This is a genomic window from Streptomyces sp. SID12488 (genome assembly GCF_010548275.1).
GTDB lineage: Bacteria > Actinomycetota > Actinomycetes > Streptomycetales > Streptomycetaceae > Streptomyces.
This window is the reverse complement of record NZ_JAAGLT010000031.1, coordinates 55,122-110,617: the sequence shown is the minus strand read 5'-3', so window position 1 is coordinate 110,617 and position 55,496 is coordinate 55,122. Positions and strand designations below refer to the sequence as shown.

Here is a 55,496-nt window from a genome sequence, read left to right as displayed (position 1 = left end):
GGGCCTGGTCTTCCCGGGCCACGACGAGTACTGGTCCACGGCGATGCGCCGCACCACCGAACTCGCCCGCGAGAGCGGTACGTCCCTGGTCTTCCTCTCCGCCAACACCATGTACTGGCAGGTGGAGCTGGCGGCTTCGCCGTCCGGCGTTCCGGACCGTCTCCTCACCTGCCGAAAGCGCCGAGGCCCCGGAAAACCGGCCCTGTGGCGCGAAATCGACCGCCCCGAGCAGCAGTTGATCGGCATCCAGTACGCGGGCCGCGTCCCCGAGCCCACCCCCCTGGTCGTCCGCAACGCCGACCACTGGATCTGGGAGGCGACCGGCGCCCACGACGGTGACGAGATCGACGGCATGGTGGCCGGCGAGGCCGACCGCTACTTCCCGCGCACCCAGCTCCCTGAGCACGACGACCGCATCCTCCTCGCCCACTCCCCGTACGCCGACAGCGAAGGCGCCCTCCGTCACCAGGAGACCTCCCTCTACCGATCGCCCTCGGGCGCCCTGGTCTTCGCGTCCGGAACGTTCGCCTGGTCCCCGTCCCTGGACCGCCCCGGCCATGTGGACGCCCGGGTCCAGCGGGCCACCGCGAACCTCCTGGACCGCATCTGCAAACGGGACTGAGCGGCCTTTCTCGCTGCCCTCCTCCTGCCCCCGGCGAAAACGAGTGCTCCGCATACGGGAGAATCGAGCCACTTGGTCATCACCACGGGGAGGAACCGTGTCCGGATTCGTAGAAAAGCCCGAGCCCCTTCAGGTTCCGGGTCTGGTGCATCTGCACACCGGCAAGGTGCGCGACCTGTACCAGAACGAGGCGGGCGACCTCGTGATGGTCGCCAGCGACCGCATCTCCGCCTTCGACTGGGTGCTGCGGACGGAGATCCCCGACAAGGGCCGCGTCCTGACCCAGCTCTCGCTCTGGTGGTTCGACCAGCTCGCCGACCTGGCCCCCAACCACGTCCTGAGCACCGAACTCCCGCCGGGCGCCCCCGCCGACTGGGCGGGCCGCACCCTGATCTGCAAGTCCCTGCGCATGATGCCGGTGGAGTGCGTGGCCCGCGGCTACCTCACCGGCTCCGGCCTCACCGAGTACAACGACTCCCGTACGGTCTGCGGCCTGGCCCTCCCCGAGGGGCTCACCGACGGCTCCGAGCTCCCCGCGCCGATCTTCACCCCGGCCACGAAGGCCGCGGTCGGCGCCCACGACGAGAACGTGTCGTACGAGGAGGTCGCCCGCCAGGTCGGCGCCGAGTCCGCCGCCCAGCTCCGCCAGGCGACCCTGGCCGTCTACTCCCGGGCCCGGGACATCGCCCGTGACCGGGGCATCATCCTCGCGGACACGAAGTTCGAGTTCGGCTACGAGAGCACGGCAGCCGGCGAGACCCTGATCCTCGCCGACGAGGTCCTCACCCCGGACTCGTCCCGCTTCTGGCCGGCCGACCAGTGGGAGCCGGGCCACGCGCAGCCCTCGTTCGACAAGCAGTTCGTACGGGACTGGCTCACGTCGTCGGAGTCCGGCTGGGTCCGTGCCAGCGAGCAGCCCCCGCCGCCGCTCCCGCAGCACGTCACGGACGCGACCCGCGCGAAGTACATCGAGGCGTACGAGCGTCTGACGGGCCTGAGCTGGACATAGCCGGCCCGGCGCACCACACGAAAAAGACCCCGGTCCAGTGGACCGGGGTCTTGATCTGGAGCGGACGACCAGGTTCGAACTGGCGACCTCAACCTTGGCAAGGTTGCGCTCTACCAACTGAGCTACGTCCGCATCGCGTCCCAGAACGTGTCGTACATGCAGTGCATGTCATACGTGCCGTGGCGCGAGAGCAACTATACCCAACCCCGAAGCCGCGCGAGCCGTACAGCCGCATGCCGGTTCTCCGCCCCGAGTTTCGAGACGGCCGACGACAGATAGTTCCGTACGGTCCCCTGTGACAGCGCGGCCCGTTGGGCGATCTCCGCGACCGGCGCGCCGTCGGCGGCGAGTTCGAGCACCTCGGCCTCGCGCGCGGTCAGCGGCGAGTCTCCGGCGGAGATCGCGTCGGCGGCCAACTCGGGGTCGACGTAACGGTTTCCGGCGTGCACGGTACGGATGATCTCGGCGAGCCGCTGGGCGCTGACCGTCTTGGGGACGAATCCGCGCACACCTGCCTCAAGTGCCCGCTTCAGATGTCCGGGCCGGCCGTGGCTGGTCACGATCAGCACCCGGCACTCCGGCAGTTCGGCCCGCAGTGATGTGGCGACCTTCACACCGTCCGCGCCCGGCATCTCAAGGTCGAGCACCGCGACGTCGGGCCGGTGCGCCAGGGCCATGGCCAGCGCCTCGGGCCCGGTGGCGGCCTCGGCGACGACCGCGAGATCGTCCTCCAGACCGAGCAGCGCGGCCAGCGCACCCCGGATGAGGTGCTCGTCATCGGCGAGCAGCAGCCGTACCGCGCTCATGAGGTCACCTCATCCACAACGAACCCCGAGATTGCCCCCACACCGGGACCCGCGCTTGCCCCTGACTCCGACCTCGACCTCGACCCCGAACTCGGGCCTGACCCCGACCCCGCGCCGGCACCCGAACTCGGACCTGACCCCGAACCCGGACTTGCCCCCGCACCGGGACCCGCGCCTGCCTCCGACCTTGACCCGGGACCCGGACCTGCCCCCGAACCCGGACCCGGGCCCGCACTGGGACTCGAACCCGAACGCGCGCCTACCCCCGCACCGGGACCCGGACCTACCTCCGACCCCGAACCGCGACCCGGACCTGCCCCCGAATCCGAACGCGCGCCTACCCCCGCACCGGGACCCGGACCTACCTCCGACCCCGAACCGCGACCCGGACCTGCCCCCGAATCCGAACGCGCGCTTACCCCCGCACCGGGACCCGGACCTACCTCCGCCCCCGAACCGAACCCCGCGCCTGACACCAACCCGGACCCGGACCCCGACCTGGACCTCGCCCCGAACCCCACCCCTCCCCCCGCAGGCAGCGGCACCGTCGCGACCACCCGGAACCGCTCCTCACGCTCACCCACGACCCCGGCCTCCAGCCGCCCGTCGACGGCCGACAACCGTTCCCGCAGCCCGGCGAGCCCGGACCCCGCCCCCGTGCCCTCGCCGGCCTCCTGCCGTACCCCGTCGTTCTCCACGGTCAGCACCACCAGCCCGTCACCGACCCGGACCCTCACCCCGCACCAACCGGCATCCCCGTGCCGCAGCACGTTGGTCGTCGCCTCCCGGACCACCCACCCGAGCGCCGACTGCACCTCACCCGGCAGTCCGACCGCTTCACCGGTCACCTCGCAAGTGATCCCCGCAGCGGTCAACACCCCTTGCGCGCCCAGGAGTTCCGTACCGAGGTCGGCCTCGCGGTACCCCCGTACGACATCCCGTACCTCCCGCTGCGACTCCCGCGCGATGCGCTGCACCTCGATCATCTGGTCGACGGCCTCGGGCCGTTCGCGCCGGGCGAGTTGCACGGCCAGTTCGCTCTTGAGGGCGATCACCGCCAGGTTCCGTCCCATCACGTCGTGCAGATCGCGCCCGAACCGCAGCCGTTCCTCGGCGACGGCGAGCCGGGCCCGGGTCTCGCGGGCCCCATCGAGTTCGTACACGGCTTTGAGCAGCCAGACGGAGAAGGCGAACGTGAGCGTGACGAACCCGGCGCCGAGCAGTACGGCCAGCCCCGTGCCGAGGGCCGCGGCCACCGGGAGGCCCAGCGGGATGGCCACGGCAACCGAGCCCGCGGCCATCCCGGCCACCAGCCACAGCATCCGCAGTCTGCTGCGCAGGCCGAGCGTGAGGGTGCCGACGCCGAAGGCGACCACCCCGCCGAACAGGCTGCCGGCGGCGGTCTCCGTGTCCTCGCCGCCCGGCCCGTGAGTGGCCAGGACGAGAGCCGCGACCCCGATCGTCGCAGTCACCGCACCGAGTACGGCCAGCAGCCGCAGCGGCTGTTCCCGGCTCCCCCGGATCCAGTCCAGTGCCCGGGACGCGGTCACCCCGCAGAGCACGGCGTGCGCGCACACCAGCAGGAACAGCCAGGGCGCGAGCCCTGCCCCCACCAGCCCGAAAACGGGCAGTCCGATCGCGGTGACCTCGACGAAGGGGAACAGATGAAACGACCAGCGCGTGTACGTCTCCACCTTCGCCGGCGTGCTCTTGCGCCCCCACCAGCTCCCGGGCCTGCGCATTTTCCTGATCCCCTGTCCACTACGTCCGCTGCCGCCCATTACCGCCGCGGTTCCCAGCGGAACCACCGTCGTACAGCAAACACCGACAGGACGGTCCAGGCCAGGCCGGTCAGTACGGCGCCCAGGGCCTCGTACGCCGACAGGTCACCGGTCCAGGCGCCGCGTACGAGGGTGATCGCGGGCGTCAGCGGGAGGAACTCGCAGAACGAGGCGAGCCGGTCGGGCAGCATCTCCAGAGGGACGGTGATCCCGGAGCCGATGAACGAGAGGAGCATCAGCGGCAGCGAGGTGACCTGCGCGCTCTCGGTGGTCCGGCTGAAGCTGGCGGTGAGAGCGGCCAGCGCCACAGCCGTCAGCAGGCCCAACAGCAGCCCGATCACGGCGAGTTGGGGAGCCGGCGGCGCGTCGAGATCGAGCAGGACGGTACAGCCGACGGCCAGCAGCAGGCACTGTACGAGGCCTGTCGCGACCGCCGGGAGCGCCGACCCGGTGAGTATCTCCACGTCGCGCAGCTCACCGGTGCGCAGCCGCTTGAGGACGAGTTCCTCGCGCCGGGCGACGAAGACACCCACGAGGGCCGCGTACACGGCGAAGAGCAGCGAGAAACCGACGGAGGCGGGCAGGATGAGCGTGCCGATATTGAGCCCGACGTCTGTCAGGTCCGTATCGGACATGGCGGACCGCACACTGAACGGCAGCACCAGCGGCACGAACAGGGCGGCGACGAGCGTGCCCTTGTTGCGCAGGAACAACGTCGCCTCGGCCCGGGCCAGGGCCCGCATCCGCTCGGCGGGAGTCGTACGACCGGTACCGATACCGGTACGGGCAACCCCACTCGTACCACTCATGCGACACGCTCCCCGGCGACAGCGGAACCAGCGGAACTCTCCACGCCTGCCGACGCCTCCCGCGCGATCCGCAGAAACGCCTCCTCCAGCGAGGCCGACCGCACGTCCAGCCCCCGCAGCGTGACCCCGGCCTCCTCGGCCCACACCAGCAACCGCGTTGCCGCACGCTGGAGTTCATGGGTCCGCAGCCGTATGACGCGTCCCTCCTCCTCGTACCCGCTCACGCCGAGCGGGCCGAGCGGGCCGAGCGGCGGCAGGTCGCCCACGAAGTACCCGGCGGGCAGCTCGAAGGAGATCCGGGCCGGCTGCGAGGCGGTCACCTCGGCGGGCGTACCGGCGGCGGCGATGCGCCCCTCGTGGAGGATGGCGAGCCGGTCGGCGAGATCCTCGGCCTCCTCCAGGTAGTGCGTGGTGAGCAGCACGGTCGTACCGCCGGCGCGCAGCTCCCGTACCAACTCCCAGGTGGCCCGGCGCCCTTCGGCGTCGAGACCGGTCGTCGGTTCGTCGAGGAACAGCACCTCCGGGTTGCCGAGGAGCGCGAGCGCGAGGTCGAGGCGCCGCCGCTCACCCCCGGACAGCTGCTTCACGCGTACGTCGGTCCGCCGCTCCAGTCCGACGAGCGCGAGCGCCTCCCCCTCGGGCCGCGCCCCGCTCGTGCACCCGGCCCACATCCGCGCGGTCTCGCCGACGGTCAGCTCGGACGGGAAGCCGCCCTCCTGGAGCATCACGCCGGTGCGCGGCCGTACGAGGGCCCGCTCGGTGTACGGATCATGGCCCAGCACCCGGACCCGCCCCCCGGCCGGCGGCGCCAGCCCCTCCAGCAGCTCGACGGTCGACGTCTTGCCCGCGCCGTTCGTGCCCAGCAGGGCGAAGACCTCCCCGCGGCCCACGGAGAAGGACACCCCGCGCACCGCCTCGAACCCGCCCCCGTACACACGCCGCAGGTCAGTGACCTCAATCACGTGTTCGTGTTCGTTGGTTTCCATACCTTCAGCATCCCGGCGGGGAGGTGGGGAAGGCAGTGCGAGGTGTCATCACCCCACATGACAAATGTCAGACGCCCGTAGCAGCCGAACCCGTGATGCCTGTGAAAGGCCAACACGAAGAAGACCCCGGTCCAATGGACCGGGGTCTTGATCTGGAGCGGACGACCAGGTTCGAACTGGCGACCTCAACCTTGGCAAGGTTGCGCTCTACCAACTGAGCTACGTCCGCATTGCCTCCAGTCGGCTTTCACCGACTGGCGCGAGCACCAGCCTACCTGATCCACAAGAGTGGTCAGACCGGCGCTGCAGAGCGGGTGACAGGAATTGCACACTGCGCCTTCCCCCTGGAAGGGGGATGTTCTGCTACTGAACTACACCCGCAAGCCTCCGTGAGCCGGGCCTTTCGGCCTCGCCCCTCGGCGTGCTCCGAACTCTAGCTGATCAGCAGGGGGGCAACGCAAGTCGGTTGCGCCGAGGGGCTCCTGGAGGACCGCAGGGGTGCTGCGGAGGTACTGCTCAGCCGCTGCTGGGCGACTACTGGGCAGCGGTGAAGGCCTCGTACACCTTCTTGGGGATGCGCCCGCGGCTCGGTACGTCGAACTTGTTGGCGAGGGCCCAGGCCCGGACCGCCGAGGGGTCGGGGGCGACCTCCGTCTGCTTGTACGCCTTGCCGGAGCGCGACCGCTTGCGGCCGGCCTCCACGTACGGCTCCAGGGCCTTACGCAGTTTCTTGGCATTGGTTAGATTCAGGTCGATCTCGTACGACTTGCCGTCGAGTCCGAAGGCGATGGTTTCCGCCGCTTCCGAGCCGTCGATGTCGTCTGAGAGTGTGACCACGACACGCTGAGCCACGAATATCGGTCCCTTCGTGCGACACCTCAGCTGCGACGTGCGAAGACGTCGGGAGGTGTCGGGAGATCTCGGTTGTCCGACTGTTATTGGGCAAAGTATCGGCTAATGCCTTTTCCTTTGTACAGTGCCCGGCATTGCAATGGGAAGACCGACTAAATCTGTCCGCGTGTCTCCCCCGCAATAGACATCCTGGATGCGAACCCGGATCTTTCCCAGAATTTTTCGGTATGGCACCGCTCCGATACCGGATCGTGATGCCGCCCTCCTGTGTTTCCGTAGATTCCTACGAATCTACCCGCGTAGAAATTTTGTACGGGTAGTCTGAAGCGACCTGCTCAGCACCACACACCGGGAGTGCCAGTGGCACGCGTCGTAGTCGACGTCATGCTCAAGCCGGAGATCCTCGACCCCCAGGGCCAGGCGGTGCAGCGTGCACTGCCGCGTCTCGGTTTCGAGGGCGTCTCCGACGTACGTCAGGGAAAGCGATTCGAACTGGAAGTTGACGGACCGGTGGACGACGCCGCGCTCGCCCGCATCCATGATCTTGCGGAATCCTTCCTCGCCAACACCGTGATCGAGGACTTCACCGTGAAGGTGGAGGAGATGGTGGGGGAAGAGAAGTGACTGCTCGTATTGGAGTCGTCACCTTTCCGGGTTCCCTGGACGACCGGGACACCCAGCGCGCGATCCGCCTCGCGGGTGCCGAGCCGGTAGCTCTCTGGCACAAGGACAAGGATCTGGGGCAGGTCGACGCGGTTGTTCTGCCCGGCGGATTCTCGTACGGCGACTATCTGCGCGCGGGTGCCATCTCGCGTTTCTCGCCGGTGATGGAGTCGGTCATCGAACAGGCGAAGTCGGGCATGCCGGTCCTCGGCATCTGCAACGGCTTCCAGATTCTCACCGAGGCGCACCTCCTGCCGGGCGCGATGCTCGGCAACAACCACCTCCACTTCATCTGCCGCGACCAGAAGCTGCGGGTGGAGAACGCGGACACGGCCTGGACCGTCGACTACGAGGCCGGCCAGGAGATCCACATCCCGCTGAAGAACATGGACGGCCGGTACGTCGCCGACGAGCACACGCTCGACGAGCTGGAGGCGGAGGGCCGGGTCGTGTTCCGGTACCGAGACTTCAACCCGAACGGCTCGCTCCGCGACATCGCGGGCATCAGCAACGCCGCCGGGAACGTCGTGGGCCTCATGCCGCACCCCGAGCACGCGGTGGAGCCGCTGATCGGCAGCGGTCGTACCGACGGCCTCCCCTTCTTCACCTCGATCCTCAAGAAGCTGGTCAACGTATGAGCCGGACGCCTCTGGACACGGTCGAGCACGCGGCCGAGACCCCCGACGTCGAGCTGCCCTGGGCCGAACTCGGCATGAAGAAAGACGAGTACGAGAAGGTCGTCGAGATCCTCGGCCGCCGTCCGACCGGCGCCGAGCTGGCCATGTACTCGGTCATGTGGTCCGAGCACTGCTCCTACAAGTCCTCCAAAGTCCACCTCCGCCAGTTCGGCGAGAAGGCCCCGCACTCCGACGCCCTGCTCGTGGGTATCGGCGAGAACGCGGGCGTGGTCGACGTCGGCCAGGGCTACGCGGTCACCTTCAAGGTCGAGTCGCACAACCACCCGTCCTACGTGGAGCCCTACCAGGGCGCGGCCACGGGCGTCGGCGGCATCGTGCGCGACATCATCGCGATGGGCGCCAGGCCGGTAGCGGTCGTGGACCCCCTGCGCTTCGGCGCTGCGGACCACCCCGACACCAAGCGCGTCCTCCCGGGCGTCGTCGCGGGCATCGGCGGCTACGGCAACTGTCTGGGCCTGCCGAACATCGGTGGCGAGGTCGTCTTCGACGCCTGCTACCAGGGGAACCCGCTGGTCAACGCCGGTGCGATCGGTGTCATGCGGCACGAGGACATCCACCTGGCGAAGGCGTCGGGCCCGGGCAACAAGGTCATCCTGTACGGGGCTCGTACGGGCGGCGACGGCATCGGCGGCGCGTCGATCCTCGCCTCTGAGACCTTCGACGACGCGAAGCCCTCCAAGCGCCCTGCCGTGCAGGTCGGTGACCCCTTCCAGGAGAAGCTGCTCATCGAGTGCACCCTGGAAGCCTTCAAGGAGAAGCTGGTCGTCGGCATCCAGGACCTGGGCGCGGCGGGCCTGTCGTGCGCCACGAGCGAGCTGGCGTCGAACGGCTCCGGCGGCATGCGCGTCACCCTGGACGACGTACCCCTCCGCGACTCGACGCTCTCGCCCGAGGAAATCCTCATGAGCGAGTCGCAGGAGCGCATGTGCGCGGTGGTCGAGCCGGAGAAGGTCGACCGGTTCCTGGCCATCTGCGACAAGTGGGATGTCATCGCCACGGTGATCGGTGAGGTCACCGACGGCGACCGCCTCGAGATCTTCTGGCACGGCGGCAAGATCGTCGACGTCGACCCGCGTACGGTCGCGCACGACGGCCCGGTCTACGAGCGCCCCTACGCCCGCCCGGACTGGCAGGACGCCCTCCAGGCGGACGACGCCAACAAGCTTGCCCGGCCCGGGACTTCGGAGGAGCTGAAGGCGCAGGTCGTGGCGCTGGTCTCCTCCCCCAACCAGGCTTCCAAGTCCTGGATCACCTCCCAGTACGACCACTTCGTGCAGGGCAACACGGTGTTGGCGCAGCCCGAGGACTCCGGGATGATCCGCATCGACGAGACGACCGGCCTCGGTGTCGCCATCGCGACGGACGGCAACGGCCGTTTCGCCAAGCTCGACCCGTACGCGGGCGCGCAGTTGGCGCTGTCGGAGGCGTATCGAAACGTGGCGACGACGGGCGCGAAGCCCTTGGCCGTCTCCGACTGCCTGAACTTCGGTTCGCCCGAAGACCCGGCGGTGATGTGGCAGTTCGCGGAGGCGGTACGTGGACTCGCCGACGCCTGCCAGCAGTTGGGCACCCCGGTGACCGGCGGCAACGTCTCCCTCTACAACCAGACCGGCGACGTCGCCATCCACCCGACGCCGGTAGTGGCGGTCCTGGGCGTAATCGACGACGTGGCACGACGCACGCCGGTCGCGTTCCAGGAGGAGGGTCAGCTGCTGTACCTCCTCGGGGACACGCGTGAGGAGTTCAGCGGCTCGGCGTGGTCACAGGTCGTGCACGACCACCTGGGTGGCCTGCCGCCCAAGGTCGACCTGGAGCGGGAGCGTCTCCTGGCCGAGATCCTGATCTCCGCCTCCCGCGACGGCATGATCGACTCCGCGCACGACCTGTCGGACGGCGGCCTGATCCAGGCGGTCGTCGAGTCGGCGCTGCAGGGCGGGAAGGGCGCGCGTCTGGTCGTACCGGACGGGATCGACGCCTTCACCCTCCTGTTCTCGGAGTCGGCGGGCCGTGCGGTGGTCGCGGTTCCGCGCTCGGAGGAGCTGCGCTTCAACGACATGTGCGGGGCGCGCGGGCTGCCGGTGACGCGGATCGGCGTCGTCGACGGCGACTCCATCGAGCTCCAGGGCGAGTTCACCCTGACGCTCGCGGAACTGCGCGAAGCGCACGAGGCGACGATTCCGGCGCTGTTGGCGTAGTCGTCCAGTCCGTCCAGTCGCCTTCGGCTGTACGAGGTCGAGGTTGAGGTCCCATCCGGGCTCGGGCGGGACCTCTTCTGCTCACCGCACGTAGTTCTTGAGGATCTCCGTGTCGAGCTCGATGCCGATCGGGTCGGGGAGGAGCACCTTCTCGCCGAACTTCGCCGTGCGGATGTCGCGGTAGCCCCCGACCTTGCGGTCCGGGGAGCTGTGCACCGTGATGGTGCAGGAGTCTCGGTCGATCAGGAGGTACAGGGGGATGCCGGACTGGCCGTAAGCGGCCGGCTTCTCGTGCCTGTCCCGGCGGTCGGTGTCCGAGTCGTACGAGGTGACCTCGACGACCAGGAGTGCCCCGTCCGGGTCGGCCCAGTCGCCGTGCCCGGCGAAGTGGGCTTCGGGTGCGAGTACGGCGTCCGGTCGTGCCCTGCCCTCGCGGTACGTCTCCACCTGGAGCCCCGTCCCCTGGTACAGGTCCAGGTCGGGCCTGGACCGCATACAGCGCCGGGCCAGCCAGGCGATGATGGTGCTGCGGTCCCCGTCGGGCGTTCTCTTGACGCCGATGCGTCCACCGATGAACTCCAACGTCACGGTCTCGGGGGCGCCGGAGGCGATCGTTTCGAACTCGTTCACCAACATCTCGGGCGTGCGCTCGGCCATGGCAGTCACGTTCCCATGGCCTTCTGGTCCGTGCAGTCCAAGCACGCGTACGAGGTCCGGCCCGGCCCCGTCCCCTGGTCGACCGTGGGGAGTGCGACCAGCGGGGTGCTGGTGGGCTGTTGGCAGATGGCGCACAGGCGGGTCCGGTGCAGGCACTCCGAGCACATGCGGCCGGTGTTCTCGAGGGTGCCGTAGCGCAGGAACGGGGCGCGGCCGACCTTGCAGATGTCGCAGCGGGGGTCCACCTCGACGCCGGTCACGGGCTCGGCTCCGTGTCGGCCACGAGTGACTGACGCTCGGTGCAGTCGGCGAGCCGCACCCAGAGGAAGTCACCCTCGGCGTCGACCTTCGGGTACCCCGAGCCGACCTGCACGACGACGCCCTCGAAACGCTCGGGCGCCTCGCGCTTGCGGGAGTCGGGCGGGACGTAGGTGGTGCCGCGAACTCGGTCGCCCACGAGGAAGGGACCGGTGACTGGAGGAGTGGTCATGGGGACAACGGTTCCTTCGCTCCAGCTCTGAGGCAATCGAACGTAGAAATTCCACGAGAATTGGCAAGTGCCGGAAACCTGGCATGTGGCTGCGCAAGGTGAGCATGGGCTGCCACACTCGGTGCACGCCCCGTGACTTATTGGGCACAGGGCGTCAAGTGGCAGGCATGGACGTACTGTTGGCGGGCATGACCGCAGAGGGAGCGGGCACGGTGGCAACGAAGACAGGGCCGACGATCCGGCGGATGCAACTCGGTCAGGAGCTGCGGAGGCTGCGGCAGAACGCACTTCGGGATGACGGTGACGGCACTGGCATGACGTTGGCGCAGGCGGTGAGGGGACTCGGCTTCACGGAGTCGAAGCTATACCGCGTCGAGAATGGGCTGACCGGCCTGCCCAAGGTCCAGGACCTCAAGGAACTCCTCGACCGGTACGGGGTCACGGACCCGGACGACGTGGAGTTCCTGTTGGAGATCCACAAGAACTCGCTGCACCGGGGCTGGTGGTCGCCGTACAGGAGCCTGATGCCTTCGGGGTTCGGCATGAGCGTGGGGCTGGAGGGCGACGCCAAGATCCTCCGGGTCTACCAACCGGACAGGATGTTCGGGCTCTTCCAGACCGAGGCGTATGCGCGGGCACAGTTCGAAATCGCCAAGCCGATCGACGAGCGGACAACCGAGTTTGTCGAACGGAACGTTGAGATCCGCATGCGGCGCAAGGAAGCCATTCTGCGCAGCGAGCGGCCCGTCGAGGTACACGCGATCCTCGAAGAGGCGGCAGTGCGGCGTGTCTACGGTGGCTCGGAGACCATGCGGGAGCAATACGTACACCTTGCGGAACTTGCCGCACTGGATCATGTGACCGTGCAGATCCTGCCGATGTCCCAGCCGGTCTACCGGGCTGCGGACAACTTCATCCTCATGGAGTTCGATCCGCCGCTGCCGCGCGTGGTCAGCATCGACACCCTGGACACGGTGAGTCTGACGGACAAGGACACGGAACTCTGGCGCTACGCCCGCAGGTTCGAGGCCATGGCAGCTGGGGCGTCCGCGCCAAGGGAGACTCCAGGGTTTCTGGAACAACTAGCACGAGAGATGGAACAGAGATGAGCGCCCGCCGAGATGTCTGTGAACTTGACCTGGAATCGGCCTGGTTCAAGTCCTCCTACAGCAGTGACGCGGGTGGGAGTTGCGTCGAGATAGCCACCCTCACCTCGGCCCACGTAGCCCTCCGTGACTCCAAGTTCCCGGAGGGTCCCGCCCTCCTCCTCCCCCCAGAAGCCTTCGTGGCGTTGCTGGACCACGTACGGAGCTGACTCGCCCCCATGCCCCCAGCCAAAAAGCCGAACGCCCGCACCCGTACCCGCACCTACGACCCCGCCAAGACCCGCACCGCGGTCCTCACCCAATACGCCAACATCCGCACCGCCGTCCGAACCCTCACCTCCGACCAACTCGCCCTCCCCACCCGCCTGGGCGGCTGGACCGTTCGTGATCTGGTCGCCCACGTCACGATGGCCCTCGGCAGCATCAGCCTCGCCCTCGACCGGGACGAGCCGGCGAAAGCCGAGATCGGCGTCCTCGACTACACCTCTGTCACCGCACTCTTCGCCGATGCCATCGCGGAGAGCAGCCGCGACCTCGCCGAGCGCACCCCCGACCTCAACGCCCTCCTCGCCCGCACCGAGGAACGCCTCACCGAACGCCTCACAGGCGTCGCGGACACCCGTGTCCTCGCGGTGCGGGTGGGCGCCGTCACCCTCACCGACTACCTGGTGACCCGCACCGTCGAACTGGTCGTCCACACCGACGACCTGAACGCCGCCGTCCCGGGCCTGGACATCCCGTACGACAGGCAGGCGCTGGCCACCTGCACCCGACTCCTCGCCGACACCCTCGCCGCCAAGGCCCCCGGCGGTTCGACGGAGGTCCGTATCCCGCCGTACGCCGTGGTGCAGTGCGTCGAGGGCCCGAGGCACACCCGTGGCACCCCGCCCAACGTCGTCGAGACCGACCCGCTGACCTGGATCCGCCTGGCCACCGGCCGGGTCCAGTGGGCCGACGCCCTCGGCAACGCACAGGTCAGCGCGAGCGGCGAACGCGCAGACCTCGGCGGGCTCCTGCCCCTCATGGCCTGACGGCAGCCTCCGTACGACGACAGCACGGCGAAGGCGCAGCGAAGGCACAAGTGATGGCCGGACGGGAACCGCCCACCCGCCCCTTCCGTCTCACCGGCATGAAAAAGCAGCAACTGACGAGCGTCAGCCTCAGCATCCTGACCCTGGCCCTGCTCCCCCTCGCCGTGGCGTGCGGCAGCGAGAAGGGCGGTGGCGGCAGCCAGACCGTCGGGACAGGGACGGCGTCCGGAACATCGGAGGTCACCGGCGTCCACTGGAGCATCGACGACCTCACCGTTGACGGTAAGAAGAGCGCGGCCCCCGCCGGCGCCTTCCTGAAGATTGACAAGGATGGCGAGGTCAGCGGCAACTATGGTTGCAACGGCTTCGGAGCCACCGCTACGGTCGACGGCGACGACATCGACCTCGGTCAGGCGCGCTCGACCGACATGGGGTGCCAGAGTGATCGGATGACCTTCGAGAGCAACCTCTCCAAGGCACTCACCGACGGCACCCTCACCGCCAAGGCCGACGCCGCCGTCGGTACCAAGGGCGACAGCGCGCGAAAGCTCACCCTCACCACCGAAACCGGCGAGATCATTCACCTCACCGAAGAGAAGGCAGCCTCCCTCTACGGCACCAAGTGGACGATCACGACACTCGGTGCCACCGACAGCGGCAGCGGTAGCGACAGTGACAACAGCGCAGACAGTGGCTCCGACAGTGCTGCCGTCACGCCTCTCCCCTCCGGCGCCGACGCCTACCTCGTCTTCGACCAGAAGAAGGGGACCGTCAGCGGCAAGGCCGGTTGCAACAACGTTTCCGCTGAGGCGACAGTCAGCAACGGCGATATCACTTTCGGCAGCCCGGCGACCACCCGAAGGATGTGCGACGGCTCACTCATGGAGGTCGAGAAGAAGCTGCTGAAGATCTTCGACGGCAAGACGGCGTACAGGATCGATCACCGCTCCCTGTCCCTGACCAGCGCAAACGGGACGACCGTCAGCGCGAACGTCGCCGATTGAGCCTTTACCGCAGTCCACCGCCCCACGGTGCCCGCACGTCACAGTCGCGTTCCCTAATTCGGACCAGTGGTCGATCTCGCCTACACTCGGTGCCGTGCCACGTGGTGACGGTCGACTCAGTCATGATCTGCTCCCCGGCGAGAAAGGCCCTCAGGACGCTTGCGGCGTCTTCGGGGTCTGGGCCCCCGGCGAAGAGGTCGCCAAGCTCACTTACTTCGGGCTCTACGCCCTACAGCATCGAGGCCAGGAATCCGCGGGTATCGCGGTCAGCAACGGCTCCAAGATCCTCGTCTTCAAGGACATGGGCCTTGTCTCCCAGGTCTTCGACGAGACCTCGCTCGGCGCGCTCAAGGGTCATATCGCGGTCGGTCACGCCCGCTACTCGACCACTGGCGCCTCCACCTGGGAGAACGCCCAGCCGACCTTCCGCGCGACCGGCCACGGCTCGATCGCCCTCGGCCACAACGGCAACCTCGTCAACACGGCGCAGCTCGCCGAGATGGTCGCCGACCTGCCCAAGCAGCACGACGGGCGCACTCCGCGCGTCGCGGCGACCAACGACACCGATCTGCTGACGGCCCTCCTGGCCGCCCAGACCGACGACGACGGCAACCCGCTGACCATCGAGGACGCCTCCGCGCGGATCCTTCCGCTGGTCCAGGGCGCCTTCTCCCTCGTCTTCATGGACGAGCACACGCTGTACGCCGCCCGTGACCCGCAGGGCATCCGCCCCCTGGTCCTGGGCCGGCTGGAGCGCGGCTGGGTCGTCGCCTCCGAGTCCGCCGCCCTCGACATCTGCGGCGCCGCCTATGTGCGCGAGATCGAGCCGGGCGAGTTCGTCGCCATCGACGAGAACGGTCTGCGTACGTCACGATTCGCGGAAGCGAAGCCCAAGGGCTGCATCTTCGAGTACGTGTACCTGGCCCGCCCGGACACCGACATCGCCGGCCGGAACGTGTACCTCTCGCGCGTCGAGATGGGTCGGAAACTCGCCAAAGAAGCGCCCGTCGAGGCCGACCTGGTGATAGCGACTCCGGAATCCGGCACCCCGGCCGCCATCGGCTACGCCGAGGCTTCCGGAATCCCGTTCGGGGCCGGACTCGTCAAGAACGCCTATGTCGGACGTACGTTCATCCAGCCCTCCCAGACGATCCGGCAGCTCGGTATCCGGCTGAAGCTGAACCCGCTGAAGGAAGTCATCAAGGGCAAGCGGCTGGTCGTCGTCGACGACTCGATCGTGCGCGGCAACACCCAGCGGGCGCTCGTGCGCATGCTGCGGGAGGCCGGCGCGGCGGAGGTCCACATCCGGATCTCCTCGCCTCCCGTCAAGTGGCCCTGCTTCTTCGGCATAGATTTCGCCACCCGCGCGGAGCTCATCGCCAACGGCATGACCATCGACGAGATCGGCACCTCGCTCGGCGCCGACTCCCTCTCGTACATCTCCCTCGACGGCATGATCGAGGCGACCACCATCGCCAAGCCGAACCTGTGCCGGGCCTGCTTCGACGGTGAGTACCCGATGGACCTCCCGGACCCCGAACTGCTCGGCAAGCAGCTCCTGGAGACCGAGCTGGCCGCAGGGCCCGCCGCCACGGCCGCGGCCGACGCGATCCGTCGCCCGTAAGCAGCCGTAAAACCTGCTCCACGAGCAGTACGACACGAAAGTTCTCACCCTCATGTCTGAGACCACTGGCGCTTCCGGCGCTTCCTACGCGGCCGCCGGCGTCGACATCGAAGCGGGCGACCGCGCCGTCGAGCTGATGAAGGAGTGGGTGAAGAAGACGCAGCGCCCCGAGGTCCTCGGCGGCCTCGGCGGGTTCGCCGGCCTCTTCGACGCCTCCGCCCTCAAGCGCTTCGAGCGCCCGCTGCTCGCCTCCGCGACCGACGGCGTCGGCACGAAGGTCGACATCGCCCGGCAGCTCGGCGTGTACGACACCATCGGCCACGACCTGGTCGCCATGGTCATGGACGACATCGTGGTGTGCGGCGCCGAACCGCTGTTCATGACCGACTACATCTGCGTCGGCAAGGTCCACCCCGAGCGTGTCGCCGCGATCGTCAAGGGCATCGCCGAGGGCTGCGTGCTGGCCGGATGCGCTCTGGTCGGCGGCGAGACGGCCGAACACCCGGGTCTGCTCGGTCCGGACGACTTCGATGTCGCCGGCGCCGGTACGGGCGTCGTGGAGGCCGACCGGCTGCTCGGCGCGGATCGTATCCGTACGGGTGACGCGGTGATCGCCATGGCGTCCTCCGGGCTTCACTCGAACGGGTACTCGCTCGTGCGGCATGTGCTCCTGAAGCAGGGCGGACTGGCCCTGGACAAGCACATCGAGGAGTTCGGGCGCACCCTCGGCGAGGAACTCCTCGTCCCCACCAAGATCTACTCGCTGGACTGCCTGGCCCTCACCCGCACCACCGACGTGCACGCCTACTCGCACGTCACCGGTGGCGGGCTGGCCGCCAACCTGGCCCGGGTGATTCCGGACAGCCTGCACGCGATCGTCGACCGCTCCACCTGGACCCCGGACCCGGTCTTCGACCTCGTCGGGAAGACGGGTTCCGTCGAACGCCTGGAGCTGGAGAAGACGCTGAACATGGGCGTCGGCATGATCGCGATCGTCCCGGAGGACTCGGCGGACGTGGCCCTCGCCACCCTGGCGGACCGAGGCGTAGACGCCTGGGTGGCCGGCGAGATCACCGACCGCGCCAACCACGCGACAGGCGCGGAGCTGGTAGGCGACTACACCCGAGCCTGACGGCAAGGCGGCGGGCGCAGCCGCCGCCGAGGGGCGCGGGGAACGGCGCGACCAGCCACAACGCACCCGCACCCGCCAAACAACACCAGCCCCCGAGCTACTAGGCGCCCCCGCCCAACCCAAGTGGAACGGCAACGCACGAAACCCGGTCCGGCGTTTGACCGCCCGACCGGGTGAGGTGCAGCTGATGCCCTACAGGAAACGTGCAACCTGTTCAGCGCGCCGCAGCAGACGTAAGACGTCAAGCCCCACGGCGTTGTTGCGACGACGCGGAACCTGAGGACTGATCGTCCTCGTCCTCATCGTCGTCGTTGTACCGATCCGCGTACTGGGCGTACGGGTCGTCTTCTTCCTCGTCGTCGTCCTCGAACGGCTCGCCATTCGGCGGCTGGCTCGAAGTCGAAGCGCCCAGCTCATTGGCCAGACGCGAGAGGTCAGTCCCGCCGCTGCTGTACTTCAGCTGGCGGGCGACCTTCGTCTGCTTGGCCTTTGCCCGGCCGCGCCCCATGGCTCGACCCCCTCGGATACGGGGCTCGGTGGCCCCAGAGTCTTGACACCCGTTCATGTTCTGGAACGGGCTCTCCGTGGAGAGACCGGTCCGTAGGGCCTCCACGGTACCTGAGCCCGCGCCCATACGGTACGTCGCCCGCAGGACGTGCCCGTGCCCAGAACCCGCGAGGTGCCCTGTCCTTGCTGGTCAACCCCGATTTTAACCACTTCTTGGCGGCCGACCCGCCGACGGGGGTGAGAGTTCTCTCCAACACCCCGCCGACAGGTACCTCCGCGCTGCCTCGGACTACCGGCTCCGGCGGGCCTCCGCCATGCGCTGCTCGGCGATCCGGTCGGCCGCGGCGGCCGGCGGAATACCGTCTTCCTTCGCACGTGCGAATATGGCCAGCGTGGTGTCGTAGATCTTCGCGGCCTTCGCCTTGCACCGCTCGAAGTCGAACCCGTGCAGCTCGTCGGCCACCTGGATCACGCCACCGGCGTTCACGACGTAGTCGGGCGCGTAGAGGATCCCGCGGTCCGCGAGGTCCTTCTCGACGCCCGGGTGCGAGAGCTGGTTGTTGGCCGCCCCGCACACCACCTTGGCGGTCAGCACGGGCAGGGTCGCGTCGCTGAGCGCTCCGCCCAGCGCGCAGGGCGCGTAGATGTCCAGTCCCTCGGTCCGGATCAGCGCGGCGGTGTCGGCGACGGCCGTGACCCCGCCGTCCGGGTGCGTGGCCAGAATCCGACTTACAGCGTCCTCCCGTACGTCCGTGATCACGACCTCGGCGCCGTCCTCGCGCAGATGCCGCACCAGGTGGTGCCCGACCTTGCCGACGCCCGCGACGCCGACCAGGCGTCCGCGCAGCGACGGGTCGCCCCACAGGTGCTGGGCGCTCGCCCGCATGCCCTGGTAGACGCCGAAGGCGGTCAGGACCGACGAGTCGCCGGCGCCGCCGTTCTCCGGGGACCGTCCGGTCGTCCAGCGGCACTCGCGCGCGACCACGTCCATGTCGGCCACATACGTACCGACGTCGCACGCGGTGACGTACCGCCCGCCGAGCGAGGCCACGAACCGGCCGTACGCGAGGAGGAGTTCCTCGCTCTTGACGATGTCGGGGTCGCCGATGATGACGGCTTTGCCGCCGCCGTGGTCGAGACCGGCCATGGCGTTCTTGTACGACATCCCGCGCGCGAGGTTCAGCGCGTCGGCGACGGCCTCCGCCTCGCTCGCGTACGGGTAGAAGCGCGTACCGCCGAGCGCGGGGCCCAGGGCGGTGGAGTGGATGGCGATCACGGCCTTGAGACCGGTGGCCCGGTCCTGGCAGAGCACGACTTGCTCATGACCCCCCTGCTCCGAGTGGAACAGGGTGTGCAGTACATCAGCAGGCGCGCCGGTTACGTCGGTCACTGTGGTGACTCCAGGGAAGTAGCGGCGGTCGGGGCCGGAGCCCGTACGGGTGGCGGGCCTCCGTGGGCATGAGAGTAAAGCTCCTCCCCGGCCCGCGTATGCCAACCGTCCCCGCAGTGCCAAGGATCACCCACCGGTGATGTGGGACCGTACGACGGTTTGCATAATTTTCCCGTGCTGCTGTGTGCCGGTTCCGCTGGTTGTACGGGTTTTCCTGGTCGTCCAGGGGGGAGGGAGCAGGCGTGCCCAAGGTGTCCGCGGTGATCGTCCCGTACGCGTCCTACTTGCGTGTCTACGAGCCGCTGGCGGCCTTCCCGGAGCCGGAGCGAAGCCACTGGGCGCGCTACGCCCGACGGCCCGACCGGCCCTCGTACCAGGACGAACTGCGGCGCTCCCTGGCCGACTTGCTGCCGACCCCGCCGGTCGCCGTGCCGGTGCAGGAGAGCGCCGACGCGTTCGTGGCCGAGGCCGGGGGTGTGCTGTACGTCTGTCCCTGGCGCACCCGGCTGCGCGGCTGGCAGGCGCTGGGCGCGCTGGGGGAGGAACTGCCCGTCCCGGTCCTGGACGCCGTCCTGCCGCCCCTCGTACGCCACCAGGCCGCCCAGGACTACGAGCGCTGGCTGTCCCGGAATCCGGACGCCCGCCCCTGGATCCGGACGGCGACCTGGGAGGTGCCGCTGGACTGGTTCGTGCTCGTCACCGACGAGGAGCGCGAGTACGACAAGGGCTCGGGAGCCGATGGGGGCGCGGCGCCCGTGCTGCGCTACCGGACGCCGATGGTGCAGGCGCGGCGGCGTGTGGCGCGCGGGCTGCGGACCCTGCGGGACACCCTCGACGAGGGGCCGCTGATCGACGGGCTGCTGGACGTGGGGCGCTGGCTGGAGGAGTTCCACCCGCGGTCACTGGTCGAGCTGGACTACGGCGGGCTGGTGCATGTGCTGCCGGCCGGTGATCTGGCAGGCGACCACTCGGCCGCGGACGTGGCCGCGGGGATCGAGGCGCTGCGCGACGGGGACGGCGAGGCGGCCGGGGAGGCGTACGCGCGGCTCATGGAGCGGTGGCGCGCGGTGCGGGACCGGCGCTCGGCGAACTGACGGTTTAACTGACAGTTCGTCAAAAAAGGACTCCCTGGAACGTGAGTTCCAATTTTGTGGGACGCTCTTGGAGCTGCCGTGGGACGTAGGTCCCGATCCGGGCGTTTGTGTCAAGCGTGACGGACCGCACGTACAGGTGGCTTGCGTCCCTTGCCCCTCCTCGTGCCAAAATAGGACAAGGAGTCCGGGGGAGGCTCTATCTGCCCAGCTATGGGTGGAATCTCAGCATTGCACGCTATGGGGGGTCTCGTGACTCCTGCATGCCACTGTGACTGATCGTCACAGTGGCGTGACTGTCCGCTATGGCATGGTCCATTGGCTTCCGTCGCCGATGGACACCTGGGAGGGCAATTCCATCGGTTTGGCCTACGCGGTTGGACAGATGGTGTAGTTGTAGTGCCGAGGACAAGCCGTTCGTCCTATAACCGACTCGACCCGCATCCGCCATTTCGGGCAACGCGGGTCAAGGTGCAGAATTTAGAGGAATGAACCGAGAAGGTTCGGTTCTCCCGAGGAGGCCGCTCATGACCGCTCGCACCCCTGATGCCGAGCCGCTGCTGACCCCGGCTGAGGTCGCCACCATGTTCCGTGTTGACCCCAAGACGGTGACGCGGTGGGCGAAGGCCGGCAAGCTCACATCCATTCGCACGCTCGGCGGACACCGCCGATACCGCGAGGCCGAGGTCCGCGCCCTGCTTGCGGGCATTCCGCAGCAGCGCACCGAGGCCTGACCAACTGAATAGTCGGACAAACCGGCAGGTCCCCCAACTATCGGCCGAGTTGTCCGGCTCGCAACACCAGAGTCACCAGAGTCACCTGTTTGATCACCAACAGCTTCAAGCGACGCGGGTCCTGCCCCAACAGGCCCCATACCCAAGGCAGTTCCACCAGTTCCACAGCTTCAAGGGCGCGTCGTAGAGATCGCGCTGGACTCCGCCGGGTCCAGCGCGATCTTTTTTTGTGCCCGCAACCGGGGGTGGCACGGGGTGCTGTGAGCGAGCTTGTTGGAGTCTGGGGAGGGCTGTCGGATCCGCTGTGGGAGCCTGCTGAGGCTGGTGCAATTGCACATATTAAATTGACCAGTTGTAGGAGACCGGTAAGAACCCACATTTTGAAAACTCATGCGGTGACACCCGTCACACTGCACGCGCCTTGTTGACGATGCGCCACAAGTGCTAGAGGGAACTGCTGTTGGCACCCGGTGTCTCGTCGGTCCCGGTTCCGGTCTCGGCCCCGGTCTCGGTCCGGCTCTCCGCGTCGGTGTCTCCGTCGGTCTCGGTGCAGCGCTCCATGACGAGCCTCTGTAACCGGTGGCAGATCGGACAGTGTCGCGTGAGATGCGGGTAGCTGCTGGCGGCCGACAGGTGTGCCCGAAGCAGAGCGCGTGTCTCGTGCCGTCGCACGGTCGCCGCCATACGCCACCTCCGGAAGGGGGACAGGGCATCGAGGCCCTGCTCTCTGGGTACCGGGGGAGGGCGGTGCCGTCAATACGGCGACAACGCGAGAGGGCCCGAGTCGTGAGACTCGGGCCCTCTCGTTTCTTACTGCTTCTACTGCGGTCCTGACGGGATTTGCTGCATCGGATTGCGGCTCCGCCGCGGGAGCGGCCTCCACCTTGACAGGCTGACGAGCGCGTCGGAGGCCGTGATGCAGTACGAGAAAGGCCCGCGTCCGTCGCCGGATGCGGGCCTTGTCCTTCACTGCGGTCCTGACGGGATTTGAACCCGCGGCCTCCACCTTGACAGGGTGGCGAGCACTCCAAACTGCTCCACAGGACCAGGTTTCGCGGCACTTGATGTTGCGCTGTGCTGCGAAACGAGACTGTACAGGAGGGGGAGCCCGGGGGCGAACTCACCCAACGTGCGGAGGCCGTTACGGGGCCTGCGCGTCGATCGCCTTCACGATCCGCTTGTCCGACACCGGGTACGCCGTGCCCAGCGCGTGGGCGAAGTAGCTGACGCGGAGTTCCTCGATCATCCAGCGGATGTCCAGTACCGCCGACGGCACCGGCCGGCCCTGCGGCAACTGCTCCAGCAGCCACGCGTACTCGTCCTGCATCTCGTGCACCTTCTCCATGCGGGCGGTGTCCCGCTGGACGTTGGTGGGCATCTGCTGCAGACGCCGGTCCGCGGCGACCAGGTAGCGCATCAGGTCGGGCAGGCGCCGCAGCCCGGTCGCGGTCACGAAGCCCGGCCGTACGAGGGCGTCCAGCTGCCCCCGTACGTCCGTCAGGTTCGGGAGGAGGACGGCGCTGCGTACGCCCTTCAGGCGGCGCTCACAGGCCTGCCAGGCGGCCAGCACCTGCTGCACCTGGTTGACCGTACGGACCGTCGTGTCGACGATCTCCGCCCGCACCTTCTCGTACAGCTTCCGGTGCGACTCCTCGTCCCACGCCGGGCCCCCGAAGTCGGCGATCAGTTTGTCGGCCGCGGCCATCGCGCAGTCGTCGAACAGGGCCTGGATCGAACCGTGCGGATTCGACGACAGAGCGAGCTTCTGAGCATTGCTCAACTTCTCGGACGCGAACTTCGCAGGATTGACCGGGATGTTGCGCAGAATCAGCCGCCGGGTGCCCTTCCACATCGCCTGCCGCTGCTCCTCCTCGGTGTCGAAGAGGCGTACGGAGACGGTGTCGCCGTTGTCGACCAGCGCCGGGTAGGCCCTCACCGGCTGGCCGGCTCTGCGCGTCTCGAAGAGCGGCGTGAGGGTGCCGATCGACCAGTCCGTCAGGCCGGTGCGTTCCAGGGACTCGCCGCCGGCGCGCTCCGCGGTGGCCGCGGCGGCCTGGGAGATGGCCTGGCGCGCCTTCGGCTTGAGGCGGAGGCGCAGCACCTCGAGGTCCTTGTCCTCGTCCAGTTTGCGGCGCCGCTCGTCGACGATCCGGAAGGTGACACGGAGATGGTCGGGGATCCGGTCCAGGTCGAAGTCGTCGGACGTGAAGGGGACTCCGACCATGCGCCTCAACTCGCGGGCCATGGTGACGGTCAGTGGCTCCTGGAGGGGTGTTGCGGTGGCCAGGAACCGCTGGGCGAAGTTGGGCGCCGGGACGTAGTTGCGGCGGATCGGCTTGGGCAGGGAGCGGATGAGCTCTGTCACCAACTCCTCGCGCAGGCCCGGGATCTGCCAGTCGAAGTTCTCGTCCGTGACCTGGTTCAGCACCTGGAGCGGGATGTGGACGGTCACACCGTCGGCGTCCGCGCCCGGCTCGAACTGGTACGTCACCCGGAACTTGAGCGGTCCCTGGTGCCAGGCGTCCGGATAGTCGTCCTTGCTGACGTCCCCGGCGCGCTCGTTGATGAGCATCGCCCGCTCGAAGTCGAGGAGTTCGGGCTCCTCGGTCTTCTTCTGCTTCCACCAGGAGTCGAAGTGGGCCCCGGAGACCACGTGTTCGGGGACGCGCTCGTCGTAGAAGTCGAACAGGGTCTCGTCGTCGACGAGGATGTCCCGGCGGCGGGCCCGGTGCTCCAACTCCTCGACCTCGGTGAGGAGTCGGCGGTTGTCGGCGAAGAACTTGTGGTGGGTGCGCCAGTCGCCCTCGACCAGCGCGTTCCGGATGAACAGCTCGCGGGACGCCTCCGGGTCGATGCGCCCGTAGTTCACCTTCCGCTGGGCGACGATCGGTACGCCGTACAGCGTCACCTTCTCGTACGCCATCACCGCGGCCTGGTCCTTCTCCCAGTGCGGCTCGCTGTACGTGCGCTTGAGGAGGTGCTCGGCGAGGGGCTCGACCCACTCGGGTTCGATGCGCGCGTTGACGCGGGCCCACAGCCGCGAGGTCTCCACAAGCTCCGCCGACATCACGAAGCGCGGGGGCTTCTTGAAGAGGGCGGAGCCGGGGAAGATCGCGAACTTGGCGTTGCGGGCACCGACGTACTCGTTCTTGCCGGAGGTGTTCCGCGCGCTGTCACCGGTCGATGTGGACGCGCCGGTTCCCGACGTCGTGGTCTTCGGTACGTCCTTCATCCCGATGTGGGAGAGGAGACCGGCCAGGAGGGAGACGTGGACGCTCTGCTCCGGCGCGTCGTCCTCGTTGGGGTGGATGCCCATCTGGCGGGCCACGGTACGGAGTTGGGTGTAGATGTCCTGCCACTCGCGGATGCGCAGGAAGTTCAGGTACTCCTGCTTGCACATCCGCCGGAACGAGGACGAGCCCCGTTCCTTCTGCTGCTCACGCACGTACCGCCAGAGGTTGAGCAGGGCGAGGAAGTCGGACGTCTCGTCCTTGAAGCGGGCGTGCTGCTGGTCGGCCTGCGCCTGTTTCTCGACGGGGCGTTCGCGCGGGTCCTGGATGGAGAGCGCGGCGGCGATCACCATGACCTCGCGGACACAGCCGTTCTTGTCGGCCTCCAGGACCATCCGGGCCAGCCGGGGGTCGACGGGCAGCTGGGCGAGCTTGCGGCCGGTGTCCGTGAGCCGTTTGCGGGGGTCCTTCTCGGTGGGGTCGAGCGCGTTGAGCTCCTGGAGGAGCTGGACGCCGTCGCGGATGTTGCGGTGGTCCGGCGGGTCGATGAAGGGGAACTTCTCGATCTCGCCCAGCCCGGCCGCGGTCATCTGGAGGATGACGGAGGCGAGGTTCGTCCGCAGGATCTCGGCGTCCGTGAACTCAACCCGGGACTCGAAGTCGTCCTCGCTGTAGAGCCGGATGCAGATGCCGTCCGACGTACGGCCGCAGCGGCCCTTGCGCTGGTTGGCGCTGGCCTGGGAGATCGCCTCGATGGGCAGCCGCTGGACCTTGGTGCGATGGCTGTAGCGGGAGATACGGGCGAACCCGGGGTCGATGACGTACTTGATGCCCGGCACGGTGAGCGAGGTCTCGGCGACGTTGGTCGCCAGAACGATCCTGCGCCCCGTGTGCTGCTGGAAGACGCGGTGCTGCTCGGCGTGCGAGAGGCGGGCGTAGAGCGGCAGGACCTCGGTGAACCGGTAGTTCCTCTTGGTGATCGCGTCCGCCGTGTCGCGGATCTCGCGCTCGCCGGAGAGGAAGACGAGGATGTCGCCCTTGCCCTCGCTCTGGAGCTCCTCGACGGCGTCGCAGATCGCGGTGATCTGGTCGCGGTCGGAGTCCTCGCTGTCCTCTTCGAGGAGCGGCCGGTAGCGGACCTCGACGGGGTACGTACGGCCGGAGACCTCCACGATGGGCGCGTCGCCGAAGTGCCGGGAGAAGCGCTCGGGGTCGATGGTCGCCGAGGTGATGACGACCTTGAGGTCCGGCCGCTGGGGCAGCAGTTGCGCCAGGTACCCGAGCAGGAAGTCGATGTTGAGGGACCGCTCGTGGGCCTCGTCGATGATGATCGTGTCGTAGGCGCGCAGCTCGCGGTCGGTCTGGATCTCGGCGAGCAGGATGCCGTCCGTCATCAGCTTGATGACCGTCGCGTCCTGGTTCACCTGGTCGGTGAACCGCACCTTCCAGCCGACGGCCTCACCGAGAGGCGTGTCCAGCTCGTCCGCGATCCGCTCGGCGACGGTACGGGCGGCGATACGACGGGGCTGGGTGTGCCCGATCATGCCGCGGACGCCCCGGCCGAGTTCGACGCAGATCTTGGGGATCTGGGTGGTCTTCCCGGACCCGGTCTCACCAGCGACGATGACGACCTGGTGATCGCGGATGGCGGCGGCGATCTCGTCCTTCTTCTGACTGACGGGAAGCTGCTCGGGATAGCTGACGGCCGGTACGCGGCTGCGGCGCTCGGCCATCCGCAGCTCGGCCTTCGCGACCTCCGCCTCGATCTCGGCGATGACGGCGGAACGGGCTTCGGGCTTGCGGATCCTGCGCGCACCTTCGAGCCTGCGCCCGAGCCGGTGCGCGTCGCGCAGGGACAGCTCGGTCAGGCGGGGGGCGAGGTCACCGAGAGCGGGAGCGCCGGGGGCGGAGGCGGGGTGCGTAGACATACGCGGTCCAGGATCTCACCTCGGCCAAATTACTGGCGAACCCTTTTGTCACCGGGCCCGGCTTCGGCCCGGGCGGCCTTGTCCTCAGTCGTCGGACGGGGTGGACGGCGCCGGTACCGGAGCCGTCGGGGCCGGCTGGGGCGTCCCACGTCCGCTGGTGTCGCCCAGGGCGATCGACCTCGCGGTGTTGGAGACCGCCTTGATGCTCAGATAGGCGGTCGTCAACGTGCTGACGGCCGTGAAAGCCGAGGTCAGGATACCGACAGTCACTGCCGAGTCGCCGTGCAGACGCCACACGCCGAAGATCGCCACCGCGGCTATGGCGACGTTGCTGATGACCACCGCCAGGAGCCCGAACAGGGCACGGCTCCTCTCCAGCTCGTCATGATCCCGCCGCGCTCTTGACTCGCCCCGAACCATTGTCCCCGCCCCTGCCCCTGGCCTCATACGCTCCACCGACCTGCCAGAACGTAGCGCCGCCCGCCTGCCCTGCCAAGCGTGGGCATGGCACGACGAAGGCCCCGTCCAACTGGACGGGGCCTTCGGGTTGTGGCTGGGGCCGGGGTCGAACCGGCGACCTATCGCTTTTCAGGCGATCGCTCGTACCAACTGAGCTACCCAGCCACGAGGTTTCACGTGAAACATGTAACCTCAGCGGTCCTGACGGGATTTGAACCCGCGGCCTCCACCTTGACAGGGTGGCGAGCACTCCAAACTGCTCCACAGGACCTTGCTGTTGTGCGAAGTAAGTCTCGCACACCGTTCCGCGTGCTCCCAACGGGATTTCCCGCCTGCTCGCCTTCGCCGATCTGGTGGTTCTGAGTGACCGGTTGAGGCTGGCTGGCGGGCCGATGTCGCTGGAAAAGCGTATCAGACCATGGGCGATGGTCCGCGCACGCGACAGTGCAGGTCGAGGGCCATGCCGTCCGGTTCGCGAGCACCCCCGCAGTCGATCCGAGGGAGTGGAGCGGGCGGCGCAGGGTACTCCGGGGCGCATGCGAATGAGCGTGCTGGACGTGGGTTCGAACACGGTTCGGCTGATGGTCGCGGACACCCACAACGGTGTTCCCCTGCCGGCACACACGGCGAAGTGGAAGCTGCGGCTCGCCGAGAAGGTGGAACCCGGCGGAGTGATCCCCGAGGCGTCCGTGCGGCAGCTCGTGAAGGCGGTCGCGGCTGCCGACGAGACCGCTCAGCGGTGGGGCGCGGGTGGGCCGCTGGCCTTCGCGACGGCTGTCGTGCGCGCCGCGCCGAACCGGCTCGACGTGCTGCGGACCGTGCGCGACGAGACCGGCGTACGACTGTGCACGCTGCCGGGAGAGGTCGAGGCCGAGCTCACCTTTCTCGGGGCCCGGCGGTGGATGGGCTGGCGTGCCGGGGCTCTGGTGCTGTTCGACATCGGCGGCGGTTCCCTGGAGGTGGCCTTCGGGCGGGGCAGGCTGCCCGACTTCGCGGCGTCGCTGCCGCTCGGCGCGGGCCGGCTGACCCGGGAGTTCCTCGGCGGCCAGGACCCGCCGTCCGAGGCGGACCTGAGGGCGCTGCGCCGCAGGGTGCGCCATCAGCTGCGGGACGTGGCCGCACGGCTCAGGTGGGAGGGGCCCCACATGGCGGTGGCGACCTCGCGGACCTTCCAGCAGCTGGCCCGGCTCTGCGGTGCCCCGCCCGGTCGCCGGGGTGTGTTCGTGGCGCGGCAGCTGTCCCGGGGAGATCTCCGCGCCTGTCTGCCCCGCCTCGCGGCCCTGCCGGCGGCCGAGCGGTCGATGCTTCCCGGCGTCTCCGCGCCTCGGGCCCTGCAGAGTTTGGCCGGAGCGGTGGTGGGGCACACGGCGATGAAGCTGACGGGGATCGAGACGCTGACCATCTGCCCGTGGGCCATCCGTGAAGGAGTGTTGCTGCGGTGCGTCGAGGACGGCGCGTCGTGGTGGGCGGAGATCACCCAGGAACTGGACGAAGCAGCGCCCGCGGGGCCCACACCGCTGCGGATCGCGACGCCGGAGGCCTGAAACCGCCGGCGCCTCGGTGGTCGAGTCACCCGGACCCGTACCGCCCCACCCCGATCCAGGAGGAGCCATGGTGGACAAGGGCCGTACCGACAGGATCAAGGGCAAGGCCAAGGAGATGGCCGGCAAGGCCACCAGCGACCACGAGCAGGAACTCGAAGGCAAGCTGGAACAGGCTCGCGGCGAGGCCAAGAAGGCAAGGGGAGAGGCTCAGGAGCGGGCCGCGAAGGCCGTGCGCTCGGACGAGCGGGATCGTGGCTGAGTCCGCCGAGTCCGCTGGGTCTTTCGACGCGACATCGTCAGGTTCGACGCAACGTCATCACGGGTGGGGGCCAGAGGGCGACGGGTCCTCCGGCAGGACCCGGAGACCGGCGACCGTCTCGGCGATCTGGAGTCGGAACGCCTCGGGGAGCGCGTCTCCGGTGATGGCGTCGATGAGGGTGCCGGCCACCTTGTGCAGCTTGGTGTTGGTGTTCTGGGAGACCGCGACCAGTACGCTCCAGGCGTCCTCGGCGCTCAGCCCGAAGGAGGCCATGAGGACGCCCCGCGCGAGGTCGATGACAGGCCGCGTCTGCATGGCCCGCCGCAGCTGAACCACCTCGATCCGCAGGTCCTGGTCCGTCTCGCCGAGCGGCGCGATCTCCGCCCCGGGGGAGAGGGGCACGCCGGGGCGGGTGTCCGGGCCCCGGCCGGATTCGTCGGCCCCGCTCGCGCCGGCGGGTTCGTCGGTGTCGTCCGGGCCGGCGAACAGCGGCAGTGTGCCGGTGATCGTGAGGAGCCGGAGAACCGTGGCGCCCAACGACCTGATGGTGATGATCTTGCCCGCGTCGAGAGCGCGCTTACGGACGCGGAGCAGGACGTTGAGTCCGGAGCAGTCGCAGAAGTCGACGCCGCTCAGATCGAGCTCGATGCCGCGCTTCGAACGGGCAAGGGCCTGGCTCAGACCGCTGTGCAGAGCCTGCTCTGTGACGAGGTCGATCGCCCCCGACACCACGACGAGTGTCGCGTAGCCCTCGGGGCGTGTCTCGATCCCGAGCAGGGGTGCCAGGCGGACCTCGTCCGCCACGCCGAGCTGCGTGGTAACTGCACGTTCCGACATCACGGCCACTCCGTAGGCATCGGGCAGTACGTGGCTCCTCAAGCGTCGGTCCAGAACACCTCGTACGTCAAGAGATACATGAAACCAAGTTCAGCCTTTTGAATACGTGAATCAAACGGCCTATCCTGTCATCATGTCTGAAGTACCCGAGTCACATACTGGTTGGACGTTTCTCACCAATCACTCCCGTGTACTGGCTGCGATCGCGGAGAATCCCACCATCCGCATCCGTGACATCGCCGCGCGGTGCCGGCTCACCGAGCGGGCGGTTCAGAAGATCGTCGCGGATCTGGAGACGGCCGGTTATCTCACCCACACCCGTCAGGGACGCTCCAACGCTTACCAGATCGAGGACGGGACCGTCCTGCGGCACCCCGCCGACGAGGGGCTGAGCGTGGCGGAGTTGTTGTCCCTCCTCTCGCGGCACGATGACGCGCACACCGAAGGCCGGCGCGAGCTGCAGTCGACGGCTCCGCACGCGAGGACTTCCGAAGACGACCAGTGACGCCCTGGGCGTCACCCCCATGCGCCCCCGGTTCGGCGCATGCCGGAGCGGTCCGGAGTAGTAGCGGGCACCCGCCTGGGTACTCGACTGTGCGACCGGGGCCCGTCGACGAAGGGGCAGCGCTGTGAGCGACTACCGCACCAACACTCCCGAGGGCGACGGAGACGGGGGGCAGGAGCAGGACTCCCGGCCGAACCCCGTCCCGAGGGACATGCCCGACCAGCAGACGGGCGCCGACGACGACCCCTGGGAGGTGGACGACGACCCGGCGGCCACCGAGGCGGACGAGCGGCCCGACCCGGATGTCCCCGACACGGACGAAGCCGGCACGGGCAAGCGGGGCGCACCGCACTCCGGCAGTGAGCACCCTGAGCAACCCGTCCCCGACGAGCCGCCCGCCTGACCTTCCGGTCGTAGCGTCCGGAGCGCCCGCAACACCCCGTAACGCACGAAATGGCGGCCACCCCTGATGCGGGATGCCGCCAACCGTACTTACGTGTGCCCCCAACGGGATTCGAACCCGTGCTACCGCCTTGAAAGGGCAGCGTCCTGGGCCGCTAGACGATGGGGGCTTAGGACGTGAGAAGCATAGGTGATGCCGGGGAGGTTCGCCAAAACGGTTTACGGGCTCCGAACGGGGGACGGGGAGGGTGAAGTCGGGGCCGAGGACGAGGGTGAAGTCGGGGCCGAAGTCGGCGGTGAGGGAACCGGCGTGGCGCCCGGCTGGTTCTCCTTCGGCAGATGGCGGCTCACCTCCGCGGTGGTCAGTCCGAGGCCGCCCAGTTTGATCTCGTCCCAGGCCTGCAGGCGATGCGTGTCGCGGTCCAGGTAGAGGACGGACGCCTCGATCTGGTCCGGGTTCCGCTTCTCCAGTGCGCGCAGTCCGCTGCCGCCCGTCGAGCCCTCGATGCGCAGCCGGGTGCCCTGCTTCATCACCTCCATCTCCGCGTGGTGGAGGTGCCCGGCCAGGACGAGCGGGACCACACCGTCCGTCCGGCGGGCGGCGCTCGGCTCGTGGACCATCGCGATGTCGACCGGGGTGCCCAGCGTCCGCTGGTCGCGGATGGCCGAGGCCAGCCGGTCGCCCGCCAGTTCCTGGTCCCGGCCGCCGTCCTGCTCGCCCGCCGCGCGGTCCGGGGTGAACGCGGGGTCGCCGATGCCCGCGAAGCGCAGTCCCCCGACGGTGACCGACTGACCGTCGTCCAGGACGTGCACGTTCTTCATGCGCTGCAGATAGCGCTGGGTGAGCTGTGAGTCATGGTTGCCGCGCACCCAGACGTACGGGGCCCCGAGGTCCCTGATCGGGTCCAGGAAGCCGTTCTCGGCCGCCGTGCCGTGGTCCATGGTGTCGCCCGTGTCGACGATCACGTTGATGTCGTACTGCTCCACCAGCGACGCGATGATCTTCCAGCTGACCGGGTTGAGATGGATGTCCGAGACGTGCAGGACACGGATCGTGGCCGGGTCGGGCTGGTAGGTCGGGAGCGTGGACGTGACGTCGTACAGCTTCGTCACGTTGGTCACCAGACGCGCCAACTCCTTCTGGTAGACGTCGAACTCGGTGACGATGCTGCGCGCGTTGCCGACCACCGAGGGGGCCGAGGACAGCAGCCCGGAGAACTTCGGCTCCAGGACCGACTCGGGTTTCCAGGTCGCGTACGCCGTCGCTCCCGACGCCATCAGGAGGGTGAGGGCGAGGCCACCGGCAGCGAGGGCCCGGCGGGGGCGGCGGTAGACCGCGAGGCCGAGGGCGGTGGCCCCGGACACGACGGCCACGCAGGAGCGGACGGCCAGGTCGAGGGTGCCGTGCCCGACGTCCTCGGCGACCTCGTCCTGGAGGCCGGAGAGGCGTTCGGGGTGGTCGACGAGGGCCTGGGAGCGGTCCGGGTCGAGCTGGTCGACGTTCACGTCGAGGCGGACCGGCGCGGTGTGGCTGTTCAGCTCCAGGGCGCCCAGCGGGGAGACGTTGATCTTCGTGCCGCCGGTGAGGGACGGGCGCAGGGTCATCGTGGTGTTCATCGGGCCGACCGGCGCGCGTACGTTGCCGACGATCAGCAGGCCCAGCCAGGCACCCAGAAGGACCACCGCGACCAGGCCCAGGGCGCGCGTCCAGGGATGCGGCTGATGAACCAGCTCGGCGGCCGGATGCGCGCGGCGGGCGCGGTAGGGGCCGGTGAGGGCGGTCAGGGGGCGGTTGAGGCGGCCGGGGGTGGTGCGGGGGCTTTTGGGGCGCGGGGTGTTGGCGGGTACGCGTGCCATTGGTCCCGTATGCCCAAAGCGGGACGCGGCTAAGCGGGGTGACACAGAGCACGGCTTTCCGCAGAGCGCGGGTCCGTGACCCCCGTTCGGGCGGCTCGTACCGGACAATGGGCGTGTGCTGGAGATGACGCGCGAGGAGTTCGAGGAACTGGTCGCCGAGTCCCTCGACCGGATTCCGCCGGAGCTGACGAGGCTGATGGACAACGTCGCGGTGTTCGTCGAGGACGAGCCCCCGGCGGACGATCCCGAGCTGCTCGGGCTCTACGAGGGGACGCCGCTGACCGATCGCGGGGAGTGGTACGCGGGGGTGCTGCCCGACCGGATCACGATCTACCGGGGGCCGACCCTGCGGATGTGCGAGACACGGGACGACGTGGTCGCGGAGACCGAGGTGACCGTCGTACATGAGATCGCTCACCATTTCGGGATCGACGACGAGCGGCTGCACGCGCTCGGCTACGGCTGACGGGCCAAGGAGTCAAGGGGCCGTCGAACCATGGGGCCGGGCGTGCGGAGGCTGTTGAGGGGCGCGTGTCTTCTTGTGGGCGACGGGAGTTGAGCACGTTGACTCCTCGACTCCCCACCGGAGGTGGCTGCCCGTGCGCCCCTTGCATGTACCTGTCCGATTGGCCGCCACGGTTGTGGCCGTCGCCGCTGCCGCCGGTTGTATGAGCGTGGGCGACGGCGACGCCGACCAGGTCAAGCCCTCACACTCCGCCGGCCAGAAGGGCGCGAAGGCCCCCGACGGGGGACCGGCGGGGACCGCCGGTGGCGGTTCCGGGTGGGCCGGCGGGTTCGCGGGCGACGGCAAGTCCGGGCGCGGGAAGGACAAGGGGGGCGCGAAGGGGGCCAGCGGGGCGCCCGTTTCCCCGGGCGCCTCCCCGTCCGCCGGGCAGAGCGCGCCCGCGTCGGCGCCCGCGAAACCGGGTGGCGGCGGCACCGCCCGGCCCGTCGATCCCGGTGTGCCCACGCCCACGAAGCCGCAGCCCACGCCGACGAAGTCCGCCGAGCCGGAGCCGGAGCCGCCGCCCGAGTCGCCCACGCCTCCGCCGCCCTCACCGTCACCGACGATCGCGGAGCCGTCCTCCTCGGTGCAGCCACAGCAGGCCCAGCCGCAACTGGTGACGCGGGAGCCGGCGCCCGAGGCCGGAGTGCCGGTCTAGCCGTGGTCCAGCCGAGGGCTCGGAAGGGGGTTGACCTGCGACGACGGTACTCAATTTGCCCAAAGCGGAGGTGGGTGCGTATGGTAGTAGATCGTTTGATCCCATTGCCTGGCGCCGAAGAGATGCGCCGCGTGTGGCGCGTACTCTCCCTTGCCGTGGCTGACCGCATTGAGGCGGTCAATTTGCGAAATCACGGAGTTGACGGGCGCGTGCCGACGAGACTCCGGAAGGTTTCGCATTCGCATGTCCATTTCCAGTACTGATCACATCGTCGTGCCCGAGAACGAGAACGAGAACGAGAACGTCGAGGCCATCAGCCTCGACCTCGACGTCGACCTCGCTGAGACGGCCGCCGACACCGACGCCGCCGATGACTCGGCCGACACCGAGCCCGGCGAGCCGGAGATCACCTTCACCGATCTCGGTCTCCCCGAGGGCGTCGTGCGCAAGCTCACGCAGAACGGTGTGACCAGCCCCTTCCCGATCCAGACCGCGACCATCCCGGACGCCCTGGCCGGCAAGGACATCCTCGGCCGTGGCCGCACCGGCTCCGGCAAGACCCTCTCCTTCGGTCTCCCGCTGCTGACGAAGCTGTCCGGCGGCCACACCGAGAAGAAGAAGCCCCGCGGCATCATCCTCACGCCGACCCGCGAGCTCGCGATGCAGGTCGCGGATGCCCTCCAGCCTTACGGCGACGTCCTCGGCCTCAAGATGAAGGTCGTCTGCGGCGGTACGTCGATGAGCAACCAGATGTACGCCCTGGAGCGCGGCGTCGACGTCCTCGTCGCCACGCCCGGCCGTCTGCGCGACATCATCAACCGCGGCGCCTGCTCCCTGGCGAACGTCGAGGTCGCCGTCCTCGACGAGGCCGACCAGATGTCCGACCTGGGCTTCCTGCCCGAGGTCACCGAGCTGCTCGACCAGATCCCGGGCGGCGGCCAGCGCATGCTGTTCTCGGCCACGATGGAGAACGAGATCTCCACGCTGGTCAAGCGTTACCTGACCAACCCGGTCACGCACGAGGTCGACAGCGCGCAGGGCAACGTCACGACGATGTCCCACCACATCCTCATCGTGAAGCCCAAGGACAAGGCGCCGGTCACGGCCGCGATCGCCTCCCGCAAGGGCCGCACGATCATCTTCGTCCGCACCCAGCTGGGCGCCGACCGTATCGCCGAGCAGCTCTGCGAGTCCGGTGTGAAGGCCGACGCGCTGCACGGCGGTATGACCCAGGGCGCGCGTACCCGCGTGCTCGAGGACTTCAAGAAGGGCTACGTCAACGCCCTCGTCGCCACCGACGTCGCCGCCCGCGGCATCCACGTCGACGGTATCGACCTGGTCCTCAACGTGGACCCGGCCGGTGACCACAAGGACTACCTGCACCGCTCCGGCCGTACGGCCCGCGCGGGGCGCTCCGGCACGGTCGTGTCGCTGTCCCTGCCGCACCAGCGTCGCCAGATCTTCCGCCTGATGGAGGACGCGGGCGTCGACGCCTCGCGCCACATCATCCAGGGCGGCGCGGCCTTCGAGCCGGACGTCGCCGAGATCACCGGCGCCCGGTCGATGACCGAGGTCCAGGCCGAGTCCGCGGGCAACTCCGCGCAGCAGGCCGAGCGTGAGGTCTCGCAGCTCACCAAGGAACTGGAGCGCGCCACGCGTCGTGCCGCCGAACTGCGCGAGGAGGCCGACAGGCTGATCGCGCGTGCCGCGCGCGAGCGGGGCGAGGACCCGGAGGAGGCCGTGGCCGCGGTGGCCGAGGCCGCTGCCGCCGTCGTCGTCGCGGAGGCCGCCGCCGAGGCGACCGCCGCCGCGGAGGCGCAGGTGCGCGAGGAGCGTCCGCGCCGTGACGACCGGGGCAACTACGAGCGCCGCGACCGTCGTGACGACCGTCCGTCGGGCGGCTTCAACCGTGACAACGACCGTGGTGGCCGTTCCTTCGAGCGCCGCGACGACCGCCCCTCGGGTGGTTCCGGTGGCGGCTTCCGCCGCGATGACCGTCGTGACGACCGCCCCTCGGGTGGCTTCCGTCGTGACGACCGTCCGTCGGGTGGTTTCAACCGTGACAACGACCGTGGTGGCCGTTCTTTCGAGCGTCGTGACGAGCGTCCCTCGGGTGGTTCCGGTGGCGGCTTCCGCCGCGACAACGACCGTCCCTCGGGTGGCTTCCGTCGCGATGACCGTCCGTCGGGTGGTTTCAACCGTGACAACGACCGTGGTGGCCGTTCTTTCGAGCGTCGTGACGAGCGTCCCTCGGGTGGTTCCGGTGGCGGCTTCCGCCGCGACAACGACCGTCCCTCGGGCGGCTTCAACCGTGACAACAACGACCGTGGCGGCTTCCGCCGCGACGACCGTCCGGCCACCGGTCACCGGGGCAGCGACCGCCCCTTCAACCGTGACCGCCAGGGCGACCGTCCCACCGGCGGCGGCTTCCGCGCCGGCGGCCACGAGCGCCCGCAGGGCCACCGCGGCGCGGGTTCGGGCTCCGGCACCGGCACCGCCACCGGTTCCTTCGGCCGCCGCGACGAGAAGCCGCGCTGGAAGCGCAACGGCTGATCGCCGGTCGGTCACCGACTGATCGCTGACCTGATCGCCGACTGATCACCGAGGGCCCGTACGACTCCGGTCGTACGGGCCCTTCGGCGTCCCGGAAACCCCTTCGGCCTCCCAAGTTCCCGCTGATAGGCTCCCGTTGCCCTGCTCAGGGCATGCACATCTCAAGCCCACCTGATGCACAGGTCGAGGGCTGTCGAGGGTCGAGGGGCCGGGGGGTTCCGTGAAGGGCCGTGGTTTCGTGCGCGGTATTTCGGCGCGTGGTCGTATGGGCCGTACGGGGAGACGCGCGGGTGTCGCCGTCGCCGCGTCCGTTGTTCTCGGGGCCGGGTTGAGCCCTTTGCTGCCGTCGGGGTCGGCGGTGGCGGACGAGCCGCAGCCGACGCAGGAGACGGTGGTGCCGACGGCGTTCAGGGGCTACGGCCTGGACGCGTGGTTCCGGGCGTCGTCGACCCACAGTGGTCACGACGCTGCCGGGGCACAGGGTGTGTTCCACAACCTGGAGGGCGCGACCGGCCTGCTGTGGACGCGTTACGCGGACGGCGAGTCCGTGAGTGTTCCGACGGCGCCCACGGGGACGGTGCCGTTGACGACGGGCACGGATGTCCTGGCGTACAGGCACGCCGACGGACGAGTCGACTTCTGGGACGCGACCGAGGGCACCAGCCGCAGCCTGCAGATCCCGGCCGGCCTCGCCCACCTCACGTCCTACGACAACCTGACGGTCGCCTACAAGATGGTGACCGGTGAGGACGGCACGACCACCCGGGTCATGCATCTGCTGACGCCGGGGCCGGACGGGACCACTGGGGACGTGACGGTCGCGGGTGGCCCGGCCGGCCTCCTCCTCGGGACGGCGACCGGTGCGGATGCCGAGATGCTGTACTTCCGCGCCGTCGTGGAAGGGCAGACGGGCCTGGTCGCTGTGGACCGCACGACCGGTGAGGTGCGGGGCTGGAGCGGCCCGCTCCCCGTCGAGTATTACAAGATGGACCTGGCCGGCGGCAGGGTCGTCGTCTCCGCCACCGACAAGGCCACGGTCCTGGTGTTCCCCCGCGACCTGTCGGCGGCGCCCGTCGAGGTCAGGCTCCAGGGCGTCAACGACGGGTCGAACGCCACTTTCTCCCTGGCCGTCGTCGGCGACTGGCTGATCAACGGGACCTACTCGACGACCGCGCAGCCCATCGAGGGCGGCGAGCGGGTGACCCTGCTTCGGTCCTCGGCCAACGGGACCGCGGCAGGGCCCGGCGGCACCGCCGTGAAGATCGGCCGTACCGGCACCGATGACCGGGGTATCCAGCGCATCACTCCGGACCCGGACGGCGGCCCGCCCGTAGTCACGCTGGTAAAGGCTCTGCCCAAACCGCCGATGCGGATCCAGGGCCTGTCCCTGGAGCAGGGGCGGCTCGTCGTTCTGGAGCGGTACAACGCCGTCATACGCGCCGCCAGGGTGAGGACGGTCGCCCCGTCCGGCACCCCTGAGTACGGCGAGCAAACTGGGTTCGACGATCATGTCCCCATCGCCATCTGCGCCGCCACGGACGTCGCCTGCGCACAGGTGCAGGGCGCGGCCGACGGCCGTATCGCCTGGCTCGCGCACGACGAGACCACCGACCGGATCAGGGTCGACCGAGCGGGTGCGAACGGCCTCTGGGAGCGCACCGGGCTGCCCCAGGGCGGACAGATCACCGATGTCTCGGGCCGGTACCTGCTCTACACGGCACCCACTCGGCAGGACGTCTACCGGATCGGCGACGACGGCGCCCCGGCCGTCACCCGCACCCCTGGCCCCGCCGCCCTCTCCGGCGACGTCCTGTGGTCGACCGGCGCGACCCCGGGCAGCGTCACGGCGTACGACCTGACCGCGAAGAGGACCACCGAGACCCTCACCACCGACGCGGGCTGCACGCCCACCGAACTCCAGGCGCTCGGCCGCTGGTTGTACTGGACCTGCGACGGCAGGGCGGGTGTCTACGACCGCACCGCGCGAAAGTCCGTACCCGTGCCCGTCGGCGAGGCCAAGCTCGGGGACGGATACGTCGTCACACACGACCGGCAGGCCGGGAAGCTGGCCCTCACGACGGTCGCCGACGGCACGCCCGCGAGCCGGATCATCGGCGAACTGCCCGACACCGGCGTCTCGCAGCGGGACGTGCGCTGGACCGTGGACGAGTCCGGGGCCAACGCCGCGTACGTGGACGGCGAGGAGCGCGTGCACCTCGTACCGTCCGGAGTGCCGCAGCAGCCGCTGCGCCTGCTGGCGCCCGCCGTGCGCTTCCCGTTCGCCCAGGTGCGGGGATACAACGTGACGCCGGATCCAGTGGCCACCGTGCTGCTGTCGAAGCCGTCCGGGAGCTGGCGGCTGACCGTACGCAGCCGGGCCACGGGGAAGGTCGTCGACACCGTTGACGGTGGCGCCGCGCGCGGTGAACTCACCGTGGGCTGGGGCGGCCTGCTGGGGAACTACGGGGGTTCCGGGTTCCACCCGAACGGCTCGTACGACTGGACACTGACCGTCGCTCCGGCGGACGGGGTCGGGGGGCCGGTGGAGGTGCGGGGCACCGTGGGGCTGTCCCGCGGCAGCGCGGTGCGCCACGACTACGTGGGCGGTCCCGGGTGGCAGTCCCCGGACGGCGCCGGCGACCTGCTCTCCCTCACCCCCTCGGGCACGCTGGCGTTCCATCAGGGCACGGGCAAGGGCACGTTCTCCGGAAAGGTCAGCGGAAGCGGCTGGCCGGCCGGTATCACGGCTGTGCCCTTCGGCGACCTCAACGGGGACCGCTGCAACGACGTCCTCGTACGGCTGAGCAGTGGGGCCCTGCGCCTGTACAAGCCGGCCTGTCACACGGCGCTGAAGCTGTCTGCGCCGTACATCACCCTCGGGACGAGCGGCTGGAACCAGTACGACGTTCTGACCTCGCCCGGTGACGTGACGAAGGACGGCCGGCCCGACCTGATCGCCCGAAACTCCGCCACCGGCACCGTGTACCTCTACAAGGGCACGAGCGAGGGCAGGCTGTCCGCGCGCGTGAAGCTGTACGCCGACTGGAAGACGTACAAGAAGGTCGTCGGCGCCGGCGACCTGAACGGCGACGGACGGGGCGACCTGCTCGCCCAGGACAAGACCAACACCCTGTACCGCTACTACGGCACCGGTAACGGCACCTTCACCGCCCGCGCCAAGGTCCTCTCCAACTGGGGCGCCACCTACAACGCGGTCGTCGGCGTCGGCGACATCACCGGCGACGGACGGAACGACCTGGTCGTGCGTGACACGGCCGGGAACCTGTTCCGCAATCCGGGCCTCGGGAACGGGACGTTCGGGCCGCGGGTCAAGATCGGCAGCGGCTGGCAGGGGTACAAGGGCCTGTACTAGAGGCCGGTTCTGGCCACCGGCGGACGATTTTCGGTCGGCCTGTGACGCATGTCATGCTCCCAGCGAGGGCATTGCTGGGGGCATGACAGATGACGTCAGAGTGAGTGGGCTGTCGGACGAGGAACGGCTTGCCCAGCTCGGTTACACCCAGGTCCTCGCCCGCCGGATGTCGGCGTTCTCCAACTACGCGGTGTCCTTCACGATCATCTCGGTCCTGTCGGGCTGCCTGACCCTGTACCTGTTCGGCATGAACACGGGCGGCCCGGCCGTGATCACGTGGGGCTGGGTCGTCGTAGGACTCATGACCCTCTTCGTCGGGCTGTCGATGGCCGAGATCTGTTCGGCCTACCCGACCTCCGCCGGCCTGTACTTCTGGGCACACCGGCTCGCTCCCCCTCGTACGGCCGCCGCCTGGGCGTGGTTCACGGGGTGGTTCAACGTGCTCGGCCAGGTCGCGGTGACCGCCGGCATCGACTTCGGGGCGGCCTCCTTCCTGGGCGCCTACCTGAACCTCCAGTTCGACTTCGAGGTCACCCCGGGCAGCACGATCCTGCTCTTCGCGGGCATCCTCGTCCTGCACGGGCTCCTGAACACCTTCGGCGTACGCATCGTGGGCCTGCTGAACAGCGTCAGCGTGTGGTGGCACGTGGTGGGCGTGGCCGTCATCGTCGGCGCGCTGACGTTCGTACCCGACGAACACCAGTCGGCGTCCTTCGTGTTCACCAAGTTCGTGAACAACACGGGATGGGGCAGCGGCGTCTACGTGGTCGCCCTCGGGCTGCTGATGGCCCAGTACACCTTCACCGGCTACGACGCCTCCGCCCATATGACCGAGGAAACCCACGACGCGTCCACGGCGGGCCCCAAGGGCATCGTCCAGTCCATCTGGACCTCGTGGATAGCGGGCTTCGTCCTGCTCCTGGGCTTCACCTTCGCCATCCAGTCGTACGAGGGCGCCCTGGGGTCCCCGACCGGCGTACCGCCCGCACAGATCCTGCTCGACGCGGTGGGCGCGACCGCCGGCAAGCTGCTCCTGCTCGTCGTCATCGGCGCCCAGCTGTTCTGCGGCATGGCGTCGGTCACGGCCAACTCCCGCATGATCTACGCCTTCTCGCGCGACGGCGCCCTCCCCTTCTCCCACCTCTGGCACACGGTCAGCCCCCGCACCCGTACCCCCGTCGCCGCGGTCTGGCTGGCGGCGTTCGGTGCCCTGCTCCTGGGCCTGCCCTACCTGATCAACGTGACGGCGTACGCGGCCGTGACGTCGATCGCCGTGATCGGCCTCTACATCGCCTACGTCATCCCGACGCTGCTGCGACTGCGCAAGGGCGAGGCGTTCGACCGGGGGCCGTGGCATCTGGGCCGGTGGTCGCGGGCGATCGGGGTGGTGTCGGTGATCTGGGTGGCCGTGATCACGGTGCTGTTCATGCTGCCCCAGGTGGCGCCGGTCACCTGGGAGACCTTCAACTACGCCCCGATCGCCGTCCTGGCGGTGCTGGGGTTCGCGGCGCTGTGGTGGGTGGTCTCGGCGCGGTACTGGTTCCTCAACCCCGAGCACGAGCGCACCCGGGCACGCGAGGCAGCTCGCAAGGGGGCGCCCGAACCGGTCGATCCGTAGCGAGGACGCCCATTTCCTCCGAGGGTCGCCGCCCTGTCCGTGAAGCGACCCGGCCGTGTCTCCGATACCCGATCGGAGTCGTGGCCGGGTCCGGCTATGCTCGGGGAAGCAACATCGCGGGGACCCTTAGCTCAATTGGCAGAGCAGTGGACTTTTAATCCATTGGTTGTGGGTTCGAGTCCCACAGGGTCTACGGACAAGCCCCAGTTCAGAGGACATCTGGACTGGGGCTCGCGTCGTTTTCGGGGGCTGAGTGATCGTTAGCTGGCCCGCTGCTGGCCCGAGAGGCAGACGATCAAGACATGGAGCGGCCCCGCCCGGGACACGCATACCGGCCGGGGCCTGGACCCGCCCGCCCCCATGAGCCTGGGGGGCGAGGGCGGGCGGTTCAGAGGGCAGACGTCATGCAGGGCTTGGTCACGGTGTTGCCCGGACGAGGGTCTCCCAGTGGTCGCACAGGGCGTTGAGGACGCGGGCGAGCTTCCGGGCCACCGAGACTCGGATGGACGGCATGTCGTCGTCGCCCAGGCGTAGCTTGTTGTGCGCCTCTCCGATACAGGCGAGAGCGCAGTACCGGGGGATGCTGTCCTTCGGCTCCCGCGCCGCCGCACGCGCCACCTCGGGGATGAGTAACTGGATGTGCTGGCGCAGTGTCGCGGTGAGCGCGGCCAGTTCGTCGGCGGCCGGCGGGAGGACATCAGCCGCTCCGTCCGGGTCGAGGAGTAAAGCCGTGCTGGCGCGCATCTCCTCGATGTCGGGCGGGAAGTCTGTCTGTTGCTTCGTGCTCATGCTGCGGGGTCCCCTCGTCGGAGTGCCTCAGCCAGCCGCATGGCCACGTCGGCGCGGATGCGGCCGAGGTCGATCAGCTTCAGGTCCGGCGAGACGTAGTCGACGCTCAGAGAGGGCAGGACGATCCCGGATCCGTCCAGTGCCGCCCTCAGCGACTCCACCGCCGTATGCGGGTCGATATCCCGCGCTTGCTCGTTCGTGGCCATGACCTGGACGGTAGGGACGGGACGACGGAGGCCGCTACGCGAGTTATCCGAAGTTTCTTGACGCCTCAGCGGAGTTACGCAATGTTTCTCGCGAGGGCCAGTCGAACCCGGTACACGGGGCGTTGCCCTCCGTGATGCTTGACGGATCAGTCCCCGACGAAAGGAACTGGTCATGGCGCGACGACTGCGCTTCAACGGCACGGGCAGCGGCGGCGGTTCCTGTCCCTCCGTCCATGAGGACCTCGACACAGGCGAGGTCATCGTGCACGGGTCGCGGCTCACCGACCCCGAGGACATCGCCCAGCTCCAACACCTCGATGAGGACGAGATCCCGATCATCGTCCCCCGCAACACACTGATCGACTTCGGGCCGAAGGCGCGGGACACCGAGCCGCGCATCCTCGACCCGGACACCTTCGCCCGCCTCTTCGAGAACTTCCAGCACAGCGCCTGGCACCTGGAGATGCGCCGCCGCTACACGGTCGACGAGCAGACCGACACGTACGCGCAGTTCGCACGCGGCGAGAAGCCGACGTGGGACATCGACTCGCCGTGGGCCCGCACGATCAGCGCCAAGACGCGGGACGGCGCGGCCGTCGGACGGGTCCGGATCGTCGACAACCCGCCGAGCGAGGGGCAGATGTACCTCCTCGAACACGCGGCACACAACGCCGCCTTGGGCGAGGACGTCCGCAGCATGTGGCGCGACGACGCCAAGCGCGTGAACCTCCCCGACGAAGACTTCTGGATCTTCGACTCCCATATCGTCGCCCTGTGCCTCTTCGACGAGGACGACAACCTGACGGGCGCCGAGCTGATCACGGAACCGGCGCGCGTCAACCAGTACAACCGGCTGCGTGACGTCGCAGTGCACTACGCCATCCCGTACACGGACTTCGTGGCACGCATGACCGCGAAGGAGGAGTAAGCAGGTGAGGACCGGTGAGCACGGACTATCAGAAGGCGCGCGAGGATCTCGGGATCAGGCTCCGGGAACTTCGGCTCACGGCCCCTGGAGGCCGGCTCACCGGTGCACAACTCGCTGAACGACTCGGGCCCGGCTGGTCCAAGGTCAAGGTCAGCAAGCTGGAGAACGGCCGGCAGACGGCGACGGTCGAGGACCTGCGGGCGTGGGCGGACGGGACCGGTCGGCCCGAAGTGTACGAGGAACTCCTCGCCAGGCTGCGGGGGTTCGAGTCCCACATCCGCTCCTGGCGCCGCCAACTGGCCGCAGGACACAGGGCCGTTCAGGACGCGGTCACGCCCGAACACGACAGGTCGAAGGTCCTCACCATCTGGGAGCCCTGCCTGATCCCCGGCATGGTCCAGACACCGGACTACGCCCGGCACGTCTTCGTCCGGCACGCCGACCTGATGCGATCACCACGGGACACTGAGGACGCCGTACGCGCCCGCATCCAGCGGCAGGAGGGGCTGTACAGGCAGGGCAGGAAGTACCGGATCATGATGTGGGAGGGCGCCCTGCGCTCCCTGGTCTGCCCGCCGTCCGTGCTCGCGGCACAGCTTCACCACCTCGCCGGAGTCATCGGCCTGGACACCGTCGAACTCGGCATCGTCCCCTTCAGCGCCTCACTGAAGATCTACCCGGGCAACAGCTTCTGGGTCTACGACGAGCGTCTTGTGGTCGTCGAGGACTGGCACGCCGAGCTGTGGATAGACGATGCGGACAGCATCGCCACCTACTTGCGGGTCTGGAAGACGTTGCAGGAGTCGGCGGTGTACGGCACCGACGCCCAGAACCTCATCAACCACGCACGACAGGCCCTCAACTCGCGCTGACCCCGGGCATGACGAAACGCCCCCTGCACGGCCCGTGGTGGGCCGTACAGGGGGCTGAGTCAGGGGGTGTCGGTGTCAGTGTCGGCGGCGAGAGTCCTCTCAACTCGGTCGACCGCGTCCCTGAGCGACTGGCCAGAGTTGGGCCGCAGCTCGTGCTGCACGCCCTCGATGTGTTCCTCGATCCGGTCCAGGCGGACCATGACGCCGGGCCGCTCGGGAACGCCTGGACGGCTGGGAACACCCGCCCAGTCGTCGGCGAACGTGTCGACCCGCGCAATCACGCGGCGCATCCCGCGCACGCCACGCCAGATCAGGACGACGGCCGCGGCCACCGCCGCGCCCGCGATACTCCAGACCACCGCGGCGTCGACCAGCGGCACCCCGGTGCTGTCGGCCAGGACCGCCCCGGGCGTGGTCACCGGCGGATCGCCGGGTCGTCGGTACGCAGCCACCCCGGCAGCAGCGCCTGGACCCCGGGCAGTGCCATGACGCGGGCGAGACCGCCTGCCACGGCGAGGGAGCCGCCCACCCACGGCAGGGCCTCCGGCACGCCGGACGCGGCGACGATCTGCGGCAGCATCACGGCGACGCCCACGGTGGTCTGAAGGGTGGTGCGCACGGTGCGCTTCGTCGAGTCCTTCATGGGATGCCTCACTTCGTTTCGAGGGCAGCGATCCGCTTGCCCTGTGCGGTGACGGTCTTCTCCAGAGCGGAGAGCCGCTGCTCGGTGGTCAGCACCGGTACGGGCTTCGGCGGCGTCGGCGCGGGCTTCGGGGGTACCGGCGCCGGAAGCTTGGCCGGGGACCACGACGCCGGGTGCTTCAGCCGCTCGGCGACGTCCGCGCGGAACTGCTTGCCGGTGTAGGTGAACTTGCCGCGCGTGCCGTATCCCTCGACGGGCCCCTTGGGATCGATCTTCCCCTCGATGCTCGTCTCCTTGTGGTCTCCGCAGGACTCGGCAGACCATCCGTACTCGCGGCAGAACGCGGCGTTGATCCGCACCCACGCGTCGTACTGCGCCCGCGTGTACGTGTCCGTGCCGTTGCCGAGGTTCTCCGTCTCGATGCCGTACGCGACGTCGTTCCCGTCGACCGTCCCGGACGCCTTCGACGGGGCCGGGTGCACGGACGCCTCGTTGAGGAACGAGGTGTACGCGTTGAGCGCCATCAGCCCGGCATGGTTGGCCCGGCCCGCGCTGCACAGGGTGGCGAGCCCCGACTTGGCGAGGTGGATGTGGGCGAGGGGAGGGGGCAGGCCCGGCACGCCGTTCTTCGCCACGACGGCCAGACTGTCCGAGCCTGCCGTGTGGTGGTTGAGCACCATGTGCACGGGGCCGAAGGTCTTGCCGGTCTCGTCGTCGCGCTCGCGCGTACGCCAGCCCGGGTACTCGGCGACCTTGACGCCCTCGGCTTTGAGGACTGCGACGAGCCTGTCGGCGGTGAGCGGTATGGCCATGAGGTCTCCAGACATGACGAAAGCCCCGGCCGGACGGCGCGGGGCTGCAGGGATGGGGCGGGCGGGGATCAGCCGGGCATGGGCGGGATCTCGACGAAGTACAACTCGTATCCGGCTTGCGCGAGGACGGTCGGGTATCCGTCGCCGGTGCCCGAGATGATGAACCAGTCGCCGAGGTTCGCGGTCTGCTTGTAGCCGTCGCGGTCGGTGTAGGTGAGGACCGTTCCGGTGTCGGACACGAACCCGAGGGCCGTGCACCAGACGCCCGCGATGTGCGTCCCGTTGGTGCCGTCGTAGCGGATGCTGTCCCTGCGCGGGGTGACAAAGGGCATGGGTGAGTGCTCCTCAGGCGGTGCGGGTCAGGGTGAGGCGGGATCCGGCGCGCACGTTGGTGGCCACGGCGTTGGATGTGTCCTGGGCCCACTGGAGTTGCAGGGTGCCCGCCGTCCCGGCGGTGGTGAGGGTGCCGAAGACGAGGGCTACAGTGCCCGTGCTGTCGCCGCCGCCGAACGAGGCGGCCTCGACGATGGTGCGGGTCTGCATGTTGACGCTGGTGACGGCGGTGGACGAGTTGGCGGTGGTGTTGGCGCCGTGGACACCCCAGTTCATGGCGGCGCCGGCCGGGCCGGTCCATCCGACCTTGATGTCTCCGGCAACCGTCGCGTCGGAGTCGTGCAGCAGCAGCAAGGCCACCTCGTAGGTGGCGTTGGCCTCGACCGGCACGAACAGCTGGTCGTCGTTTTGCAGGGTGGTGCTGCTGGTGACGGACTCGTTGGCGGTCTTGGTCGCCGTGACCGGGCACATCGACTCCAGGAAGGCGGCGGTGACTTTCGTGCCGGCGTAGACCGGGGGGTACGTGGCCACGCGGGTGCCTCCCTAGAGGGCGATGATCATCGGTTGGGCGAGGGCCAGAGTCGTGCCCGACAGGTGCGACTTGACGATGCCGTTGACGGACCGTGCGCTGATGGTGAACGTCTGCGGATTCGACGTCCCGGAGATGGCGGACACGGTCATGACCTCGCCGCCCATGCGGATGTCGAAGGGGAAGTCGGCTGCCGCCGTTGTCCACCGGGGTCCGGCCGTCGTGTTCACGGACAGGGACAGCGCGCCGGAGGTGACGCCGGCGGCGAGTTCGCTGCCGCTGGTGTCGGCGTGCCCGAGCAGGTCGTCGCCGATGACGCCCACGACCCACGGCGATCCCGGGGTGCAGTTGAACTCCAGGTCCCAGTCGACGGGGTGGCCGATGGTCTCGGTGTAGCCCTGGGCGAGCAGGTCGATGGGGCCGGGCGGCAGCCAGGCGGGCGGGTTGGCGATCGTGATGCGGTCCCCGGAGTCGATGCCGGTGACGCTGTCGATCAGTGAGGGCGCGGCGGCCAGGTCGACGCGCAGGACCGGATAGCGGGCCTCGTCGACGGTCCCCAGGTGCAGACGCCAGTAGGCCTGCGGTTCGGCCTGGTCGTCGTCGTACAGGTTGAGGGTGACCGATTCGTCGTACACGCCGACGCCGTTCGGCGGGGCCGCCGTGGACAGGGCGCCGGTGTCGAGGGTGACGCGTGCGGAGGCGCCGTCGGCGCGCTGCACGGTGATGTCGTTGCGCACCCCCTGGTCGTCGTCGACGGGTTCCAGCGGCGGTGCCACATGCCCGGCGGTCAGGTAGTTGAGGGCGAGGGAGACGGGCTGGTTGTAGAGGGAGTTGCGGTCGCGGTAGGCGAGGCCGACGCTCTCGCGCCGCTCGTAGAGGATCCCGCCGTCGGCGTCCCCAGCCTCCTCGAACAGGGTGAGCAGAGCGTCCGGGCGCTGTACGCCGACCTGCTCCTGTGCGGCCGGGTCGCCGTACAGGGTGAGGGGCAGGGTCTCCTCGGCGGCCAGGCGGGTCATGCGTTCGCCGGCGGTTTCTCCCGCCCAGGCGTCGATGGCGCGGTCGTAGGCCACGGTGGTGTTGGTGGGCCAGGCCGAGATGTGGCCGATGGCCATGCCGTCCAGGTCTGCGGAGTAGCCGTCGGGCGGGGATGCCACGCCGGTCGCACGGCCCACGGTGCCGGCGAACGAAGCGAAGGCGTTGCCGGCGTCACCGCCGACGTCCGTCCAGGTGATGACCCAGTCGACGTTGCCGCCGTTCTGGGTCGCGGTGAACCGGACATTGATCCAGGCGCCGTAGAGGTCGGTGCCGGTGGCCACGTCCTGCGTGAAGACGGTCGCTCCGTCGGTGTCCAGGCCGAAGATGCGTGTGAGGTTGTTGCGTTGCTGGATGTACCACTCCGCCACGGTGCCGGTGGACAGGATCCGCATGAACGTGCGCAGGGTCGTGTTCGCGGTGTCGAGGCGGTAGATGTAGCGCACGGCCCAGCTGGTGGGCGCCGGGGAGGGCGCGGGGACGATGCCGTGCATGCGGGGCAGGCTGGTGCCGCTGGAGGCGAGGACGGGCAGCGGGTTGGACGAGGGCAGGGTGTCGGCGCCGGCCCAGGTGGCGTTGGTGAGGGTGAGCGGGGCGACGCCGGCGATGGGGCTGTAGGCGCGGCTGGCGGCTGCGCCTTCCTCCATGGGCCAGTAGGCGAGCGGGGTGTAGGAGGGGATGCGGCGGCGCAGCGTGGAGTCGAGGGCCTTGGTGCCCTGGCCGAGGCGGCGCAGGATCCCGGCGGCCTCGACCGGTACCCGTACGTCCCGCCCGGAGACGTCCCAGCGGGAGGGCCAGGACGAGATCTCTCCGATGAACCGGGTACGGCGGTTGGTGATCGCCGCCGGGGCGTTCACCGTCCAGGTCAGGCCCGCGCTGTCCACGAAGCTGCCCGCGCCGACGGCCGGGGCGCTGAAGTCCGGGCTGGCCACGATGGACCCGCCGATACCCGAGCGGATCTCCGCCTTGTGGAAGCGGCCGTTGGGCTGGGTGAAGCCGACGTCCGTGGCGCGGCCGACCCGCAGTGCGGTCGCCGAGTTGAAGATGGACGTCGTCCCGGCCTGCACGACCGGACTGCCGAACTGGGTCCACGGCCCGGACGTCCCCGAGGGGGCGGTGTAGAAGGTGACGGTGCGCCCGCCGGAGCCGTTGTCGACGTCCAGCGTCACCCGCACGGCGAGGCGGCCGGACGCCGTGTTGGGGAAGGGAAGGGTCGACGACGCCGACAGGGTGGCGGTGCCGTCCGCCGACCACTCGAAGTACAGGGCCCTGTTCCGGGTGCCGAGGAACCAGCTCTTCGAGCCGCCCGCGAACCCCAGCTTTCCCACCAACTGTGTGGTGGACCCGCTCCCGGCCGCGTAGTCGGTCCAGTTGGACAGGGTGGCGTCGACCCGTACATCGAGGTCCCCGGTGATGTCGAGGGCCGCCGTGTCCGGGGTGGACGCGACGGCGCTGGACGAGCCGGGCAGCTCGAGGAACGAGGTGCCTGCCTTGACCGAGACACGAATGAGGGTGTTGCGGCCGATGAGCAGGTAGTACGGCGACAGCGGATTGCGCGGGCTGTACTTGCCGAGCCGGTTGTTGAAGACGAGCGTGCACTTGCCCGGGTCGACCCGCACGCCCTCGTCGGCCCGGCCCCGGCTGATGACGATCTTGTTGGCGACGTACACGTCCGACGTGACGTCGACCCACGCGCCGCCGATCCACAGCTCGACCAGCACGCTCAGCGGGGTCTGAGGGAACACCATGTCGAGCCCCCTTTCAGCTGGTGAGGATCTGGATGCTGCCGCGCCCGTCGACCCGGACCGTCTTGCGCAGCAGCTTCTTGAACTCGCCCTCGGCGAATTCGAGCCGGACCACGACCGCCCCGCCGCCCGCCTGCGCACCCATCAGCGGCGCCATGCCGGTGGTCAGGGGCCGGGAGGGCGTGGCGAGTTCGGGGTCGACGAGGCCTCGCATGGTCTTGTCGAGGACGCCGCGGTTGTCCTCGGCACCCATGGCGATACCGGGCGGCAGCCAGTGCCCGATCTCGTCGCCCATGAGCTTCGACGGGGAGCCGATACCGAGGGCATCGGCGATCGGGCCGGGGATCATGTCCTTGGCCCAGCCGATCAGCGTGCTCCGCAGCCAGGAGCCCATCGACTTGATGCCGTTCCACAGGCCGGTCACGATGCTCTGGCCCTTGCCGTAGAGCAGGCTGCCCAGGGATCCGACCGCCCTGCCGATCCGCCCCGGCAGGCCGGACATCCAGCCGACCAGGGAAACGGCCTTGCTGACGGCTGCGTCCTTGAGGGACTGGAAGGCGCGCGAGGCCGTGTTGCGCAGACTCCCGGCCAGGCTGGACAGGGCCCTGAGGAGACGGCCGGGCAGGCCGATCTGCCACTGGACCAGTGCCAGCATCTTGTTGATGGCCCAGTCCTTTGCCGATCCGAACCAGCCCGCGAACTTCCCGGGCAGCGTGCCGAACCACTTGAAGCGGTCCGACAGCCAGGAGACGGTCGCACCGAACGCGGTGGTGATGGCACCCCAGACGGTGGACCAGATGTCCTGGAACCAGGTGGTCTTCGTCGCGATGATGACGATCACGGCGACCAGGGCGACGATGGCGAGGATGATCCAGGTGATCGGCGAGGCGAACAGGGCGGTGTTGAACAGCCACTGGGCGCCCGTCGCGATCGTGGTCGCCGCGGCCCACGCGGTCTGGGCGGCGGTCCACACCATCATCCCGCCCTTGATCAGCAGGACGGCGCCCGCGATCCCGCCAAGGGTGTAGGCGAGCGGCTCGAACGCGGCGGAGTTGTCAGTGGCGAACTGGACGAACGTGCCGCCGACTTCGGCCAGCTTGACGATGGCCTGCCGCTTGAAGGTCTCCAGGGCTGCGGACGGGCTGTCGCTGACGGTCTTGGCCATCTTGTCCGCGGCGCCGCCGACCTTGCCGAGGGCGGTGACAGCCGAGGAGGGGTCCAGCTTGTACAACGCGGACCCAAGGTCTTCGGCCTGGGTACCGAACAGGGCGGACGCGGCAGCCGCCTGTTCGACCGGGTCCTTGATGCCGCGGAGTCGGTCGAGGGTCTCGTCCAGGGCCTGCGTGGCACCTTTGCCGCCCTTGCCGATGCGGTCGGCCATGGTCTGGGCGTCCAGGCCGATCGCCGTGAAGCCCTGCGCGGTCGTCTTCGAGCCGTCGATGGCCCGGATGCTGAACTCCTTGACCGCGTCGGCGACCAGGTCGGCGTCCCGGGCGCCGCCCTTGAGGCCCTGGGAGAGCAGGCCCATGGCGGTCTGGCCGTCCAGGCCGAACTTCTTCCACTGCACGCCGTACTCGTTGACGGTGTCCAACAGGTCGTCGGCCTTGTTGGCGCCGGTCTGGAAGCCCCGGGTGAGGATGTCGAACGCCTCGTCGGCGTTCTTCGCCAGGCCGGTCTTGAGCATCTGGCCGACCGCGGCCGTGGTCGGGCCGACCTCTTGGTCGAACGTCTGCGCCAGGGCGAGGGCCTTGCTGGTGACGCCCTCCAGGCCGCCCTTGGCCTTGGAGACGTCCCCGATGTTCTGGTAGACGCCCTTGATGGCCTCGTTGACCTGCTCGGTGGAGTCGCCCCAGTTGTTGGCGTAGACGTCCGCCGACACCTTGGACAGCTTCGCGGCCTCGGCCGGGCCGACGCCGAGCTGCGCGGCGAGCTTCGCGTTGGCCGCCGACATGTCGAGCGCGGCGGCCACACCGACCCCGAGGCCGGCCGCCACTCCGGTGGCGATGCCCGTGGCCGCGGCGTCGAACTTCTCCCGGACCTTGCCCAGCGTCTCCGTGGCCTGGTCGCGGGCGACCAGGTTGAACACGAGCGAGGTGTCACTCATGACTCACCCCCTGATGACAGGGGGCGTCATCGCCCCGACTTGAGCTTCTCGTTGGCTTTCTGCTGCGCCTCGGCGTAGGCGTCCAGCCAGCCCAGGTAGGTGTCCGTCTCCTCGACGGTGAAGGTGTCCCAGTCCCTGCCCTTGATCCCGAGCAGGTGCGCGGCGTCGCCGAGTCGCCTCATCCGGCGATCGGCAGACTCGCTTTTCCCTGCTCGTCAGGGTCCTCGAACGCCTCGTCGATCTCCTCGTCGAGCTTGGCCAGGACCGCGTCCAGCTGCGCGGCGGGCACGGAGTCGACGACGCTCTTGCGCATCTCGCGCAGCTCACCCTTGGAGTGCTCCAAAGTGAGTTCGTCCCATGCGAAGTCGACGTCCTCGTACTTCACGCCCGGGTGCACGCGCTTGAGGTACATGAACAGCAGCGCGCGCCGACACAGGCTGTTGCCCTTCATGACGTCCTGGGTGAACTCGGTGAAGTTCTTCCCGGTGCGCCGCTCCAGCATCTCTCGCTCGGCCGACATGAGCTTCTTGGGGTTGTACTTCCAGCGCTGCGGTTCTTCGCTGCCCTCGGGCTGGTAGACCAGGTACACGGCTTGCTCCTATCGGGCCCGGGCGGCGATCCGCCGGGCCATGTCTTCCATGGCCTGGTTGACGGCCTGTTTGTAGAGGGCTTCGCGGCCGGTGAAGGAGCGGTCGAACCACTCGATCTTTCCGCGCTGGGTGACCCAGTTGTTCCGGTTGCCGTACACGGGGTGGCGCCAGCCGGACGCCCTGTTCGTGCGCTTGGGCGCGTTGGGGAAGCCGCGGATGTTCTTGGTCTTGAAGGCCTTCACGCGGGCGCCGGACCAGTGCCCGCCGAGCTTGACCTCGGGTCGGATCTTCCGGGCGATCGACGAGCGCAGCGCGGGCATGGCGCCCTGCGTCGAGACCATCGCCATGATGGAGTCCTTGGCCTGCTGGGCGCCGGGACGCAGGGCGTCGCGCATGTTCTTCGCGAGGTCTTTGCGCAGGGCCTTGCCGTCTTCCTCGGCGCGGATGGCCCGCACCAGCGCGGCCAGCCCGTCGACGTTCTCCACGGCGAGGGAGAACGGCGGCCCGCCGGCCATCAGACGGTCGCCCTCGTCACGGCCCCCGAGGTGGGGAAGCCCAGCGACACGGTGGCCTCGTCACCGACCGACCCGGTGATCGGGTTCCAGCCGCTGATCAGAATCGAGCCGGTGTACTTCGGGTTGGACGTGCTGACCGCGGCCTGGTCGGAGCGCACCTCGAACGGCACGACCGTGCCGAGCAGCGGCCACATGATGGCGTCCAGCTTGGTCGCGGCGAAGTCGTTGAGGAACTCGCAGCCGAGGTCACCGGACTTGAGGCCGCCGATGACTTCCTTCCAGCCGAGGCTGGCGTAGGTGGTGACGTCCTTCTGCTCCACCTCGACCGTCAGCTCGGCCTTCTTCGTGTACTCGTTGAGGACGTTGGCGTTGATGGACAGGTACTCGGCGAGCAGAACCATCTTGGGCACGGCTGGCCCCCTTTCCGGGCATGGCGAGGAACCCGGACCGAGGCCGGCCGGGCAGAGGTGGGATGCGGGCTATCCGGTGCCGAGGCTGGCAGCGAACAGGAAGCTGGGCGTGGTGCCGCTGATCGTCCAGGCGACGCGCCACCAGGTGTCCGTGATGGCGGTGCCGTCCGTGCGCAGGATCTGCCCGCCCACAGCGGTCGCCGCGGTGAACGTCAGCCGGGTCGTCGGTGAGGCGAACGTGTTGTCCACGCTGGACTCCACGCGCGCGGTGATCGACGGGGTGGTGCCGGCCACGGACAGCACGTGCAGCGCCGCGTACATGCGCTTGTTCAGGGCGACGGCGCCGACCTGGAGGCCGGTGCCCGTGCCGGTGGCGGTGCGCGCGGTGCCGGGCGGGTGGGCGAACTGGCCGCGTACCAGGGGCCACGCGGACTTTGCGGACGACGTCCAGGGCGCGACCGCGCCGACCTCGCCGAACAGCTTGTAGTCGGCGCGCAGTGCGTTGGTGAAGTACGCCAGATCGCCCACGGCCGCGCCGTTGTTGGCGCTGACCGACCAGGGGCCGACCCCGCCGAGCTGCGCCCACGCCGCGTTGTCGACCTTCGTCACGTCGCCGGCCTCCCACTGCCCCTCGCCGGAGATCTCCGCCGAGGCCAGCCCGCCCACCACCTCCTTGTAGCCCGAAGAGCCGTAGTTCGTGGTCGCCTTGACCTCCACCTCGGAGGACAACTCGATCTTGTTGGACACGCCGGTCAGGTCGACACCGACCGCGAAGGTACGGACGTTGAGCAGGACGGTCTTACTCACTGCCGTCTCCCTTCCTGCTGCTCTTACGGGCACGCGGCCGGGGCTGGTCGAGGACTTCCTCGGCGACGCCGGACGCCACCAGGTGGGCGGCGACCGCTGTGGGCAGGTCGTCGATCTCGCTGCCCTCGGCGGGCCAGGGGCGGTCGTACAGGACGGCGCCGGCGGGCATGCCCGCGAGGATGCGGACCTTCATCAGGTGCTCCCGTCTCCGATGACCTTGACGGCCAGCTCGGCGCCGACATAGCTGGATCCCTGGTGCTCGTACCAGCGGTAGCCCTGCACCCGTTCCAGGTGCAGGTCATCGGCCGCGCCCCCGAGGGCCAGCTCGCCCGGGGCGCCCCGGGCCGTTTCGAGGGCCTGCTTGAGCGAGGCGACGCCCGCCCCGGACAGCAGCGCGTCCAGGACCCGCTGAGACGACCGGTCATCCGCGCGGCCTGCCAGCACGCGGCAGGTGAACATCAGCTCGTCCGTACCGCGGCCCATGGTCTTGTCGAAGTTGATGTCGACCTCGGCGACGAAGAAACAGGGGACGACCACCGAGTCCGGTACGTAGCCGGTGGACGTCAGCTTCCCGATACCGGCGGGCAGGACGACCGCGCGGGCGGCGTCGGCGAGGGCGTTGCGGACAGCGGAGATCTGCACAGTGCGCCCCCTTATCCGAAGCCCGGCAGGATGTACGGCTCGATCAGCGCCCACACGTCCGGGTCCCGGCGGGAGAGGTTGCGCACGCCCCACTCGGCCGACCCGATGATGCCCTCGGGGGAGTCCTTGCGCTTGTAGAGGCGGGAGGCCTGGATCATCGCGGCCTCGGCGATGTCGTCCGGAACGGCCGGCCAGCCGAACCGGGCGGTCACCCGAAGCCGGGTCGTCGCGATGCCCCACGTCGCCAGAGGCCGCAGCAGGCCGGTGATCGGCTTGCCGTCCGCCAGGGCGTTGTCGGGGGACGTCTCATATCCGGTGACCGCGCTCCAGGACGCTCCCGATCCGGTCTCGACGATCAGCCCGGCCGCGCTGCCGATGTCGTCGATGAGGAACAGGTCACCGTCGTCCTCGCGCACGATGCTGCCGCGCGGGTTGAACGTGCGCTGCACAGCCGTCGCGTCGAGCCAGAAGCGGCGGCCACAGGTCTTGTCGATGCTCCGGGACGCGGACCGGCGGGCCCGGTCCAGCAGCGCGTCGCGGGTGTCGTCGGTGGCCTCGATGCCGAGCTGGGTCTTCAGGTCTTCCAGGGTGACGTACTCGTTGGCCACGTCACGCCTTCTCGCTGTCCCGCGTCCGGCGGCCCTTCGGCGGTGTCGAACGCGACGCAGCAGTGGGGGTGTTCTGTGCGGCCGGAGGCTCGACACCGCGCAGGCGCAGCTGCTCGTCGACCTGGTCGGTCCGGTCGTCCATGCCGCGCACGGCGTAGCCCTCCCGCTCGCGCAGCAGGGCGGCGACCATCGGATCCTCGGTCTGCGATTCCTCGCTCATGCTCTCTCCCTCAGACGTGGGTGGACCGTGCGGGCCCGCCGGAGTCGTGGCGGGCCCGCACGGTGAGGGATCAGACGCCGGTGAACGTCGGCGCGATGAGCCCGGTGCCCGCGATCTTCCGGGCGTGGGCGTAGCGGGCGTGGGTGTACGCGAAGTAGCCGTACACGACCATCAGGACGCCGAGGCTGGCGGCCTTGGGCTGCTCGGCCCGGATGTACATCGGGGCGTTCGGGTCCTCCCACAGGTGGCATTCCTGGCGGTCCACCAGGTAGATCTCGTCCTCGGTGCCGCCGCCGAGGGTGGTGGCGATGTTGTTGTCGACGATGACCGGGGTGCCGTTGGGCAGGACGCCGCGTACTCCGCTGCCGTAGGTGGTGGCGTAGTTGGCGCCCAGGGTCTGCGCCACGATGCCCGGCTGCGTGATCATGGGCCAGGTCGCGGCCATGGCGTTCTGCATCCAGTACCAGCGGCGTGAGTGCATGACCGCGATGTTGTCGCCGGTCGCCATGTCGAGCAGTGCCGCCTCGACGCCCGACAGCCCCTCGATGATCTTCGGGTAGGCCTCGGCGACGGTCGGGGTGGCGTCGGTGTAGGCGACGGTGGTGGCCACGTTGGTCAGGCCGTTGGTGGCCTGGTTGAGGAGCGTGGAATCCAGCGTCGTCGCGTACCGCCGGAACAGGTCGTCCAGGACCACCGGCTCCACGCCTGCGCCCCGCTCGATGGCCTGCCGGGACAGCGTCTGCTGGCCCGCGTTGGTCTGCACCGAGATGGGCAGCAGCGTGTCGTCGATGTCCGT

The 55,496-nt window shown here is 69.1% G+C and carries 57 protein-coding genes, 8 tRNA genes and 1 pseudogene (2 of these 66 cut by a window edge); 25 read left to right on the top strand and 41 right to left on the bottom strand.

Translation table 11 applies throughout. The features are described from left to right. Together G3I56_RS34695 and G3I56_RS34690 are read left to right on the top strand one after the other, a co-directional pair. A protein-coding gene (locus G3I56_RS34695; RefSeq protein ID WP_164416052.1) for a N,N-dimethylformamidase beta subunit family domain-containing protein crosses the window boundary here: on the top strand, positions 1-622 show its 3' portion. The gene continues 917 nt to the left of window position 1, outside the view; the window shows 622 of its 1,539 coding nt (coding positions 918-1,539); its start codon lies beyond the left edge, outside the window; its stop codon occupies positions 620-622. A gap of 97 nt (positions 623-719) precedes the next feature. After that, positions 720-1,631: a phosphoribosylaminoimidazolesuccinocarboxamide synthase gene (locus G3I56_RS34690; RefSeq protein ID WP_164416050.1), complete on the top strand. Its 912-nt coding sequence runs from the start codon at positions 720-722 to the stop codon at positions 1,629-1,631. A 56-nt stretch (positions 1,632-1,687) separates the two neighbouring features. Here G3I56_RS34690 and G3I56_RS34685 read toward each other — a convergent pair. The 8 genes and pseudogenes from G3I56_RS34685 to G3I56_RS34650 all read right to left on the bottom strand — a co-directional run bounded on the left by G3I56_RS34685 (position 1,688) and on the right by G3I56_RS34650 (position 6,865). After that, positions 1,688-1,763 (bottom strand) — tRNA-Gly (locus tag G3I56_RS34685). A 62-nt stretch (positions 1,764-1,825) separates the two neighbouring features. Beyond that, positions 1,826-2,437 (bottom strand): response regulator transcription factor, encoded by a 612-nt coding sequence (locus tag G3I56_RS34680; RefSeq protein WP_164416048.1) that lies wholly within the window; start codon positions 2,435-2,437, stop codon positions 1,826-1,828. A 530-nt stretch (positions 2,438-2,967) separates the two neighbouring features. Beyond that, positions 2,968-4,179 (bottom strand): annotated as a pseudogene (locus G3I56_RS34675) (histidine kinase); the annotation flags it as partial. A gap of 38 nt (positions 4,180-4,217) precedes the next feature. Continuing rightward, the gene (locus tag G3I56_RS34670) at positions 4,218-5,027 is read right to left on the bottom strand and encodes an ABC transporter permease (protein WP_203691329.1); all 810 of its coding nucleotides are present in this window, start codon (positions 5,025-5,027) and stop codon (positions 4,218-4,220) included. Further along, positions 5,024-6,013, bottom strand: coding sequence for an ABC transporter ATP-binding protein (locus tag G3I56_RS34665; protein WP_164416046.1), 990 nt, complete (start codon positions 6,011-6,013; stop codon positions 5,024-5,026). Before G3I56_RS34665 ends, G3I56_RS34670 begins: the two co-directional genes overlap by 4 nt. Positions 6,014-6,166: 153 nt before the next feature. Further along, positions 6,167-6,242, bottom strand: a tRNA-Gly gene (locus tag G3I56_RS34660). Positions 6,243-6,322: 80 nt separating this feature from the next. Beyond that, positions 6,323-6,394 (bottom strand) — tRNA-Gly (locus G3I56_RS34655). A gap of 153 nt (positions 6,395-6,547) precedes the next feature. Next, a complete protein-coding gene (locus G3I56_RS34650) occupies positions 6,548-6,865 on the bottom strand; it encodes an Lsr2 family protein (RefSeq protein WP_164320414.1) in 318 nt (105 codons plus the stop codon). A 360-nt stretch (positions 6,866-7,225) separates the two neighbouring features. On the opposite strand from G3I56_RS34650, the gene purS reads away from it, so the two are divergent. From purS to purL, 3 genes are read left to right on the top strand one after another with little or no spacing between them, the layout of a single operon-like run. Then, entirely contained in the window at positions 7,226-7,489 is a 264-nt protein-coding gene (gene purS / locus G3I56_RS34645) for a phosphoribosylformylglycinamidine synthase subunit PurS (RefSeq protein ID WP_006377276.1), read from the top strand. After that, positions 7,486-8,166: a phosphoribosylformylglycinamidine synthase subunit PurQ gene (gene purQ, locus G3I56_RS34640; protein WP_164416044.1), complete on the top strand. Its 681-nt coding sequence runs from the start codon at positions 7,486-7,488 to the stop codon at positions 8,164-8,166. Before purS ends, purQ begins: the two co-directional genes overlap by 4 nt. Then, positions 8,163-10,421: a phosphoribosylformylglycinamidine synthase subunit PurL gene (gene purL, locus G3I56_RS34635; RefSeq protein ID WP_164416042.1), complete on the top strand. Its 2,259-nt coding sequence runs from the start codon at positions 8,163-8,165 to the stop codon at positions 10,419-10,421. The genes purQ and purL overlap by 4 nt, the downstream gene beginning before the upstream one ends. An 81-nt stretch (positions 10,422-10,502) precedes the next feature. Here purL and G3I56_RS34630 read toward each other — a convergent pair whose 3' ends face one another. The 3 genes from G3I56_RS34630 to G3I56_RS34620 are packed head-to-tail and all read right to left on the bottom strand — an operon-like array spanning position 10,503 to position 11,568. Next, positions 10,503-11,087 carry a Uma2 family endonuclease gene (locus tag G3I56_RS34630; protein ID WP_164416040.1) on the bottom strand — a complete coding sequence of 195 codons (585 nt, stop codon included), beginning with the start codon at positions 11,085-11,087 and terminating at the stop codon, positions 10,503-10,505. Further along, on the bottom strand, positions 11,084-11,338 hold the full coding sequence (locus G3I56_RS34625; protein ID WP_164416038.1) for a hypothetical protein: 255 nt from the start codon (positions 11,336-11,338) through the stop codon (positions 11,084-11,086). Before G3I56_RS34625 ends, G3I56_RS34630 begins: the two co-directional genes overlap by 4 nt. After that, positions 11,335-11,568 carry a hypothetical protein gene (locus G3I56_RS34620; RefSeq protein WP_164416036.1) on the bottom strand — a complete coding sequence of 78 codons (234 nt, stop codon included), beginning with the start codon at positions 11,566-11,568 and terminating at the stop codon, positions 11,335-11,337. The genes G3I56_RS34625 and G3I56_RS34620 overlap by 4 nt, the downstream gene beginning before the upstream one ends. 167 nt (positions 11,569-11,735) lie before the next feature. On the opposite strand from G3I56_RS34620, the gene G3I56_RS34615 reads away from it, so the two are divergent. From G3I56_RS34615 to purM, 6 genes are all read left to right on the top strand, one after another. Continuing rightward, positions 11,736-12,677, top strand: a complete 942-nt coding sequence (locus tag G3I56_RS34615) for a helix-turn-helix transcriptional regulator (protein WP_239135290.1) — start codon at positions 11,736-11,738, stop codon at positions 12,675-12,677. Continuing rightward, positions 12,674-12,883, top strand: coding sequence for a DUF397 domain-containing protein (locus tag G3I56_RS34610; RefSeq protein WP_164416034.1), 210 nt, complete (start codon positions 12,674-12,676; stop codon positions 12,881-12,883). The genes G3I56_RS34615 and G3I56_RS34610 overlap by 4 nt, the downstream gene beginning before the upstream one ends. Before the next feature lie 9 nt (positions 12,884-12,892). Next, positions 12,893-13,705: a maleylpyruvate isomerase family mycothiol-dependent enzyme gene (locus tag G3I56_RS34605; RefSeq protein ID WP_164416032.1), complete on the top strand. Its 813-nt coding sequence runs from the start codon at positions 12,893-12,895 to the stop codon at positions 13,703-13,705. A gap of 53 nt (positions 13,706-13,758) precedes the next feature. Continuing rightward, positions 13,759-14,709 carry an META domain-containing protein gene (locus G3I56_RS34600; protein ID WP_239135282.1) on the top strand — a complete coding sequence of 317 codons (951 nt, stop codon included), beginning with the start codon at positions 13,759-13,761 and terminating at the stop codon, positions 14,707-14,709. 94 nt (positions 14,710-14,803) lie between these two features. Next, complete coding sequence (gene purF, locus G3I56_RS34595) at positions 14,804-16,333, top strand: amidophosphoribosyltransferase (protein WP_164416030.1); 1,530 nt, start codon at positions 14,804-14,806, stop codon at positions 16,331-16,333. A 52-nt stretch (positions 16,334-16,385) separates the two neighbouring features. Next, positions 16,386-17,465: a phosphoribosylformylglycinamidine cyclo-ligase gene (gene purM, locus G3I56_RS34590; protein ID WP_164416028.1), complete on the top strand. Its 1,080-nt coding sequence runs from the start codon at positions 16,386-16,388 to the stop codon at positions 17,463-17,465. A gap of 241 nt (positions 17,466-17,706) precedes the next feature. Here the strand turns inward: purM and G3I56_RS34585 are convergent, their stop codons facing one another. Then, on the bottom strand, positions 17,707-17,973 hold the full coding sequence (locus G3I56_RS34585; protein ID WP_164320396.1) for a DUF3073 domain-containing protein: 267 nt from the start codon (positions 17,971-17,973) through the stop codon (positions 17,707-17,709). Positions 17,974-18,261: 288 nt separating this feature from the next. Next, entirely contained in the window at positions 18,262-19,362 is a 1,101-nt protein-coding gene (locus G3I56_RS34580) for a Glu/Leu/Phe/Val dehydrogenase dimerization domain-containing protein (protein WP_164416026.1), read from the bottom strand. 242 nt (positions 19,363-19,604) lie between these two features. On the opposite strand from G3I56_RS34580, the gene G3I56_RS34575 reads away from it, so the two are divergent. Continuing rightward, positions 19,605-20,456 carry a hypothetical protein gene (locus G3I56_RS34575; RefSeq protein ID WP_164416024.1) on the top strand — a complete coding sequence of 284 codons (852 nt, stop codon included), beginning with the start codon at positions 19,605-19,607 and terminating at the stop codon, positions 20,454-20,456. A 524-nt stretch (positions 20,457-20,980) separates the two neighbouring features. Beyond that, positions 20,981-21,187 (top strand): developmental transcriptional regulator BldC, encoded by a 207-nt coding sequence (gene bldC / locus G3I56_RS34570; protein ID WP_033321412.1) that lies wholly within the window; start codon positions 20,981-20,983, stop codon positions 21,185-21,187. 444 nt (positions 21,188-21,631) lie between these two features. Here the strand turns inward: bldC and G3I56_RS44305 are convergent, their stop codons facing one another. The 6 genes from G3I56_RS44305 to G3I56_RS34545 all read right to left on the bottom strand — a co-directional run bounded on the left by G3I56_RS44305 (position 21,632) and on the right by G3I56_RS34545 (position 27,075). Continuing rightward, positions 21,632-21,871, bottom strand: a complete 240-nt coding sequence (locus G3I56_RS44305; protein WP_239135281.1) for a DUF6274 family protein — start codon at positions 21,869-21,871, stop codon at positions 21,632-21,634. A 288-nt stretch (positions 21,872-22,159) separates the two neighbouring features. Next, positions 22,160-22,234 (bottom strand) — tRNA-Asp (locus G3I56_RS34565). Positions 22,235-22,328: 94 nt separating this feature from the next. Further along, on the bottom strand, positions 22,329-26,345 hold the full coding sequence (gene hrpA / locus G3I56_RS34560) for an ATP-dependent RNA helicase HrpA (RefSeq protein WP_164416022.1): 4,017 nt from the start codon (positions 26,343-26,345) through the stop codon (positions 22,329-22,331). Positions 26,346-26,429: 84 nt separating this feature from the next. Continuing rightward, entirely contained in the window at positions 26,430-26,765 is a 336-nt protein-coding gene (locus G3I56_RS34555) for a hypothetical protein (protein WP_239135280.1), read from the bottom strand. A 130-nt stretch (positions 26,766-26,895) separates the two neighbouring features. After that, a tRNA-Phe gene (locus G3I56_RS34550) sits at positions 26,896-26,969 on the bottom strand. A 31-nt stretch (positions 26,970-27,000) separates the two neighbouring features. Then, positions 27,001-27,075 (bottom strand) — tRNA-Asp (locus G3I56_RS34545). Between the two features lie 265 nt (positions 27,076-27,340). Between G3I56_RS34545 and G3I56_RS34540 the strand changes: the two genes are divergently transcribed. Both G3I56_RS34540 and G3I56_RS34535 read left to right on the top strand, forming a co-directional pair. After that, a complete protein-coding gene (locus tag G3I56_RS34540; RefSeq protein ID WP_164416020.1) occupies positions 27,341-28,348 on the top strand; it encodes a Ppx/GppA family phosphatase in 1,008 nt (335 codons plus the stop codon). 67 nt (positions 28,349-28,415) lie between these two features. Then, positions 28,416-28,607 (top strand): CsbD family protein, encoded by a 192-nt coding sequence (locus tag G3I56_RS34535; protein ID WP_164416018.1) that lies wholly within the window; start codon positions 28,416-28,418, stop codon positions 28,605-28,607. Between the two features lie 57 nt (positions 28,608-28,664). Here the strand turns inward: G3I56_RS34535 and G3I56_RS34530 are convergent, their stop codons facing one another. Next, on the bottom strand, positions 28,665-29,444 hold the full coding sequence (locus G3I56_RS34530) for an anti-sigma factor antagonist (RefSeq protein ID WP_164416016.1): 780 nt from the start codon (positions 29,442-29,444) through the stop codon (positions 28,665-28,667). Between the two features lie 133 nt (positions 29,445-29,577). On the opposite strand from G3I56_RS34530, the gene G3I56_RS34525 reads away from it, so the two are divergent. Together G3I56_RS34525 and G3I56_RS34520 are read left to right on the top strand one after the other, a co-directional pair. Next, the gene (locus tag G3I56_RS34525; RefSeq protein WP_164416015.1) at positions 29,578-29,949 is read left to right on the top strand and encodes a helix-turn-helix domain-containing protein; all 372 of its coding nucleotides are present in this window, start codon (positions 29,578-29,580) and stop codon (positions 29,947-29,949) included. A 124-nt stretch (positions 29,950-30,073) separates the two neighbouring features. Further along, positions 30,074-30,352, top strand: coding sequence for a hypothetical protein (locus tag G3I56_RS34520; protein WP_164416013.1), 279 nt, complete (start codon positions 30,074-30,076; stop codon positions 30,350-30,352). Between the two features lie 96 nt (positions 30,353-30,448). On the opposite strand, the gene G3I56_RS34515 is transcribed toward G3I56_RS34520, so the two are convergent. Together G3I56_RS34515 and G3I56_RS34510 are read right to left on the bottom strand one after the other, a co-directional pair. Next, positions 30,449-30,521: transfer RNA gene (locus G3I56_RS34515), tRNA-Glu, on the bottom strand. Positions 30,522-30,570: 49 nt separating this feature from the next. Beyond that, the gene (locus G3I56_RS34510) at positions 30,571-32,208 is read right to left on the bottom strand and encodes a metallophosphoesterase (protein ID WP_164416011.1); all 1,638 of its coding nucleotides are present in this window, start codon (positions 32,206-32,208) and stop codon (positions 30,571-30,573) included. Positions 32,209-32,323: 115 nt separating this feature from the next. On the opposite strand from G3I56_RS34510, the gene G3I56_RS34505 reads away from it, so the two are divergent. From G3I56_RS34505 to G3I56_RS34480, 6 genes are all read left to right on the top strand, one after another. Further along, entirely contained in the window at positions 32,324-32,674 is a 351-nt protein-coding gene (locus G3I56_RS34505) for a metallopeptidase family protein (RefSeq protein WP_329283034.1), read from the top strand. Positions 32,675-32,876: 202 nt separating this feature from the next. After that, a complete protein-coding gene (locus G3I56_RS34500) occupies positions 32,877-33,371 on the top strand; it encodes a hypothetical protein (protein WP_239135279.1) in 495 nt (164 codons plus the stop codon). Between the two features lie 243 nt (positions 33,372-33,614). Then, on the top strand, positions 33,615-35,924 hold the full coding sequence (locus G3I56_RS34495; protein WP_164416007.1) for a DEAD/DEAH box helicase: 2,310 nt from the start codon (positions 33,615-33,617) through the stop codon (positions 35,922-35,924). Between the two features lie 238 nt (positions 35,925-36,162). Continuing rightward, positions 36,163-39,297 (top strand): VCBS repeat-containing protein, encoded by a 3,135-nt coding sequence (locus tag G3I56_RS34490; protein ID WP_343240137.1) that lies wholly within the window; start codon positions 36,163-36,165, stop codon positions 39,295-39,297. A gap of 82 nt (positions 39,298-39,379) precedes the next feature. Continuing rightward, positions 39,380-40,915, top strand: coding sequence for an amino acid permease (locus G3I56_RS34485; RefSeq protein WP_164416005.1), 1,536 nt, complete (start codon positions 39,380-39,382; stop codon positions 40,913-40,915). Between the two features lie 120 nt (positions 40,916-41,035). Beyond that, a tRNA-Lys gene (locus G3I56_RS34480) sits at positions 41,036-41,108 on the top strand. A gap of 224 nt (positions 41,109-41,332) precedes the next feature. On the opposite strand, the gene G3I56_RS34475 is transcribed toward G3I56_RS34480, so the two are convergent. Then, positions 41,333-41,704, bottom strand: a complete 372-nt coding sequence (locus G3I56_RS34475; RefSeq protein ID WP_164416003.1) for a DUF6415 family natural product biosynthesis protein — start codon at positions 41,702-41,704, stop codon at positions 41,333-41,335. After that, positions 41,701-41,910 carry a hypothetical protein gene (locus G3I56_RS34470; protein WP_164320370.1) on the bottom strand — a complete coding sequence of 70 codons (210 nt, stop codon included), beginning with the start codon at positions 41,908-41,910 and terminating at the stop codon, positions 41,701-41,703. The genes G3I56_RS34475 and G3I56_RS34470 overlap by 4 nt, the downstream gene beginning before the upstream one ends. 172 nt (positions 41,911-42,082) lie before the next feature. On the opposite strand from G3I56_RS34470, the gene G3I56_RS34465 reads away from it, so the two are divergent. Together G3I56_RS34465 and G3I56_RS34460 are read left to right on the top strand one after the other, a co-directional pair. Next, positions 42,083-42,838, top strand: a complete 756-nt coding sequence (locus tag G3I56_RS34465) for a DUF6879 family protein (RefSeq protein ID WP_164416001.1) — start codon at positions 42,083-42,085, stop codon at positions 42,836-42,838. 14 nt (positions 42,839-42,852) lie between these two features. Then, positions 42,853-43,710, top strand: coding sequence for a helix-turn-helix transcriptional regulator (locus G3I56_RS34460; protein ID WP_164415999.1), 858 nt, complete (start codon positions 42,853-42,855; stop codon positions 43,708-43,710). A 59-nt stretch (positions 43,711-43,769) separates the two neighbouring features. On the opposite strand, the gene G3I56_RS34455 is transcribed toward G3I56_RS34460, so the two are convergent. The 17 genes from G3I56_RS34455 to G3I56_RS34375 form a co-directional block, all read right to left on the bottom strand. Beyond that, positions 43,770-44,129: a hypothetical protein gene (locus G3I56_RS34455; RefSeq protein ID WP_343240136.1), complete on the bottom strand. Its 360-nt coding sequence runs from the start codon at positions 44,127-44,129 to the stop codon at positions 43,770-43,772. After that, on the bottom strand, positions 44,126-44,353 hold the full coding sequence (locus G3I56_RS34450; protein ID WP_164415997.1) for a hypothetical protein: 228 nt from the start codon (positions 44,351-44,353) through the stop codon (positions 44,126-44,128). The genes G3I56_RS34455 and G3I56_RS34450 overlap by 4 nt, the downstream gene beginning before the upstream one ends. Positions 44,354-44,361: 8 nt before the next feature. Next, on the bottom strand, positions 44,362-45,165 hold the full coding sequence (locus G3I56_RS34445; protein ID WP_164415995.1) for an N-acetylmuramoyl-L-alanine amidase: 804 nt from the start codon (positions 45,163-45,165) through the stop codon (positions 44,362-44,364). Between the two features lie 68 nt (positions 45,166-45,233). Further along, on the bottom strand, positions 45,234-45,497 hold the full coding sequence (locus G3I56_RS34440) for a hypothetical protein (protein ID WP_164415993.1): 264 nt from the start codon (positions 45,495-45,497) through the stop codon (positions 45,234-45,236). Positions 45,498-45,510: 13 nt separating this feature from the next. Beyond that, positions 45,511-46,029: a hypothetical protein gene (locus tag G3I56_RS34435; RefSeq protein ID WP_164415991.1), complete on the bottom strand. Its 519-nt coding sequence runs from the start codon at positions 46,027-46,029 to the stop codon at positions 45,511-45,513. A gap of 12 nt (positions 46,030-46,041) precedes the next feature. Then, positions 46,042-48,807 carry a hypothetical protein gene (locus G3I56_RS34430; protein ID WP_164415989.1) on the bottom strand — a complete coding sequence of 922 codons (2,766 nt, stop codon included), beginning with the start codon at positions 48,805-48,807 and terminating at the stop codon, positions 46,042-46,044. A gap of 13 nt (positions 48,808-48,820) precedes the next feature. After that, positions 48,821-50,908: a phage tail tape measure protein gene (locus G3I56_RS34425; RefSeq protein WP_164415987.1), complete on the bottom strand. Its 2,088-nt coding sequence runs from the start codon at positions 50,906-50,908 to the stop codon at positions 48,821-48,823. A gap of 26 nt (positions 50,909-50,934) precedes the next feature. Beyond that, a complete protein-coding gene (locus G3I56_RS34420; RefSeq protein WP_164415985.1) occupies positions 50,935-51,090 on the bottom strand; it encodes a hypothetical protein in 156 nt (51 codons plus the stop codon). Continuing rightward, entirely contained in the window at positions 51,087-51,497 is a 411-nt protein-coding gene (locus G3I56_RS34415) for a hypothetical protein (protein ID WP_164415983.1), read from the bottom strand. The genes G3I56_RS34420 and G3I56_RS34415 overlap by 4 nt, the downstream gene beginning before the upstream one ends. 9 nt (positions 51,498-51,506) lie before the next feature. Then, complete coding sequence (locus G3I56_RS34410; RefSeq protein ID WP_239135278.1) at positions 51,507-52,013, bottom strand: hypothetical protein; 507 nt, start codon at positions 52,011-52,013, stop codon at positions 51,507-51,509. Then, positions 52,013-52,414: a phage tail tube protein gene (locus tag G3I56_RS34405; RefSeq protein ID WP_203691352.1), complete on the bottom strand. Its 402-nt coding sequence runs from the start codon at positions 52,412-52,414 to the stop codon at positions 52,013-52,015. The genes G3I56_RS34410 and G3I56_RS34405 overlap by 1 nt, the downstream gene beginning before the upstream one ends. A 78-nt stretch (positions 52,415-52,492) precedes the next feature. Continuing rightward, positions 52,493-53,230, bottom strand: coding sequence for a hypothetical protein (locus G3I56_RS34400; RefSeq protein WP_164415979.1), 738 nt, complete (start codon positions 53,228-53,230; stop codon positions 52,493-52,495). Then, on the bottom strand, positions 53,223-53,423 hold the full coding sequence (locus G3I56_RS34395; protein WP_164415977.1) for a hypothetical protein: 201 nt from the start codon (positions 53,421-53,423) through the stop codon (positions 53,223-53,225). The genes G3I56_RS34400 and G3I56_RS34395 overlap by 8 nt, the downstream gene beginning before the upstream one ends. Beyond that, complete coding sequence (locus G3I56_RS34390; protein ID WP_164415975.1) at positions 53,423-53,872, bottom strand: hypothetical protein; 450 nt, start codon at positions 53,870-53,872, stop codon at positions 53,423-53,425. Before G3I56_RS34390 ends, G3I56_RS34395 begins: the two co-directional genes overlap by 1 nt. Positions 53,873-53,883: 11 nt before the next feature. After that, entirely contained in the window at positions 53,884-54,480 is a 597-nt protein-coding gene (locus tag G3I56_RS34385; RefSeq protein ID WP_164415973.1) for a phage head-tail connector protein, read from the bottom strand. Between the two features lies 1 nt (position 54,481). After that, positions 54,482-54,700, bottom strand: coding sequence for a hypothetical protein (locus tag G3I56_RS34380; RefSeq protein ID WP_164415971.1), 219 nt, complete (start codon positions 54,698-54,700; stop codon positions 54,482-54,484). A 70-nt stretch (positions 54,701-54,770) separates the two neighbouring features. After that, on the bottom strand, positions 54,771-55,496 hold the 3' portion of the coding sequence (locus tag G3I56_RS34375; protein WP_164415969.1) for a hypothetical protein. Its footprint extends 675 nt past the window's final position; the window shows 726 of its 1,401 coding nt (coding positions 676-1,401); the start codon falls outside the window, past its right edge; it ends in the stop codon at positions 54,771-54,773.

What these genes read in the sequence shown, in the direction of transcription:
- G3I56_RS34680 (WP_164416048.1), bottom strand. Translation starts at nt 2,437, where the DNA reads ATGAGCGCGGTACGGCTGCTGCTCGCCGATGACGAGCACCTCATCCGG.
- G3I56_RS34670 (WP_203691329.1), bottom strand. Translation starts at nt 5,027, where the DNA reads ATGAGTGGTACGAGTGGGGTTGCCCGTACCGGTATCGGTACCGGTCGT.
- G3I56_RS34665 (WP_164416046.1), bottom strand. Translation starts at nt 6,013, where the DNA reads ATGGAAACCAACGAACACGAACACGTGATTGAGGTCACTGACCTGCGG.
- purL (WP_164416042.1), top strand. Translation starts at nt 8,163, where the DNA reads ATGAGCCGGACGCCTCTGGACACGGTCGAGCACGCGGCCGAGACCCCC.
- G3I56_RS34620 (WP_164416036.1), bottom strand. Translation starts at nt 11,568, where the DNA reads ATGACCACTCCTCCAGTCACCGGTCCCTTCCTCGTGGGCGACCGAGTT.
- G3I56_RS34615 (WP_239135290.1), top strand. Translation starts at nt 11,736, where the DNA reads ATGGACGTACTGTTGGCGGGCATGACCGCAGAGGGAGCGGGCACGGTG.
- G3I56_RS34610 (WP_164416034.1), top strand. Translation starts at nt 12,674, where the DNA reads ATGAGCGCCCGCCGAGATGTCTGTGAACTTGACCTGGAATCGGCCTGG.
- G3I56_RS34605 (WP_164416032.1), top strand. Translation starts at nt 12,893, where the DNA reads ATGCCCCCAGCCAAAAAGCCGAACGCCCGCACCCGTACCCGCACCTAC.
- G3I56_RS34600 (WP_239135282.1), top strand. Translation starts at nt 13,759, where the DNA reads ATGGCCGGACGGGAACCGCCCACCCGCCCCTTCCGTCTCACCGGCATG.
- purM (WP_164416028.1), top strand. Translation starts at nt 16,386, where the DNA reads ATGTCTGAGACCACTGGCGCTTCCGGCGCTTCCTACGCGGCCGCCGGC.
- G3I56_RS34585 (WP_164320396.1), bottom strand. Translation starts at nt 17,973, where the DNA reads ATGGGGCGCGGCCGGGCAAAGGCCAAGCAGACGAAGGTCGCCCGCCAG.
- bldC (WP_033321412.1), top strand. Translation starts at nt 20,981, where the DNA reads ATGACCGCTCGCACCCCTGATGCCGAGCCGCTGCTGACCCCGGCTGAG.
- G3I56_RS44305 (WP_239135281.1), bottom strand. Translation starts at nt 21,871, where the DNA reads ATGGCGGCGACCGTGCGACGGCACGAGACACGCGCTCTGCTTCGGGCA.
- hrpA (WP_164416022.1), bottom strand. Translation starts at nt 26,345, where the DNA reads ATGTCTACGCACCCCGCCTCCGCCCCCGGCGCTCCCGCTCTCGGTGAC.
- G3I56_RS34555 (WP_239135280.1), bottom strand. Translation starts at nt 26,765, where the DNA reads ATGGTTCGGGGCGAGTCAAGAGCGCGGCGGGATCATGACGAGCTGGAG.
- G3I56_RS34540 (WP_164416020.1), top strand. Translation starts at nt 27,341, where the DNA reads ATGCGAATGAGCGTGCTGGACGTGGGTTCGAACACGGTTCGGCTGATG.
- G3I56_RS34535 (WP_164416018.1), top strand. Translation starts at nt 28,416, where the DNA reads ATGGTGGACAAGGGCCGTACCGACAGGATCAAGGGCAAGGCCAAGGAG.
- G3I56_RS34530 (WP_164416016.1), bottom strand. Translation starts at nt 29,444, where the DNA reads ATGTCGGAACGTGCAGTTACCACGCAGCTCGGCGTGGCGGACGAGGTC.
- G3I56_RS34525 (WP_164416015.1), top strand. Translation starts at nt 29,578, where the DNA reads ATGTCTGAAGTACCCGAGTCACATACTGGTTGGACGTTTCTCACCAAT.
- G3I56_RS34510 (WP_164416011.1), bottom strand. Translation starts at nt 32,208, where the DNA reads ATGGCACGCGTACCCGCCAACACCCCGCGCCCCAAAAGCCCCCGCACC.
- G3I56_RS34500 (WP_239135279.1), top strand. Translation starts at nt 32,877, where the DNA reads ATGAGCGTGGGCGACGGCGACGCCGACCAGGTCAAGCCCTCACACTCC.
- G3I56_RS34495 (WP_164416007.1), top strand. Translation starts at nt 33,615, where the DNA reads ATGTCCATTTCCAGTACTGATCACATCGTCGTGCCCGAGAACGAGAAC.
- G3I56_RS34485 (WP_164416005.1), top strand. Translation starts at nt 39,380, where the DNA reads ATGACAGATGACGTCAGAGTGAGTGGGCTGTCGGACGAGGAACGGCTT.
- G3I56_RS34475 (WP_164416003.1), bottom strand. Translation starts at nt 41,704, where the DNA reads ATGAGCACGAAGCAACAGACAGACTTCCCGCCCGACATCGAGGAGATG.
- G3I56_RS34470 (WP_164320370.1), bottom strand. Translation starts at nt 41,910, where the DNA reads ATGGCCACGAACGAGCAAGCGCGGGATATCGACCCGCATACGGCGGTG.
- G3I56_RS34465 (WP_164416001.1), top strand. Translation starts at nt 42,083, where the DNA reads ATGGCGCGACGACTGCGCTTCAACGGCACGGGCAGCGGCGGCGGTTCC.
- G3I56_RS34450 (WP_164415997.1), bottom strand. Translation starts at nt 44,353, where the DNA reads ATGAAGGACTCGACGAAGCGCACCGTGCGCACCACCCTTCAGACCACC.
- G3I56_RS34445 (WP_164415995.1), bottom strand. Translation starts at nt 45,165, where the DNA reads ATGGCCATACCGCTCACCGCCGACAGGCTCGTCGCAGTCCTCAAAGCC.
- G3I56_RS34440 (WP_164415993.1), bottom strand. Translation starts at nt 45,497, where the DNA reads ATGCCCTTTGTCACCCCGCGCAGGGACAGCATCCGCTACGACGGCACC.
- G3I56_RS34430 (WP_164415989.1), bottom strand. Translation starts at nt 48,807, where the DNA reads ATGGTGTTCCCTCAGACCCCGCTGAGCGTGCTGGTCGAGCTGTGGATC.
- G3I56_RS34425 (WP_164415987.1), bottom strand. Translation starts at nt 50,908, where the DNA reads ATGAGTGACACCTCGCTCGTGTTCAACCTGGTCGCCCGCGACCAGGCC.
- G3I56_RS34420 (WP_164415985.1), bottom strand. Translation starts at nt 51,090, where the DNA reads ATGAGGCGACTCGGCGACGCCGCGCACCTGCTCGGGATCAAGGGCAGG.
- G3I56_RS34410 (WP_239135278.1), bottom strand. Translation starts at nt 52,013, where the DNA reads ATGGCCGGCGGGCCGCCGTTCTCCCTCGCCGTGGAGAACGTCGACGGG.
- G3I56_RS34405 (WP_203691352.1), bottom strand. Translation starts at nt 52,414, where the DNA reads ATGGTTCTGCTCGCCGAGTACCTGTCCATCAACGCCAACGTCCTCAAC.
- G3I56_RS34395 (WP_164415977.1), bottom strand. Translation starts at nt 53,423, where the DNA reads ATGAAGGTCCGCATCCTCGCGGGCATGCCCGCCGGCGCCGTCCTGTAC.
- G3I56_RS34380 (WP_164415971.1), bottom strand. Translation starts at nt 54,700, where the DNA reads ATGAGCGAGGAATCGCAGACCGAGGATCCGATGGTCGCCGCCCTGCTG.